55 protein-coding genes (1 of these 55 running past the window's edge) are annotated in these 57671 nt (G+C 38.4%); 23 read left to right on the forward strand and 32 right to left on the reverse strand.

The annotated features are described in order from the left end of the window. Positions 1-23 precede the first annotated feature (23 nt). Together TOL2_RS12030 and TOL2_RS12035 are read right to left on the reverse strand one after the other, a co-directional pair. Entirely contained in the window at positions 24-1013 is a 990-nt protein-coding gene (locus TOL2_RS12030; protein ID WP_232507932.1) for a hypothetical protein, read from the reverse strand. Between the two features lie 333 nt (positions 1014-1346). Then, entirely contained in the window at positions 1347-1538 is a 192-nt protein-coding gene (locus TOL2_RS12035; RefSeq protein ID WP_014957713.1) for a hypothetical protein, read from the reverse strand. A 519-nt stretch (positions 1539-2057) separates the two neighbouring features. On the opposite strand from TOL2_RS12035, the gene TOL2_RS12040 reads away from it, so the two are divergent. Beyond that, positions 2058-4340 (forward strand): tetratricopeptide repeat protein, encoded by a 2283-nt coding sequence (locus TOL2_RS12040; protein ID WP_014957714.1) that lies wholly within the window; start codon positions 2058-2060, stop codon positions 4338-4340. 167 nt (positions 4341-4507) lie between these two features. Beyond that, complete coding sequence (locus tag TOL2_RS12045; RefSeq protein ID WP_014957715.1) at positions 4508-5047, forward strand: hypothetical protein; 540 nt, start codon at positions 4508-4510, stop codon at positions 5045-5047. 2 nt (positions 5048-5049) lie between these two features. Here TOL2_RS12045 and TOL2_RS12050 read toward each other — a convergent pair whose 3' ends face one another. Beyond that, positions 5050-5679 carry a TetR/AcrR family transcriptional regulator gene (locus tag TOL2_RS12050; RefSeq protein WP_014957716.1) on the reverse strand — a complete coding sequence of 210 codons (630 nt, stop codon included), beginning with the start codon at positions 5677-5679 and terminating at the stop codon, positions 5050-5052. 260 nt (positions 5680-5939) lie between these two features. On the opposite strand from TOL2_RS12050, the gene TOL2_RS12055 reads away from it, so the two are divergent. Next, entirely contained in the window at positions 5940-7847 is a 1908-nt protein-coding gene (locus TOL2_RS12055; protein ID WP_014957717.1) for a bifunctional acetyl-CoA hydrolase/transferase family protein/GNAT family N-acetyltransferase, read from the forward strand. A 45-nt stretch (positions 7848-7892) separates the two neighbouring features. Here the strand turns inward: TOL2_RS12055 and rlmD are convergent, their stop codons facing one another. Further along, complete coding sequence (rlmD, locus tag TOL2_RS12060; protein WP_014957718.1) at positions 7893-9281, reverse strand: 23S rRNA (uracil(1939)-C(5))-methyltransferase RlmD; 1389 nt, start codon at positions 9279-9281, stop codon at positions 7893-7895. Positions 9282-9381: 100 nt separating this feature from the next. On the opposite strand from rlmD, the gene TOL2_RS12065 reads away from it, so the two are divergent. Beyond that, entirely contained in the window at positions 9382-10140 is a 759-nt protein-coding gene (locus TOL2_RS12065; protein WP_041279465.1) for an alpha/beta hydrolase, read from the forward strand. On the opposite strand, the gene TOL2_RS12070 is transcribed toward TOL2_RS12065, so the two are convergent. Next, positions 10102-11364 carry a CinA family nicotinamide mononucleotide deamidase-related protein gene (locus TOL2_RS12070; RefSeq protein WP_014957719.1) on the reverse strand — a complete coding sequence of 421 codons (1263 nt, stop codon included), beginning with the start codon at positions 11362-11364 and terminating at the stop codon, positions 10102-10104. The genes TOL2_RS12065 and TOL2_RS12070 overlap by 39 nt on opposite strands. A gap of 12 nt (positions 11365-11376) precedes the next feature. After that, positions 11377-12888, reverse strand: coding sequence for a B12-binding domain-containing radical SAM protein (locus TOL2_RS12075; RefSeq protein ID WP_014957720.1), 1512 nt, complete (start codon positions 12886-12888; stop codon positions 11377-11379). A 223-nt stretch (positions 12889-13111) separates the two neighbouring features. On the opposite strand from TOL2_RS12075, the gene TOL2_RS12080 reads away from it, so the two are divergent. The 7 genes from TOL2_RS12080 to TOL2_RS12115 all read left to right on the forward strand — a co-directional run bounded on the left by TOL2_RS12080 (position 13112) and on the right by TOL2_RS12115 (position 21508). Next, the gene (locus TOL2_RS12080; RefSeq protein ID WP_014957721.1) at positions 13112-15475 is read left to right on the forward strand and encodes an SNF2-related protein; all 2364 of its coding nucleotides are present in this window, start codon (positions 13112-13114) and stop codon (positions 15473-15475) included. Continuing rightward, positions 15465-16553, forward strand: coding sequence for a hypothetical protein (locus TOL2_RS12085; protein WP_014957722.1), 1089 nt, complete (start codon positions 15465-15467; stop codon positions 16551-16553). Before TOL2_RS12080 ends, TOL2_RS12085 begins: the two co-directional genes overlap by 11 nt. A 335-nt stretch (positions 16554-16888) precedes the next feature. Then, entirely contained in the window at positions 16889-18379 is a 1491-nt protein-coding gene (trpE, locus tag TOL2_RS12095; RefSeq protein WP_014957723.1) for an anthranilate synthase component I, read from the forward strand. Further along, on the forward strand, positions 18380-18952 hold the full coding sequence (locus TOL2_RS12100) for an anthranilate synthase component II (protein ID WP_014957724.1): 573 nt from the start codon (positions 18380-18382) through the stop codon (positions 18950-18952). Positions 18953-18956: 4 nt separating this feature from the next. Then, complete coding sequence (gene trpD / locus TOL2_RS12105; RefSeq protein WP_014957725.1) at positions 18957-19976, forward strand: anthranilate phosphoribosyltransferase; 1020 nt, start codon at positions 18957-18959, stop codon at positions 19974-19976. 1 nt (position 19977) lies between these two features. Next, positions 19978-20775: an indole-3-glycerol phosphate synthase TrpC gene (gene trpC / locus TOL2_RS12110; RefSeq protein WP_014957726.1), complete on the forward strand. Its 798-nt coding sequence runs from the start codon at positions 19978-19980 to the stop codon at positions 20773-20775. Positions 20776-20782: 7 nt separating this feature from the next. Beyond that, entirely contained in the window at positions 20783-21508 is a 726-nt protein-coding gene (locus tag TOL2_RS12115; protein ID WP_014957727.1) for a phosphoribosylanthranilate isomerase, read from the forward strand. Between the two features lie 78 nt (positions 21509-21586). Here TOL2_RS12115 and TOL2_RS12120 read toward each other — a convergent pair whose 3' ends face one another. Then, positions 21587-21823 carry a dodecin family protein gene (locus TOL2_RS12120; protein ID WP_014957728.1) on the reverse strand — a complete coding sequence of 79 codons (237 nt, stop codon included), beginning with the start codon at positions 21821-21823 and terminating at the stop codon, positions 21587-21589. 174 nt (positions 21824-21997) lie between these two features. Continuing rightward, a complete protein-coding gene (locus TOL2_RS12125) occupies positions 21998-22750 on the reverse strand; it encodes a LysM peptidoglycan-binding domain-containing protein (protein WP_014957729.1) in 753 nt (250 codons plus the stop codon). A gap of 263 nt (positions 22751-23013) precedes the next feature. Here TOL2_RS12125 and TOL2_RS12130 point away from each other — a divergent pair, with 263 nt between their 5' ends. Further along, entirely contained in the window at positions 23014-23892 is an 879-nt protein-coding gene (locus TOL2_RS12130) for a formylglycine-generating enzyme family protein (RefSeq protein WP_014957730.1), read from the forward strand. Here TOL2_RS12130 and TOL2_RS12135 read toward each other — a convergent pair. Genes TOL2_RS12135 through murJ form a run of 5 tightly spaced genes read right to left on the reverse strand, consistent with a single transcriptional unit; the run spans position 23879 to position 26973 of the window. Next, positions 23879-24307, reverse strand: coding sequence for a MauE/DoxX family redox-associated membrane protein (locus TOL2_RS12135; RefSeq protein ID WP_041279469.1), 429 nt, complete (start codon positions 24305-24307; stop codon positions 23879-23881). The genes TOL2_RS12130 and TOL2_RS12135 overlap by 14 nt on opposite strands. Next, positions 24297-24800, reverse strand: a complete 504-nt coding sequence (locus TOL2_RS12140; RefSeq protein WP_014957731.1) for a rhodanese-like domain-containing protein — start codon at positions 24798-24800, stop codon at positions 24297-24299. The genes TOL2_RS12135 and TOL2_RS12140 overlap by 11 nt, the downstream gene beginning before the upstream one ends. Beyond that, a complete protein-coding gene (locus tag TOL2_RS12145) occupies positions 24797-25102 on the reverse strand; it encodes a hypothetical protein (protein WP_148278108.1) in 306 nt (101 codons plus the stop codon). The genes TOL2_RS12140 and TOL2_RS12145 overlap by 4 nt, the downstream gene beginning before the upstream one ends. Next, positions 25099-25404 carry an FtsB family cell division protein gene (locus TOL2_RS12150; protein ID WP_014957733.1) on the reverse strand — a complete coding sequence of 102 codons (306 nt, stop codon included), beginning with the start codon at positions 25402-25404 and terminating at the stop codon, positions 25099-25101. The genes TOL2_RS12145 and TOL2_RS12150 overlap by 4 nt, the downstream gene beginning before the upstream one ends. Before the next feature lie 6 nt (positions 25405-25410). After that, a complete protein-coding gene (gene murJ / locus TOL2_RS12155) occupies positions 25411-26973 on the reverse strand; it encodes a murein biosynthesis integral membrane protein MurJ (RefSeq protein ID WP_014957734.1) in 1563 nt (520 codons plus the stop codon). Between the two features lie 101 nt (positions 26974-27074). On the opposite strand from murJ, the gene rpsT reads away from it, so the two are divergent. Then, positions 27075-27329 (forward strand): 30S ribosomal protein S20, encoded by a 255-nt coding sequence (gene rpsT / locus TOL2_RS12160; protein WP_014957735.1) that lies wholly within the window; start codon positions 27075-27077, stop codon positions 27327-27329. A 113-nt stretch (positions 27330-27442) separates the two neighbouring features. Here the strand turns inward: rpsT and lptE are convergent, their stop codons facing one another. From lptE to TOL2_RS12240, 16 genes are all read right to left on the reverse strand, one after another. Next, positions 27443-27919, reverse strand: coding sequence for an LPS assembly lipoprotein LptE (gene lptE, locus TOL2_RS12165; RefSeq protein WP_232507933.1), 477 nt, complete (start codon positions 27917-27919; stop codon positions 27443-27445). A gap of 34 nt (positions 27920-27953) precedes the next feature. Continuing rightward, positions 27954-30557, reverse strand: a complete 2604-nt coding sequence (gene leuS / locus TOL2_RS12170) for a leucine--tRNA ligase (protein WP_014957737.1) — start codon at positions 30555-30557, stop codon at positions 27954-27956. A 208-nt stretch (positions 30558-30765) separates the two neighbouring features. Continuing rightward, positions 30766-32115 (reverse strand): LytR C-terminal domain-containing protein, encoded by a 1350-nt coding sequence (locus TOL2_RS12175; protein ID WP_158406105.1) that lies wholly within the window; start codon positions 32113-32115, stop codon positions 30766-30768. Positions 32116-32161: 46 nt separating this feature from the next. Beyond that, positions 32162-33121, reverse strand: a complete 960-nt coding sequence (locus TOL2_RS23645; protein WP_051012367.1) for a tetratricopeptide repeat protein — start codon at positions 33119-33121, stop codon at positions 32162-32164. A 110-nt stretch (positions 33122-33231) separates the two neighbouring features. Further along, positions 33232-34200: a type II secretion system F family protein gene (locus tag TOL2_RS12185; RefSeq protein ID WP_014957740.1), complete on the reverse strand. Its 969-nt coding sequence runs from the start codon at positions 34198-34200 to the stop codon at positions 33232-33234. Between the two features lie 29 nt (positions 34201-34229). After that, positions 34230-35192, reverse strand: a complete 963-nt coding sequence (locus tag TOL2_RS12190; protein WP_014957741.1) for a type II secretion system F family protein — start codon at positions 35190-35192, stop codon at positions 34230-34232. A gap of 17 nt (positions 35193-35209) precedes the next feature. Continuing rightward, the gene (locus tag TOL2_RS12195; protein WP_014957742.1) at positions 35210-36532 is read right to left on the reverse strand and encodes a CpaF family protein; all 1323 of its coding nucleotides are present in this window, start codon (positions 36530-36532) and stop codon (positions 35210-35212) included. Positions 36533-36574: 42 nt separating this feature from the next. Beyond that, positions 36575-37720 carry an AAA family ATPase gene (locus tag TOL2_RS12200; protein ID WP_014957743.1) on the reverse strand — a complete coding sequence of 382 codons (1146 nt, stop codon included), beginning with the start codon at positions 37718-37720 and terminating at the stop codon, positions 36575-36577. A gap of 24 nt (positions 37721-37744) precedes the next feature. Next, a complete protein-coding gene (locus TOL2_RS12205) occupies positions 37745-39112 on the reverse strand; it encodes a pilus assembly protein TadG-related protein (protein ID WP_014957744.1) in 1368 nt (455 codons plus the stop codon). Positions 39113-39117: 5 nt separating this feature from the next. Further along, positions 39118-39564, reverse strand: a complete 447-nt coding sequence (locus TOL2_RS12210; RefSeq protein WP_014957745.1) for a TadE/TadG family type IV pilus assembly protein — start codon at positions 39562-39564, stop codon at positions 39118-39120. Between the two features lie 29 nt (positions 39565-39593). Next, positions 39594-40025, reverse strand: a complete 432-nt coding sequence (locus tag TOL2_RS12215; RefSeq protein WP_014957746.1) for a TadE/TadG family type IV pilus assembly protein — start codon at positions 40023-40025, stop codon at positions 39594-39596. 31 nt (positions 40026-40056) lie between these two features. After that, positions 40057-40269: a hypothetical protein gene (locus TOL2_RS12220; RefSeq protein ID WP_148278109.1), complete on the reverse strand. Its 213-nt coding sequence runs from the start codon at positions 40267-40269 to the stop codon at positions 40057-40059. A gap of 119 nt (positions 40270-40388) precedes the next feature. Then, positions 40389-41768, reverse strand: coding sequence for a type II and III secretion system protein family protein (locus TOL2_RS12225; RefSeq protein WP_014957748.1), 1380 nt, complete (start codon positions 41766-41768; stop codon positions 40389-40391). 32 nt (positions 41769-41800) lie between these two features. Further along, the gene (cpaB, locus tag TOL2_RS12230; protein ID WP_014957749.1) at positions 41801-42691 is read right to left on the reverse strand and encodes a Flp pilus assembly protein CpaB; all 891 of its coding nucleotides are present in this window, start codon (positions 42689-42691) and stop codon (positions 41801-41803) included. Between the two features lie 16 nt (positions 42692-42707). Then, positions 42708-43277 (reverse strand): A24 family peptidase, encoded by a 570-nt coding sequence (locus TOL2_RS12235; protein ID WP_014957750.1) that lies wholly within the window; start codon positions 43275-43277, stop codon positions 42708-42710. A 165-nt stretch (positions 43278-43442) separates the two neighbouring features. Further along, the gene (locus TOL2_RS12240) at positions 43443-43604 is read right to left on the reverse strand and encodes a Flp family type IVb pilin (RefSeq protein ID WP_041279470.1); all 162 of its coding nucleotides are present in this window, start codon (positions 43602-43604) and stop codon (positions 43443-43445) included. Between the two features lie 722 nt (positions 43605-44326). On the opposite strand from TOL2_RS12240, the gene TOL2_RS24165 reads away from it, so the two are divergent. Then, the gene (locus TOL2_RS24165) at positions 44327-44485 is read left to right on the forward strand and encodes a Flp family type IVb pilin (RefSeq protein ID WP_085929935.1); all 159 of its coding nucleotides are present in this window, start codon (positions 44327-44329) and stop codon (positions 44483-44485) included. A 52-nt stretch (positions 44486-44537) separates the two neighbouring features. Further along, positions 44538-45947 (forward strand): ATP-binding protein, encoded by a 1410-nt coding sequence (locus TOL2_RS12245; protein WP_014957751.1) that lies wholly within the window; start codon positions 44538-44540, stop codon positions 45945-45947. A 5-nt stretch (positions 45948-45952) separates the two neighbouring features. On the opposite strand, the gene TOL2_RS12250 is transcribed toward TOL2_RS12245, so the two are convergent. Then, positions 45953-47707, reverse strand: a complete 1755-nt coding sequence (locus tag TOL2_RS12250) for a penicillin-binding protein activator (protein WP_041279472.1) — start codon at positions 47705-47707, stop codon at positions 45953-45955. A 452-nt stretch (positions 47708-48159) separates the two neighbouring features. Here TOL2_RS12250 and TOL2_RS12260 point away from each other — a divergent pair, with 452 nt between their 5' ends. The 7 genes from TOL2_RS12260 (at position 48160) to hflX (ending at position 53837) form a co-directional block, all read left to right on the forward strand. Continuing rightward, positions 48160-48354, forward strand: a complete 195-nt coding sequence (locus TOL2_RS12260) for a hypothetical protein (protein ID WP_014957754.1) — start codon at positions 48160-48162, stop codon at positions 48352-48354. 161 nt (positions 48355-48515) lie between these two features. Continuing rightward, on the forward strand, positions 48516-48968 hold the full coding sequence (gene rpsF / locus TOL2_RS12265; RefSeq protein ID WP_014957755.1) for a 30S ribosomal protein S6: 453 nt from the start codon (positions 48516-48518) through the stop codon (positions 48966-48968). A 34-nt stretch (positions 48969-49002) separates the two neighbouring features. Then, positions 49003-49266, forward strand: coding sequence for a 30S ribosomal protein S18 (rpsR, locus tag TOL2_RS12270; RefSeq protein WP_014957756.1), 264 nt, complete (start codon positions 49003-49005; stop codon positions 49264-49266). Positions 49267-49290: 24 nt separating this feature from the next. After that, on the forward strand, positions 49291-50241 hold the full coding sequence (locus TOL2_RS12275) for a DUF2232 domain-containing protein (RefSeq protein ID WP_014957757.1): 951 nt from the start codon (positions 49291-49293) through the stop codon (positions 50239-50241). 65 nt (positions 50242-50306) lie between these two features. Continuing rightward, the gene (gene rplI / locus TOL2_RS12280) at positions 50307-50765 is read left to right on the forward strand and encodes a 50S ribosomal protein L9 (RefSeq protein WP_014957758.1); all 459 of its coding nucleotides are present in this window, start codon (positions 50307-50309) and stop codon (positions 50763-50765) included. Positions 50766-50838: 73 nt separating this feature from the next. Then, positions 50839-52218 carry a replicative DNA helicase gene (gene dnaB / locus TOL2_RS12285; protein ID WP_014957759.1) on the forward strand — a complete coding sequence of 460 codons (1380 nt, stop codon included), beginning with the start codon at positions 50839-50841 and terminating at the stop codon, positions 52216-52218. After that, positions 52215-53837 (forward strand): GTPase HflX, encoded by a 1623-nt coding sequence (gene hflX, locus TOL2_RS12290; RefSeq protein ID WP_014957760.1) that lies wholly within the window; start codon positions 52215-52217, stop codon positions 53835-53837. The genes dnaB and hflX overlap by 4 nt, the downstream gene beginning before the upstream one ends. A 344-nt stretch (positions 53838-54181) precedes the next feature. Here the strand turns inward: hflX and TOL2_RS12295 are convergent, their stop codons facing one another. Beyond that, positions 54182-55561, reverse strand: a complete 1380-nt coding sequence (locus TOL2_RS12295; protein WP_014957761.1) for an FAD-binding oxidoreductase — start codon at positions 55559-55561, stop codon at positions 54182-54184. Further along, positions 55562-56953 carry a chromosomal replication initiator protein DnaA gene (gene dnaA, locus TOL2_RS12300; protein ID WP_014957762.1) on the reverse strand — a complete coding sequence of 464 codons (1392 nt, stop codon included), beginning with the start codon at positions 56951-56953 and terminating at the stop codon, positions 55562-55564. It lies immediately after the preceding gene. 713 nt (positions 56954-57666) lie between these two features. Here dnaA and pdxA point away from each other — a divergent pair. Beyond that, positions 57667-57671: the 5' end (the start) of a 4-hydroxythreonine-4-phosphate dehydrogenase PdxA gene (gene pdxA / locus TOL2_RS12305; protein WP_014957764.1), read on the forward strand. Its footprint extends 1036 nt past the window's final position; only the first 5 of its 1041 coding nucleotides appear in the window; it begins with the start codon at positions 57667-57669; its stop codon lies off the right edge, out of view.

Here is a 57671-nt window from a genome sequence, read left to right on the forward strand (position 1 = left end):
ATGACTTATACATATTGTATTCTTTATAATTTATGAATAAACTCAATATCTTTTGTTTGAGTCTTCTTGGTTCCAACAACTAAAACTTCAGTGATATTATTTTCATTTTTTTTAAAATACAATCTCCCATTATAGGAAAATAAAACTTCAAAGCAGGCGGTTCTATGTTTTTTACCGGAAAAAACCTTTCTCTTTATAATAATTTTATCTGGATTACGGTCCAGCAAGTGTATGATCTCCTCTGCTTTTATCTGCAGTTCATCACTAAGGTTCAAAAATCCTGACAATGCTTTTCTATTCATTTTTATATTTTTATAAAGGGCAGAAAATCGTTTTTCAATAAACTCAAGTTCATTATGTCTGAGTTTAAAGTTTTTCTTTTTACCATGCTTTTGAATCTTAGATTTAAGTTCAGAAATTTCCATTTCCTTTTTTTGCTTAAGCTCAATAAATGAATTTAATTTTTCTTCTAAGGAAATTATTTCCTCAAACATTTCTTCCTCGTTTATTTTCGCTTTTGTTTTATCCTTTTGATATTTTTTATTGAGTACTTTGATATTTTCGAACAACTCGTGTCGTTCTTTTTGGAAATTTTTAAGCATTTGTTTATGAACTTGTTCTTCTCTCTTTAAATCATTTATCAATTGTGCTTTTGTTTCTCCTTCCACAATAGATTTAGCACTGGCGATTTTATAAAAAATAAAAAAAATAAAAAATGAGACCCCAAAATATAATACCAAAACAATATTACCGATTCTTGACCCATGACTTAAATTGGTTTCAATTTTAACAACCAAACCGCTATTTAAAATCTCAAAATTATTTTTTGCTATATTTTCCGAATCAAAGTCACTGTTAATATCTTTTGCCAAGGAATCGACATCAAGAAAAATCGGATAAATTATTTTTTTATGAATTGTTGTGACAAGAATATTGATATCAAGCTTAGCTTTTTGAATCAGCCAATCCGCTTTACAAAAATCGTGTATATTATTTGCAATCTGTTCTTCCAAACGAACTGAACCATCCAACAGATGTATTGAATCACCGATGAGTATATTTTCAATTTGACAAGAATAATTCTTATTTAAATATTTTTCGCATAATTCAAGTGTAACAATATAAAAAACCGGGGTTATCAGCAGACAAATTATGGCGATCTTTATGGGAAAGAACTTCATATTTATACCGTTTTGCATCAATTAATAATAGTTATGAGAAAAAATAATATCGGATAAAATATAAGTAATCAAATTATTCGATAAATTTGCAAAAAGCTTTATTCTTTTGACGAAATTATCATATCACAGTAAGGATTATTCCCGGAAATCATTTGATAAGTAATTTTACTTTTGCTTATCTCCATACAATGCCTCAATCATATCATTTTCAAACTTTATGATTTTTGAGTTTAATTTTTCCGGGATGGTCATAATATTTTCGTCATTTTTATCCAAAGAACCTATTGTTATACTTCCTTGCTGTTCTTTGATCCAGACACCGCATTTTAAAAGCGAATCCTTTTTGACCTTTTTCATAATTTCTCCAGAAATTTTTGAAAACCACAAATAAGCTTTAGATTTTTTCTATCTTTTAAAATTACCTGCTAATATAAAAAATCACAAGGTAATTTATTCGGCAAGATACATTTCAACATATTAATTTTAAATTTTCAAGGCGATCTTACCTGCTTCCGATTATTTGTTCATATTTAACTTCCAGGACATATCAAGCCCTTTTTGTCAATATCGCAGTTGACTGTTAATTAGACCGGCAAAGACAAAACAATCCATCCGTTTGTATAGGAAACCTATTGGTATCGTTACAAAAAAAATATTAACTTGAGTTGATAAAACAATTAATGTATTATTAATTAATATTTCGCCGAAATGATCATAATTTAAAATAATGCTATCAATATTGAGCAAACTAACGATAAATAATAAAGATATATTTAAAAATTATACCTTAAAAATCTTTGTCTTTCTATTTGACAAATGATTAGCACATGATACATGGACATACAAGTATTTGAATATGAATTCTGGGGAGGATGAATGAATTTTTCTTTGAGAATTATTTGCATTATCTTTATTACTCTTATATTAACAGGATGCAAGTCAGATATTGAAAAAAAAGAATCTTTCTTTGATAAAAGCCTGGATTATTTTCAAAATAAAGAATACAAAAAAGCTCAAATTGAACTTAAAAACGCTTTAAAAATAGATCCAAATTATGTGGACGCTTATCTTCTCCTGGCCAGAAGCATGTTAAAGCTTGGAAATGTAAAGGATGCTTACACTGCCTATAATAGAATTATTCAAATAGATAAAAATAATGTGGAGGCTAATTTAAAACTCGCTGAATTTTTATTTTTGGGCAAAAAAATAGAACCGGCCATGGAAAAAATTATTTTTGTTCTTGAAAAAGACCCGAAAAATATTGAAGCTCTGCTTGTTAAAGCCCAGATATTCATGCAAAAAAAGCTTTTAAAAAAAGCTTTTACCGTTTACGAAACAGTTCTTAACATTGATTCAAAAAATATCCCCGCGCTTCAAAATATGGCCAAGATACATGCCATGGAAAAAAGAATTGGTATGGCTGAAGAGCTGCTTTTAAAAACAATAGAAATCGATAATAAAAACCTGCGGGTCAGAATGGTTTTGATAGCATTTTATGCTCGACTAAAAAATATTGAAAAAGCAGAATATCAGTTGCGACAGGCCATTAAAATAAACCCTGAAAATAATGATGCCCATATTTTATTGGGCAATTTATATTTTAGCCAAAAAAAATTAGACATGGCTGAAAAGGCTTATCTTAATTCAACACAAAAAGCGCCTTCATCATCAAAGCCGTATATGATTACCGCTGCATTTTATGAAAAAATTAATAATAAAGATAAGTCCCTGGAAATGTATAACAAAGCATTGTCTTTGGAACCTGAGAACATGGCTGTTAAAAATACCATTGCCCGATTTCATTATAAACACAAGGATATAAAATCATCAGACCAAATAATATCGGAAATTCTATCAAAAAGGCCCGAATATTACCCGGCAAGAATGCTGAAAAGTGAAATCTTAGTTTACAAAAAAAAATTTACAGATGCCTTGCGGCTTCTGAATGAACTTGAAAATGAAGAACCAAAGGCACCTCGCCCCCTCTACTTCAAAGGCGTGTGCTTTATCGCCACTGGAAAATATGATCAGGCGAAATCATCTGTCGCCAAAGCAATCAAATTAAATCCCAACTATTTTAAAGCCCGCATGCTGCTTGCAGATATTTATCTGAACGAAAGGTCCTATGAGTTGGCACAAAAAGAAGCGACTTTCGCCCTGAAATTAAATCCAGATGATTATCGAACCAGGATCATCCGGGCAAGTTCATTAATCGGTCTAAAAAGATTAGACGAGGCTGAAAAAGACTACTTAAAACTGATTGAAATATCACCAGATAACCCGACAGCATATTATCAAATGGGTGTGCTGAAATCTGCATTAAAAAATTATGAGGAAGCAATCAAATATTTAAATTTTGCTCATAAAAAAAATAATAAATCACTTGATGTGTTTGTCCAAATCATTAAAATTCATGTTGTCAAACAAGAATTTATAACTGCACACAAATTATGTAAAAATCAAATCAAGCTTTATATGGATCAAAAACCGCTAATTGCAGTTGTTCATAATATTGAGGCGGGAATTTATTTAGCTCAGAACAAAATTAAAGAAGCAAAAAACTCATTAAACAAATCGATATCCATATATCCTGATTATCTAAAACCATATGAAACCCTGGCAAAACTTTCACTGGCAGAAAAAAACAAAAATAAAGCCATCCAACAATATCAGACGATTATTGATAAAAACCCAAACCTGCCATTTCCCCATATGATCTTAGGAACGATTTACGACAGCAATAAAGAATTCGAAAAGGCATCGAGACACTATAAAAAAGCACTTGAAATCAATCCTCAATTTGCTCCGGCAGCAAATAATCTGGCGTACTATCTTGTACGAAAAACCGACCGGATTGATGAAGCATTTAGGCTCGCAAGGATTGCAAAGGAAAAACTTCCCGAAGACCCCGGCGTGATGGATACACTTGGAATGATCTATTATAAGAAAGGCTTGTATGGAAATGCTATAAATGAATTTCTGGACAGCTTAAAGAAAAGTCCGGATCATCCTGTTGTAAACTATCACCTGGGGTTAGCCTACCATAAGAAAGAAAAGAACAAACTTGCAATAATCGCGTTACAAAGGGCACTTCAACTGAGTGATAACTTTGAAGATGCAGACCATGCAAAACAACTGCTTACCGAACTTGAAAATTAACCTTATTTTTTGCCATGTGCCTGACTTGTATAAAAAAAGCAGATTATGTATAATAATACATTAAATCATATTCAGTCTCTGAAGATTGCTTTTGGTCTTTAAGAACTGCTTATATTATTTTTTTTCAAACCTTTATCTTTTTATCTGTCAGCCTGGGAGGTGGCGATATGAGTGATTTTTTAAAAAATCTTAGAAGCTCTCATAAAAAAGACCGGTCGAATCCGAAAAGGAATCTTGATGGTTATTTTTATCCGGAAAACGACCGTCGAAAAAATCGGGACAGGCGATCTCATTATTCTGAAAACCTTGAGTCTCTCCTGGTAAGTTTACGGAACATATTACCGCAAATTGTTGATAATGCATATAGCGTAACAGACCATTTTGAAAAAATAAGCTCACAAAACGGTCAGTTGGTTGAGGCCAAAATTCATCAATACAATGCCATTTCATTTTTTTTTAACAATCTGAACAAAATTTTTACTGAAGATCTTTTTGTCCACTCCCCGGGCAAAAATTCAAAAACCACTGCAAGCTATACATCAGGAACACATTATACCAAGGATGATATTCTCACAATCATCAGAACCATGAGAAAAGAAGGGGCAACATTTGCAATAATTGCTGATTATTTAAAGGATAAAGAGATCCCAACCTTTTCGGGAAAAGGCAAATGGCATGCTCAAACAATTCACAGGCTGTGCAAATAGGTTTATTTTTTCTTCAATCCTTTGCCGATTATCTTAAATGCAGTTTTTAGTGTCGATTTAACGAAATCTTTCTGATTATTTAAAAGCCTTTTGGAATCGACCCATAAAACTATACCTGAATAGGATGCCCATATAATATCGGCAAGTGCCACAGGATGCTCATCTATAAAAGCTCCCTGTTCAATACCCTGTTTTACAACATCAATAATGGCCCCATGAGCCATAGCAGAGTAAGTTTTAATCTGCTGCAAAACTTCATCTGAAAGATTTTGAAGAGTTTCCCCTGACTGGAGATGAAATAAATTAATTAAAATATTGGGATCATAATTATATACATCAATAAATACATCATAAAAGCTTTCTATCTTCTCTTCCACTGAAATATTCTTATTTACAACCGTTTGAATCTCATCAGCCAAATGCTTGAGTATCTCAATAGAAAGGGATGTATGCAATTCTTCCTTGTTTTTAAAATACAGGTACAGGGTTCCCGGACTCAATTCTGCTTGTGAAGCGATCTCTTCCATTGTAGCAGAGTTGAATCCTTTATTGGAAAAAACGGTTCGGGCAGCATTGATGATTTCTATTTTTCTTTGCTCTTTTTCTCTTTGTTTACGTTCATATATACCCATATTTTCCTCATTATTTTTTGAATATGATTCATAAACTAATAACGGAAAGATAAATACATGAAACAATCATAAATCGCAAGGATAAAGATTTGAACCACTAAAAATACAATCAAATTTATGACTTGATATTTCAGATCTCACGGATATTTCATTTAACCAATTCAATATTTATCATAAAAATCAAAACTTTTAATAATCTTAAAATCATTTTCGTGTTAGTATGCTATCATGTTTTTTAACAGATAATGGAGATACAAGTTATGCAGAAAACAAGTTATTGGGCTGACAGTTATGTCCAAAAACTAACCAGCGCAAAAAAGGCATTACAACACATACAACCCGGCCAAAGGGTATTTATAGGCTCTTCATGCGGAGAGCCACAACATCTGGTTTCTGAACTGTCAGAGACTTGCTCCAGATTTACGGATCTTGAGATTGTCAGGTTATTAAGCATTGAAAGCGGCCCCTTGACACTGGTTGCCAACCGATCCCATTCTCAACAGTTTAATATCCGGTCCTTTTACCTGGGTTCAGCCTCCCCCACAAAAATACACCGCAACAAAAGATTTATTACCCCCATCAACCTTTCACAGATTCCCCATTTATTCAAATCAAGAATGATGCCGCTCAATGCAGCATTGATACAGGCGTCACCGCCTGATGATTTCGGATGGATGAGTTTGGGGGTTTCCGTGGATATAACTCTTGCTGCCTGTGAATCCGCAGATATTGTGATTTGTCAGACAAATCCTAATATGCCACGGGTCCTGGGCAGAAGCTTTATCCACGTCAATGATGTTGATTATATTGTTGAACATGAGGAAGAGCTTTTAACCATTCAACCGCTTCCGGAACTTGAAACCGCCAATACCATTGCCAGGCATATTTCGAGACTGATTGATGACGGCTCCACCCTTCAGACCAATTTAGGCGTCACAAATGAAGCCACCATGATCTGCCTGTCTGAAAAAAACGATATTGGCGTCCATTCTCAATATTTATCAGACAGCCTCATGCGACTTTTTTCCATGGGGGTTATCACCAACAAAAAAAAAGGGTTTAATGATGGTAAGCTTGTGGCGGGAAGTGCGGTGGGATCTAATCTTCTTTATGAATTTATTGATGATAATCCATCCATTGAATTTCACCCTTCAGATTATATCAATAATCCTTCCATCATTGCCCGGCACAATGCCATGGTTACGCTTAACACGGCAATGGCCATAGATTTGACAGGACAGGTTGCAGCAGACGCACTGCCTTTTAATAATTATACCGGCATTAACGGCCTGCTTGACTTTACAAGGGGGGCTGCCATGTCAAAGGGCGGCAAATCAATTCTGATTATGACCTCTACATCAAATCACGGCCGGGAAAGCCGGATAATTCCCAGTTTATCAGAAATTGCCGTGGTGGTTCCAAGAGGAGACGTTCAATATGTGGCAACAGAATATGGTGTTGTTAACCTTTTCGGAAAAACCCTCCAGGAAAGAGCCATGGCACTGATCAGCATTGCCCACCCCGATTTCAGAGACGAGCTGTTTTCAAAAGCAAAAGAGCTTGAATTAATTGATATAGGCAGAAAATTCAAACAGGCAATTAAAGGCGTTTATCCCTTAAAATATGAAGAAACCGTTATCATTAATGAAATCCCCGTCATGTTCAGGCCTGCAAAACCCATTGACGAAAGAAGCATACAAGAACACTATTATACAATGAACCGAGGAGATATCGTCTCCCGGTTTTTTCATGAAAAAAAGAGTTTTGTCCATGATCAGATTGATACGACATTTGAAATTGATTATATCAATGACCTTACCATTGTTGCCACAATTGGAGAACTGGGGTTTGAAAAAATAATAGCTGTTGGCGAATATTTTAGAAATTCCATCATCAATATGGCTGAAATTGCATTTTCCGTATCAAAAGAATACCAGCACATGGGAATTGCACAGATTCTTCAAAAAATGCTGGCAAGGGCAGCAATGGATAATGGAATCAAAGGGCTTGTGGCATATACCTCTCCTGAAAACAAAGGAATGAAAAAATTATTTTATAAGCTTCCATATAAAGTCAGATCAGAAAAAGATGAGGATATGATTATTCTAAGCTGCCTGTTCTCTGAACCTAAAAACAATCAAGAAAAACAAGACTATCAAGAAGAATAGACCCACTAACCCGGCCCTTTTCCCGGGCCGGGACACTTGCAAAATTTATTTTTTCAAAAGCAATGCAACAGATTCAATATGATAGGTATGGGGAAACATATCAACCGGTTGTATCTCTTTAATATCATATTCCGGGGCCAGCATTTCAAGATCCCTGGCAAGGGTTGCAGGATTGCATGAGACATAAACAATTTTTTCAGGGCTGATGTAAAGCACCTGTTGAACAACATCCTTGTGCATGCCAACCCTTGGAGGATCAATAATCATCACATCGGGTTTTTGTTTCAAACCTGGCAGGACATCTTTGATATCCCCTTCAAAAAATTCACAGTTTTCAATTCCATTCAATTGGGCATTGAGCTTTGCATCAACCACAGCACTTTTTACGATCTCTATGCCATACACCATTTTTGCCTGATCAGACAGCCAGATGGGAATTGTGCCGGTTCCGGAATAAAGATCAATCACAGTTTCTTTGCCAGTCAAAGCCGCATACTCCGATACTTTGGCGTATAAATTTTCACAAGACCTTGTATTGGTCTGAAAAAATGAATTGGGTGAAATTTTAAACACAAATTTTCCCAGCCTTTCTTTTATATGATCTTTACCATAAAGACAGATCTCTTCTTTGCCAATGGAAACACCGGATTTGGCATCAGTAATATTGTTCATAACAGATTTAATCTGCGGATGATTTTGAGTCAGAACAGATGCAAGATCCCGGACCACATCCATTTGTTTAAAGGTGGTCACAATATTAACCATCCATGTATCAAATGCTACCGAATGCCTTAGCATTAAAAACCGCCAGAACCCCTCGTGAGTCCTTAAATTATAAGCTGGCAGATCTGATTCTTTTATGAAATTTCTAACATCGTCCAATATTTGGTTACCCAGATCCGGCATAATTTCACAGCGCTTAATATCAATGACCTTATCAAAGGTGCCAGGCACATGAAGTCCAATGCCGAAATCTTTTTTAATCTCCTCATTTTCAAGCTCCCACGGCAGCAACCATCTTTTCGAAGAACAGGAAAATTCCATTTTATTACGATACTCATAAATATTGTCCGACGGGATAACATCTTTTACCAGGACATCTTTTAACCCGCCAATATGCTGCATGGATTCCGTGACATGTCTTTTTTTATACTCAAGCTGAAGATCATAACCAATCTGCTGCCATTTGCATCCCCCGCAAAAATTGCAATATTGACATTTTCCCTCTTTTCTAAGGGAAGATTCCTGTAAAATTTTTATCAGCTTTCCTTCTGCCCAGGATTTTTTCTTTTTTGTTATTTTTGCAAATACCACATCTCCTGGAATACACCGGTCAATAAAAACCGGAAACCCATCAGGCTTTGCAAGTCCCCTGCCCCCAAAGGCCAGATCCGTGATTTCCAGTTCATAGGCCTTTCTTTTCTTAATGCTCATAATTTTTGTTTCTTTTTAAATATTCTTTTTAAGTATTTAAGTTTCATCCCAAATTTTCAGAACTTGATATTATAAAGGTTTAATGGCATAAAGACAAGTTATGGAAACTACCACTCATAAAATTGAATTTATTTCCCAGGGATTTTTGCTCAAAGGGGTTTTGCACCTGCCGCAAGCTGGCCAACCACCATTAGTTGTAGGCTCCCATGGCCTTGAAGGCTCAAAAGAATCTGCAAAGCAAAAAGTTTTATCCACTCTGCTTGTAAAAAACAATATTGCCTTTTTCCGATTTGATCACAGGGGATGCGGAAAAAGCCAGGGTGACTTTATCACGGACACCTCCCTTGAAAAAAGAACAGCTGATTTCATCAATGCTGTACAGCATGTTCTGGGTCTTGGAAAAACCAGCCGCAACCTGGCTGTTTTCGGTTCCAGCCTGGGCGGTTCCACCTGCATCAATGCCTGGAACACCCTGTCAACAATGGATGTCCGTCTTTGCGGGGCTGTGCTGTGTTCTGCACCTGCAAAAAGCCGCACCGTTGAAAAAATTCCAACAGGTGCAAATAATGGCCGGCCTGCCCTGCCTTTAAGCTTTTTCAAAGAAAACCTTCTCTTTAACATAACAAAAAAAGCCGGGAGCCTTTCCAATGTACTGATTTTTCATGGAGATGCAGATGAAGTTGTTCCGGTTTCAAATGCCCATGACATCTACACTCTGGCCAAGGAGCCCAAACGATTAATCATCCATGAAAACGGAGACCACCAGATGACATCCAAAAAAGATCAGGCCGAATTTGAAAAAGAAGCCGCAGCCTGGTTTTTACGCTGTTTTAGCCAAGGAAACCAGATGCCGTCTTAAGCGTTCCAATGCGGTCATGGCAAACATCTGTTTATTCTTAAACCTGTCCTCAAAAGAAAATCGATAGGTTTTAGCCTTTGCAAAAGATGGCCCGGCAAGCCCTATGCACACCATGCCCACAGGCTTGTCATCGGTACCTCCGCCAGGCCCGGCAATTCCGGTGGTTGATATGGCAAAATCAGCACCTGCTTTCAATCTCGCACCTTGAGCCATTTCAAGAGCAGTCTTTTCATGCACTGCTCCATGTTCAAGAATGGTTTTCTTCTGGACATTCAAAACGTTCATTTTGGCTTCATTGGAATAGGTAACAGCGGAAAACAAAAAATAGTCCGAGCTTCCTGCAACATCGGTCACCATGTTTGAAATAAGGCCACCCGTACAAGACTCTGCAATGGCAAGCGTTTTCTTTTGTTGAGTCAACAGGCGGCCAACCTCCTGGGCAAGGGTCAAGCCCTGGTCGGACACTACTTTGTTTTCAAGCTGCGCCACCACCCATTTTTTTGCCACTGCCATATCTGAGTCGGCTTTGTATCTGTTTTGAAAGGTAACAGATAAAATTATTTTAACCTCAATCACTGGAAAATCAGCCTTAAAGCCCAGGCGCATGCCAAAAAAATTCATGTCAAACCCGTTTAACAATGAGCCAACCTTTGATTCGGGCAGACCAAACACGGTGAGCCTTTCAATCAAAATATCCTCATTCAGATCAAATTCAGTGACCAGCACTTTTTTGATCTCTTGTTCAAACATCAGTTTCATTTCAGATGGAACACCCGGCATAAAGAAAAACAGGCACTGGTTAATTTTCATATAAAACCCGGGTGCCGTGCCATTATGATTTACCAGCATTTTTGAAGTCAACGGCAGCATAGCCTGTTTTTCGTTATCTTTGGTGAATTTAAAACCTCTCTTCTCAAAATAGGATTGCATGGATGCCAAAGCAGTCACATTCAATTCAAGAGCTTGACCTGAAGCTTTGCTGCAGGCAACAGAAGTCAAATCATCCCGGGTTGGCCCCAGCCCCCCGGTAACAAAGCAGAGATCTGTCTGCAAGGAAATATCAACAATATTTGAGGCAAGAGTGTCAAGTTCATCACCTACAGCTGTGATCTTTTGAACTTTAATGCCCAACTCTTTGAGTGCAGTGCAAAGAAAGGCTGAATTTGTATCAATAATATCCCCTAAAAGAACTTCATCTCCAGTTGAAAGAATGTGAGCCATCATGATGCATACCCCTTAAATTTTAAAAAATGCTGCATGGTTGGATGAAAAAAACGCTGGATTTTTACGAATACCTGACCCGACAACAACCTGTTTTTTAAATGTTTTATCCAAAAATTGTTTGACTTTGCGCCTGTCCCATCCATATGGATGTGTAAAATTTAAATATAAGGAAAGATCGCCATGGTAGAACTCCTGGGTATCCATATTTTTGGCATCTTCACTGAATTTAGGAAGGTTGAATACTGCCAGATTTAAATAATTAATATAGGCTTTATGTGCTTTAACGTATTCAAGGGTTTTAAATGCCGCAGCCTTGTCTTCAAAGCTGGTTCCAAAAAGAAGGTAAACAAAAGTTAAAATTCCTGCATGATGCAGATTTTTTAACATGGTTGACACAAGATTCAGATCCGTGCCTTTATTCATCTGATCCAGCACATCCTGGTCTCCTGATTCAAGCCCGAGCTTGAGCATGTCACACCCCGACGCTTTCAGGCCAAGACAAAAATCCAGGTCCAGAAACTCTTTTTCAAATCTTACAAACCCATACCATTTAAATCCAAATTCATTGACGGACAAAGCTTTTAAGAAAGCCGGAGTAACTGCATTATCAAGAAAATGCACATAATCAGGCTTATATATCTGATCAATGGTTTTTAAATCCTGCAACACCTTTGATGCCCGCTGAGAGCTATAAGGACGGGTTTCAGCCTTTTCCGGGCAAAAATTGCATTTACTCCAGTAGCATCCAATGGATGCCCTGAAAGGCAGAACTTTTCCAGGTGCAAGATACAGATCTTCTTTGACAAAATCATAATCAGGAACATAATGCCGTTTTTCAACATTTTTTTTGCCGAGAAATTCCAGCAGCGGCTGTTCCCCCTCCCCCCTTATGGTCACGTCAATCAAGCCCTTAAACGGATCATTGTAATCAGGCCGGCTCATCCAGGAGGATATCAGGCCGCCGCCCATGATAATTTGTTTGTCTTTAAAATTATCTTTTATCCATCCTGCCAGGGCAAAACTGGTCAGGGCCTGGTTCAGGTAACAAAGGGAAATTCCAATAAATTTTGAATCTGAGTTTAAAACCTGTGGCCGGACTTTCTCTTCAAAAAAACGGTAAAATGGATTCTCTTGATATTCGTTTGCGCTTTTGAGCAAATCCTTGCTGTTAACACTTGAAAGTTTGGAATCGGAATAATCGCTCAAGGTAATCTTGAACCTTTTATTGTCCACACTGATGGACAAAAGCTTGTTCAAGTCATAAACCCTTTGGTGATACCGGTCCATATTCTCATACAAAGAGGAGTTTTTCAGATCCGACAAAATCTGTTCCCTGTTCTTTAATGCTCGTTTTGACCATGAGTCAACAGGAACAAGATCCGAATTAATCAGGTATAAAAGCCCTTCAATATTTGCATCAAACACATGGCAGTCAAATCCATGTTCTTTTAAGGCGGAAGACAACAAAGCCACCCCGGCGGGCGGTTCACACGGCTTGGCTACGGGCGGAAAAATCAACAACATGGTTAAGCATCCTAAAGCAAAGAAAATTAAAATCATCATTTTTATCATATTTGTATCAAATGCTCACCTGATAATTTTTTAATCTGTTATTTGTGCTGTTTTTACAGTTGTTGCCATGCCTCTTTAAACAGGATCAATTCAATTTATCTTCTGGTAATTCAACTGTATTTATTATAAAAAAAGTTCAGTTGATCAAAGAAATATTTTAAAAAGAGGATTGGTTTTGGCAAAATCAAAAACAGACCAAAAAAAGCAGAAGCGAAAAGCAAAAAAAAAACAGGTTAAAACATCCAAATCTCAACAAACGGCCAGGGAAAAAGGCTGGGTTCATTATGAAGATGCCCGATATTATTTTCATATCAACAATATAGACAAAGCTCTTAAATTCCTTAACAAAGCAGTCAAAGCCCTGCCCAACGAGGAAGATATTTTTCAATTAATGGGACATATTGCGTCAAGCACAGGCAATGAGCTTTTAGAGCTGGATGCCATGAGTAACCTGGAACGGATAGGCAAGCTGCCCGATGATATGAAAATCGAAATGGTGTATAAGCTTTTGAAATTTAAAAAACATAAAGAATGCAAAAAAAAAGCCGGTGATGTGCTTGAAAATTTCACCAAGCTTAAAATCAAAGATAAAAAAAGAATAAAGGAACAAATAAAGAGTATTCAAGAGTATTGCCTGTCAATGATTCGCAGGGAGGAATATGAAAAAAATCTAAATGCCATGATTTGTCGATCAAACCAGCCTAAGCAGCAATCAAAACCGAAACCTGAACCCAAACCTTCTACAAAGGATCAAACACAAAAAAAAGCACTCAAACCCATATCTCAACCGCCACTTTCTCCCAAGGTGCCTGATATTCCAATAACCTATAAAATTAATGAAGACACTTTTTTCAATACCTTGCTAAACCCTGAACCTGTAGGCCCCGAAGCTTATGAACTGGCTTTGATGAGCCATGAAATCAGGTTTGCAGAATCCTTTGAAAACCTTATCTGTCTTCCTTCGCTGATAAGGGTAAAATCCTTCTGGTATCAGGAAGAGACCGCCAAAAAAGTATTAAAGCGATTCAGGGGAAGAGCCCTTTTGTCTGATGAAGTCGGCCTTGGCAAGACCATTGAAGCCTTGATAATACTTACGGAATATATCAAACGGGGCATGGTAAAAACCGCCCTGATCCTGACTCCCACGCCCCTTGTAAGCCAGTGGAAGGATGAGATGAAATCAAAGTTTAACATGGATATCCCGTCAACTGATGACCCTGGCTTTAAATCAGCTTCCAGAACATTCTGGAACGAGCCTTTTGTCATTGCATCCATTAACCAGGCAAAATCAAAAAAAAATTATGACATGATCACCAGTCGAGAATATGACATGATCATTGTTGATGAGGCCCACCACCTGAAAAACCGCACGACCTTGAACTGGAAGCTGGTCAATTCTCTGAAAAAAAGATTCATCCTCCTTCTTACGGCAACCCCCGTGGAAAACAACCTGATGGAGCTTTACAACCTGATTACCCTGCTCAAACCCGGACAGCTTGAAACCGCCACCTCATTCCGGGAAAAATTCATGAAAAGCGGAGACCCCACAGATCCACAAAACCGGACTCTTCTCAAAGATCTGTTAGGCCAGGTCATGATCCGAAATACCAGGGCCTTGGCAGGCATCAACATTCCGCCCAGATTTGCACAGACCATACGCATTGAGCCTACAAAAGCAGAAAAAGAGTTTTATGAACGGTTGGAAGCGTTAATCACATCCTTGAATGCCAAAAAAAAGGGCCGGGCAAAAATGGTTATCAAAAATCTTCTGGCTCAGGCAGGATCGTCGCCTAAAGCAGTTGAATCGACCCTGACCAGGATGCTGGAAAAAGAGGATTACCTCCTGGACTATGAAAAAGAGATCAGGGCTGTGAGGAATCTATGCCGAACAACTTTAGACACACCCAAGAACATGAATCTGCTGAAAATTATTAGGGCCACAGGCGAGAAGATCATTGTGTTTGTTAAATACAAAGGAACAATTGAACATCTTGCTGAATTTCTGGAGTGGAATGAAATCTCATTTTCTCTTTTTCACGGTGCAATGAACAATCATCAAAAAGATGAGGCCATTGAAGCGTTCAAAGATCAAAACCAGATACTGGTCACAACGGAAATCGGCGGAGAGGGTCGAAACCTCCAGTTTTGTTCAAGAATGATCAACTACGACCTGCCGTGGAATCCCATGAAAATCGAACAACGGATCGGTCGTATTCACAGGATTGGCCAGGAAAATGAAGTGCAGATTTTTAATTTCTGTGCAACTGGCTCAATTGAGGATTATATCCTTGATATTCTTGACAAAAAAATCAATATGTTTGAAATGGTCATCGGTGAAATCGACATGATCCTGGGCAGGATCAGAGGGGAAAAGGAGTTCAGCGACATAGTTTATGACATCTGGGTGAACTCGGAAAACAAAAAAGATCGCAAAGATTCCTTTGCCAATCTGGGGACAAGGATAAAAAGAGCCAAGACTGGGTATGATAAAACCCGTGAACTGGATGATAAACTTTTTGGAGATACTTATGAACTCTGATGCTCCCATTGCCGGAAAAGACCTGGACCTTATACAATTTGCCTGCCGGTTTCTCAAGGACAGGGGTGCTGTTTTAGAACCCAGAGGAGAAATAATAGATGCGCTTTTGCCACAAGAGCTTTCTGCTGCACTGGATGTGGAAGAATATATTTCACTGGCACCGGACACAAAAAACGTAACAGCCCCTGAAGACAAGAAACTTTATACCATACAATTTCAAAGTCCCCTTCTTGACAAAATTGCATCCCTGGCAGGTTCGAAACCGCCTTTCCTCAAGCTATCCTTGTCGTTTAATTATATTAAGACACAAGGATTTAACAACCTGATCATGGAACAATTTGAATTTTTCAAAAGCAAACCGAAAATCACAGGCACAGGAGAAATAAAAACAAGGTATATTCTCCTGACATGCAGGTTTCTTGCACAAAGCGACGAACAAAAAGAAGGGCTGCTGGATTTTTCATTTAATATTGATACCGGCGCTTTAGCACCTGGAATGATTGATATGATCCCCAGTATCGAAAAAGAATACCAGGTCAAAAACGGTCATGGATATACAAAAAAAGAAATCCAGCACATCCATGAGTTGATCAATTTATACGGCCCTGATGCAATTGAGCATGAACTTATAGAATTCAAGCAGAGCATGAACCGCAGATTTAAAAGAGACTCTTTAAGTCTTGATGAATACTACAGCGCCCTGGAAAAAGAAATGAAGGAAAGCCTTTTAAGGACAGGCATATCAGACAAGCTCACCCAGGAAAGAGAGGCAAAAATAGACATGATTCCAGATGAGCTTTCCGCAAAAAAAAAGGATCTGTTAAACAAGTACAGCATCAAAATCGACATCACGCCTGTTGCAGCCCTGGCAGTGACCACACCCTGTGTAAAAGTCTTTGTTACTCTTATTTGCGGGCACCAGAAAAAGGATGTTTTCATGATATACAATCCGGTTACAAAACAGATTGACCCCATGGTCTGTCAATCGTGCGGTACAAGCATGTACTCGTTGGGATTATGTAAAAACATGCATTTAAATTGCGCCAAATGCCTTGACCAGGGCTGCAATATGTGCTGATTATGATGTGCGCTTTGACAACGGAGAAATTTTAATTTTGTTTCTATTTATAGAAACATTTTTCTTGACACTAAATCAAATCTTAGGTATTTTACCCAAAATAAAAAGAAAATTAAAATTATGAAAAAAAACATCTTACATATTCGCAACACACTTACCTGGTGGTGGCAAAGCTGGATATGGCTCTTGCTGCCGTCAGACTAACCGTTCAATAAAATACAAAGAACCAAAGGCTGCGGCAGCAAAACAATTAAAATAATGTCGCAGCCTTTGTATTTTAAAAGGCTGCATCTTGATAAACAATTGCACGCCTTTTTTAATTTTAAGGAAAATAAATGATTTTAAAGCAATTTCCTGAAAAGCAAGATTTTTTAACACTTGCCAAAACCTGCAATGTCATACCGGTCTGCACCCGGATTCTTGCAGACACGGAAACACCAGTTTCAATTTTACAAAAATTTTTCAGCAAAGAAAAAGAGAGCTTTTTGCTGGAAAGTGTTGAGGGTGGTGAAAGATGGGGAAGATACAGTTTCATGGGTATATCTGCATTTGGTAATATCAAAATATTTTCTCATGATGTTGAGATACAAACAAAAAATGAAACAAAAAAAATACCCCATCACAATGAGCCGTTAGATATTATCCGAAGCTTTTCCAAAGGGTTTATACCGGCTCAAATTTCTGAACTGCCAAGGTTCTGGAGTGGATTTACCGGATACTTTACCTATGAGATGGTTTCATTTTTTGAAAAAATCCCGGTTTGTCTGCCCCATGATATGCCCTATGCCCATTTTATCATTCCCGATGAAATGATTATTTTCGATAATATCAAACAAACATTAACCTGCCTGAAAATATGTTACACAGATGGTTGCAATGATCATGAAGCCTTGTTTGAAAATGCGCAACAAGATCTTAACCAGATGCTTGAAACCATAAACACACCTTTTATGCCCCAAAAAAGTGTGCAGTCCCAGGATGTTAGTTTGGAACCGGAAACCCCGGCCCAGGAATATATGGCAGGCGTTGAAAAAATTAAAGAACATATTGTTGAAGGAGATGTTTTTCAGGCGGTTTATTCCCAGCCGTTTTCATGCAATGCCTATGTTGATCCCATCCTGATCTACCGCGCCCAGCGGTATATCAATCCTTCACCCTACATGTTTTTCATGAATTTTAAAGACATCATTGTTGCAGGCTCATCACCGGAAACCATGGTAAGGCTTGAAAATAATATTGCCACATTAAGGCCCATTGCAGGTACAAGGCCCAGAGGCAAGACAGAGCAGGAAGACCGAAAACTTGCAGATGAGCTGTTGAATGATGAAAAAGAACGGGCCGAGCATGTGATGCTCATTGATCTGGGCAGAAATGATCTGGGCCGTGTGGCAGAAGCCGGAACCGTCCAGGTGACGGACACCATGGTGATTGAACGCTATTCCCATGTCATGCACCTGGTATCCAATATCACCTGTGACATGAAAAAAGACGTGGATGCCTATGATCTGTTCAAGGCTACTTTTCCGGCCGGCACCTTGTCAGGAGCCCCGAAAATCCGTGCCATGGAAATTATTGCCAAACTTGAGAATACTCCCAGAAGGGTTTATGGTGGGGCTGCAGGGTATATTTCCTTTACCGGAAACATGGATTTTGCCATCACTATCAGGACGGCTGTCATGGAAAATGATAAACTGACGGTTCAGGCCGGGGCCGGTATTGTATATGACTCTGACCCCCAAAAAGAATTGCTGGAATGCCAGAACAAGGCAAAAAGTGTGGAAATGGCATTAAAACTTGCCCTTTCAAATAACAATGGAGGCAGATAAATGTTAGTTGCAGTGATAGATAATTACGATTCATTCACCTTCAACCTGGTTCATTACATACTTCAAACCGGGGTGGATGTAAAAGTATTCAGAAATGATAAAATATCCATTGATGAACTTAAAGCGTTGAACTTAGGTGCCATTGTTATTTCCCCCGGACCAGGACGCCCCGAAGATGCCGGGATTTCCCTGGAGGTGGTCCGGCAGTTTTCCGGCACAGTTCCAATTCTGGGTGTCTGCCTTGGCCACCAGGTGATTGCCCAGAGCTTTGGCGGAAAAATCATCCATGCCAAACAGATCATGCATGGGAAGACATCTGTTGTAACTGCTGACGGAGAGCATATTTATTCAGGCATCAAAAAACCATTTACCGTCATGAGATACCATTCCCTGGCGGTTTGTGAAAAAAATCTTCCTGACTGCCTGATGGTGACCGCAACAACTGAAGATGGAGAAATAATGGGCATTCGCCATAAAGAACATCCCACACAGGGGCTTCAGTTTCATCCGGAATCCTTCATGACCACAATGGGAAAAAGACTGATCAGAAATTTTATCAAAGGAGCAGCATAAGACCATGACCTTTATAGAGAATTTAAAAAAAATCATTGCAGGACAGGATCTTGACCAGGACAGCAGCGCTTCCATGCTCATGGATATTTTTTCAGGAAATATCACAGAAGCCCAGATCGGGGCATTTATGGCGGCTCTTGCCACCAAAGGAGAAACCTTTGAAGAGCTTGCCGGTGCTGCAAGAGCCATGAGACGCAAGGCCATAAAAATCCAGACCCTGTCCAAAAATGTCATTGATATTGTCGGCACAGGCGGAGATGAATCAGGATCATTCAACATTTCCACCACCACGGCTTTTGTAGTGGCAGGTGCCGGTGTGACCGTTGCCAAACACGGCAACAGAAGTATCTCAAGCCAATGCGGCAGTGCCGATGTTTTGGAAGAATTAGGGGTAAATCTGAATACAGACCCTGAAATTGTTGAAGAAGCCATTAATGAAATCGGTATCGGATTCATGTTTGCACCCATGTACCACGGTTCCATGAAGTATGCAGGCAAAGCCAGACAAGAATGCTGCATCAGAAGTATTTTTAACATGCTGGGTCCCTTGACCAACCCGGCTGCGGCCAGTTGCCAGCTTTTGGGCGTGTATGCCCCGCAGTTGACAGAGATGTTTGCCCAGGCTCTGAAACTTCTGGGTGTCAGCAAAGCATTTGTCGTACACGGCCACGACGGCATGGATGAGATAACGACCACGGCACCTACAAGAATATCAGAGCTGAATAACGGCACTATCCGATCCTATGACCTGGACCCGCTGGATTTCTTTGAAGACTATGCAGCCCCTGAAGATCTTAAAGGCGGTGATGTTAAATTGAATGCAGCCATTACACTGGCCATCCTCAACGGTGAAAAAGGACCCAAAAGAGATATTGTACTTTTAAATTCCGGTGCGGCCCTGGTTGCGGCGCAAATAACAGACACAATCAAAAATGGAATTGCTTTGGCTGAAAAATCCATTGATTCGGGCAAAGCCCTTGAAAAACTTAAACTGCTTGTGGATTATACCGGGGAGGCTGCATAATATGGGTATTGACGGATTTTTAAAACAGGTGCTGGAGATAAAATCCCTGGAAGTATCAAAAGCCAAATCCAATATCCCTTTGAACACAATTCGAAGGGAAGCCGAAAACACAAAACCTGCGGCAAGCTTTTTAACAGCCCTTCAAAAGAGCAGTCCCGATGATATCGGCATTATTGCAGAAGTTAAAAAAGCCTCTCCATCCAAAGGGGATATCCGCCCTGACCTTGATCCGGTATTGTATGCCCAAACCTATACTATGGCAGGTGCCCGTGCGATTTCCGTTCTAACGGAATCCCAATATTTTAAAGGCAGTTTAAAAGACCTGGAAGCGGTCTGTGCCAATACTGAACTTCCGGTATTAAGAAAAGATTTCACCATTGGTTCCTACCAGATTTATGAAGCAAAAAAAGCAGGTGCATCTTCGATTCTTCTGATCACCACAATTTTGTCCAAAGATCAGCTCACAGATTACATTCATCTTGCAAGGGAACTTGGCATGGAGCCGCTGGTTGAAATCACCTCGGAAAAAGAATTTGAAATTGCCTATGACTGTGATGCAAAAGTTGTGGATATGAATAATCGGAACCTTCAAACCCTTGAAACCGACTTGAATGTCTCAAAACGAATTGCCGCAATTATTCCAGAAGATATCATCCCGGTGGAGGCCAGTGGTATTTCTTGTTTTGCAGATATTGACAACGGCCTTTCATCCAATATATTCAACTTTCTTGTTGGAGAAAGCATTGTAAAGGCCAAAGATCCTGAACTGCTTATAAAAGAACTGAGAAATATCAAGTGAGCATGTCATGATAAAAAAAGAGACAAAAAAAACAGGCAAAACGCTAACTGAAAAATTATCAAAAAAAATACCCTGGATCAAAATATGCGGACTGACTGATATTGAAAATGCCCTTGGATGTGCAAACCTGGGAGCAGATGCCATAGGTCTTGTGTTTTTTGAAAAAAGCCCCAGAAATGTATCTGTAAAAAGAGCAGCCCAAATTTCAAATGCTCTGCCGGATCATATCCTTACCATTGGGGTGTTTGTGAATGAATCCTATGAAGGTATCATGGAGAAAGTCAATGCATGCGGTTTAAATGGAGTTCAACTGCATGGCAATGAACCCCCGGAGCTTATTGATGACCTGTTAAAAGAGAATCTTGTGGTCATTAAAGCTCTTTTTGCAACAAGAGAACCCTTTATAACCCAGGCCCCTTTATACCAAAAGGCCTCTTTTCTACTGGTTGAATATGGAAAAGGAACCCTGCCCGGCGGAAATGCGGAATCCTGGAATTATGAACTGTCCCTTCAATTGGAGACAAACAGATCGGTGGAGACAAGCAGGTCAATGAAAACAAGAACACCTTTAGTTCTTGCCGGAGGACTTCATCCGGATAACATCTGCCTGGCAATAAAAACTGCTAAACCAGCAGCGGTAGATGTCTCTTCAGGTGTTGAAAAAACTTATGGGATAAAAGATTTAAATAAGGTCAACGCTTTTATAACAAGGGTAACGGCCATGAAGGATTGACCGATACCCTTTTCCGATTTTTAATCTTAAATTTCGTCCTGATATTTAAACGCCAATCTCAGATTTGCTTTTTCTGCGTCAAGCAATCCAAGGTTCTTTATTTTCACTGCTATACTTAAATGACAAACGCATATTGGCCCTGAATTGCGTAGGCTTGCCCCCTTCTATTTTAATATCAAGTTTCTGAACTTCTGCAATCCTTAAATCCTTTAATGAGGCACTTGCCTTTTCAATGGCTTTAGTGGCTGCATCTTCCCAAGATGTGGGGCTTGAACCGACAAGATCAATAAGTTTGTAAACACTGTTGTCACCCATAATTACCTCCTGTAATAAACAAAAAAAATTAATAAAAAAAGAGGAGCATGGAAATCAGATCTTTTAAACGCTGGCCAAATTTAAGACATGGAATATTGTTGATTATATAAAACTATAGAAAATTGTCAAACCTATTTTAACCCATACTCTGAGTTAAGGCCTCTAAATTCAAAACTATCGGATAATAATATTATTTCCCGGATAGATTTTAGCATTGTCGGACATATTATTCAATTTTCGTAAGGTGTCAACACTGGTATTATACTTTTTGCTTATACTGTAAAGAGTTTCGCCCTTTTGAACTGCATGAGAAACCGAAGCCTTTTTCTCTTTTTTCACGGCCTTTTTTACCGGTATTAAAGGTTTGAGTTCAACTTTTGGCGGTACTGCTTTTATCGGCAACGCTTTGGACGGTATTACTGCACCCGGCCCGGCTTTAATCTGAGAAATGCTTGTTTCAATTTTCCCCATTCTTTCTGTTAAAGAGTCAAATTTAACTAAAAATGCAGTTTCAAGTCTTGTCACCCTCTCTTTTATGGGATCAATATCCTTTACGCCGTATGTCGATTGATCATTTGTTGATCCAAAAGAATTTTCCCCGGCTTGAAGTGCTTGTTCCAAATTTTCAATTCTCTTTTCAAGATCAGTAAAGGATGAGCTTGATGTGTTTTTTTCAACCGTTTCAGTTTTCGTATCCTGTTTACTCTCTGATTTAATATCCGATTTAATATCCGGGGATCTAAAAAAAAGAAAAAATACGATAAGAGTCAACAGTAATGCCCCGAAAATGATCATCGCAAATTCATTTTTTTTTAACAGCGCGGTATTAAACTTTTCACCAGTACCCGTAACATGAGTTGCATTTTTCTTATTGGGTGTGATTTTTGTTGTTGATATCTTTGCTTCAGGTTTATCTTTGTGGTCCATCTCAAAGCTCCTGCATTAATTTTTATTTTGAATAACCATTTAATACCATTTTAAGCTGATTTTTCAAGCTAATAAACCTCAAATGCAGATTAATTTTCATTATTGAACAATCAATCAATTGTATGATAGGGTTCTTAAGTAACAGTTATATGAAAGTCTTAAAAAATTCACACAAAGACTTTCAATCTTTGTTGTGGGCAAATCCGAATAAAACAGCTAATTTGCCCATGACTATTGTTTTGATTATATAGCAGGATACTTTCATGAAACATGACTTTAAATTTGTTACAACCTCTTTTTTCATCTTCTTTTTTACCCTTTTTATACTTCTTGCCCTTTTTCATCAACCTGTTTTTGCTCAGAGTAAAACTTATACCAATAAACTTGGGATGCGGTTTGTTCTCATTTCCAAGGGAAGTTTTTTAATGGGAAGCCCTGTATTCGAACCGGGTCGCCAGTGGAATGAGAAGCGCCACAAGGTTTTGATTTCAAAAGATTTTTATATGGGCGAAACAGAAGTAACCCAGGGACAGTGGGAAAAACTGGTTGGATTTAACCCGTCCTCGTTTTCAAAACTTGGAAAATCCTTTCCAATCGATACTGTTTCATGGAACGACTGCATGGAATTTATACGAGTGTTAAATAAGTGGGAAGCAACGGACAAGTATAGACTCCCCACTGAAGCTGAATGGGAATACGCCTGCCGGGCCGGTTCCACATCAGCTTTTTCAAACGGTCCCATCACAACCTTTTCCTGTAATGAACCCGAGCCTGCCATTGTCAATATGGCCTGGTATTGCTACAACTCAGGACTGGCAAGCCCTGCAAGGGATTTCAAGCCCCACCCCGTTAAAACCAAAGCCCCTAATAAATGGGGGCTTTACGACATGCATGGTAATGTCCAGGAATGGGTCCTTGATTCATGCAAATGGCGCGACATATTAAGAGCCAGAGTAGGAGCAGTAACAACAACCTATAAGGACAACATTGTCGACCCTCTGAATGAAACGGGAAAACATAAAATAATTCGGGGAGGGGGCTGGTATCAGACAGGCAAATATCAACGGTCTGCTTACAGAAGCTATTATAAACCAAAGACAAGAAGAAACAGTTTGGGATTTCGCATTGTCAGGATGCGCTGATTTTTTTCCACAAATGAATTCCGGCTCCCAACAAAAAAACATCCCTTACCAGCAATGAAATATTGGATGCGGTATTGCTTTGACCTGAGAATGAAAAACAGCCGCAATCAAATTGATGCCCGCGCAACAGATTAAATCCAATGATAAAAATAAACCCTGAAAGCAATATATTCATAATCAAAAGTGCGGATCTTGGATATACCCCCAGGATCAGACTGAACCCGGCAACTAACTCTAAAAATGGTATGGCTATGGCCAGAAGATTGATAATGCCCCCCGGAAAAACAGCATATCCATATATTATCCCGGCAAATCCGGCAGGGTCTTCTATCTTGTGGTAACTTGCAACAATAAACGTAATACCCAGAACAAGCTTGATGACAAAAGCAAATACTTCTGTGTAACTATTTTTCATTTTTTTCTATTTCATACCCCTTTTCCTGCCATAGCCGAAATCCGCCCGAAAACACCTTGACATCAGTATATCCCATATTTTTCAAACGGTCTGCAAACTCATGGCTGTCAGTACAGGCAACGCTTGAACAATAGACCATGACAGGCGACGACCTGTTGATCAAATTTAATAATTCAGGGAAATCATCGTCAAACGTCATTAACGGGAAAGACAAGGCATGGGGCAGATGCCCTTGATTATAGATTTCATGTGGTCTTACATCCAGAACGACCCTTTCCTTTTTTTGAACCATCTGCCAGATGATGTCAGAGCTGGTTATCTCAATTGAATTATTAACGGAACCGGTTTTTGAAGCAGCAGAGACAACCCCTTTTGATGTCTCCCATTGGCCAAACAAAGCAATTCCGGAAGGGGAAAAATAATTATAGGAAAAAGCAGTCACCAAAGCCCCTAAAACAATGATTAAAGCTCCTGTCAAATCTTTTCGGATCATCGCTGCAAGAGCCTTGATTTTACTTTTTTAAATTTATCAAACCGATGTTTTAAAACCATCAAAGTCAACCATTTTTCACAAAGCCGGGATATGTTTTCTTCAGGATAAGCGCCTTGGACTTCATGACCTTTTTTTTTGATCTTTTTTTCCATACGCTTTAAACCTGCTGAAATCTCATTAAAAGATTCCTGGTTATCCGTTTTTTGCATACATAAGAACGAATAAATTTCAAAGGCATCTTCATAATATCCCTGGCGTTCATAAATCCTTGCCAACTCAAGCGTTTGCATACTCTTACTCATGGTCTATTATCCCTTTTATCACCTGATTTATCTTTAAAAATAAGTTCGTCTTCTTCAGCCATATCATGCTCATGCTTTGCCACATGTTTGATATAATCCATATCGGTTTTTAAACTTTGAATTTCATTTTCAAGTTTATGATTTACAACCTCGACAGCCCGTATCTGATCCTGAATAACGGCTTCTTTTTCTTTGAGTACCTTATAATCCAAAACACCGTTTTTTGAAAAGACAATGATGCATAAAAGCGCCAGAAAAATAAATATGGCGGCAAAAAGGCCTGTTTTTTCTATAATAGTCATGAATTACTATTTAGTCATTCCTTTTTTCAACATTTTAAGTTCAGGGGTTGAAATAAAAACATTTACACTAAAGTAAAATATCATTCCAAAACATATACATCCCATCACTCCTGTTCCAAACCAAAACCTATTCCATTCTTCTTTCAGTATAAAATCCGATGCCTGTCTGACAAGAAAAAACATTATAACAGACAGGAAAACAGATCTGCAAGCAGAAACAATGATCCCGTATTTATCAACATTCACGGCTCCCGGCATATTGATCAACAAAAATACAAACCCTGCCATGCCGGATATTGAAACGGATAATGCAAGCCCTTTAAGCCCAAGACTGTCAACAAACAGGAAACAAAATATCAGATTCAACACTATGGCAAGGATTCCCGAATAAAAAGGGATACGGATACTGGACAGTGCATAATGCAATGTGACAAACAACCTTATACCTGTAAATGCCCACAAGCCTGAAACCAGAAAAAACAGGCAGTCCGCTGTCTGTTGAATGGCAATGCCTTTGAAAGCCCCGTGCCCAAACAATAATGCAACAATTTTTTCATCCAGGGCCATCAATCCTGCCATTGCAGGGATGGTGATAAACAGCACAAGTTTGACCCCGTTTGAAAACAGGTCTGCTATTTCATCCAAATGCCCCAAAACAGCTTTTTTTGATAATTCCGGCAGAAAAACCATAGAAAACGAGACGGCAAAAAGTGCCAATGGAAACTGTACCAGCCGGTCTGCATAATAGACAAAAGACACACTGCCTTCTTCAAGTTTTGAAGTAAAAAATGAAGCCACCATGATATTGATCTGATACGAGGCAGCACCAACCATACAGGGAACCATTATTTTCATGACTTTTAATAGTCCTGGATGAAAAAAACAAACCGATAACAGACGGTAAAATTGAAATAAAGGAATTTTAAACATCCCAAGACGGATCATAAATGGAATCTGTATGGCAAGCTGAACAGCGCCACCAATGGTAACACCGGCAGCCAAGCCTATTACGGGGATTTTAAAATAATTAGTAAAAAAAATGGCAAACACGATTAAAACAAGATTAAACACAACAGGGGCAACGGCTGGCGCACCAAAATGCCCCAAAGAATTTAACACACCCATGCAAAGGGCGGTAATGAGAACCAGCCAGAAATAGGGCAGCATAATTTTAAACAATATCATTGTCAGTCCGGACGTGTATGAATCACCAATAAATCCGGGGGCAATCACCTTAATGATCAAAGGGGCACAAAATATCCCGGTCAGTACAATAAAAATACCGGCCAGGGAAATAAAACAAAAAAAAGAAAAAACCATTATAACTGCCTTTGAAAGCCCTTCATTTTCAAGGGTTTTAAAGAAGACCGGTACAAAGGAAACACTCAAAATCCCTTCGGAAAACAGTTTGCGTAAAAGATCAAAGGGCCGGAAGGCAATAAAAAAGGCATCACTTTGATAAGATGTACCAAAACACATGGCAATGATGGCATCCCTAATAACTCCGAGCATACGACTGCTAAATGTTAAACTGCTTATCATTGCTGTCTTTTTTAGTATTTTTCTCACAAGTTTTCCTTGACAAAAATCAACAAACCCTATAGTATTCTTAATTTGAAATATGGAAAAATTTTTAAATTAAATACACTTAAATAAGGAGCTATACCAAGTTGGCTAACCATAAATCTGCAAAAAAAAGGGCTAAACAGAGTCAGGTAAGACGGCTTAGAAACAGATCTGTAAAAACCACACTCAAGAACATGGAAAAAAAGGTTCGTGCTGCAAAAGAAGCCGGGGATGACAACAGGGATGAAATCCTGAGAAAAACTCAATCTGCGATCCACAAAGCCGCTAAAAAGGGTGTTCTCCATAAAAAGACTGCTTCCAGAAAAATCTCAAGACTATTCAAGTTTATGAACACATAGTATTTATATTTTTTACTTTTGTTGATAACGACTTAATTTATAACAAGACAGGATTTGACTATTAATTTAATACTGCAGATCCTGTCTTTATTATTTTCAAGCTGACGTTCAAGCTAAAAATTATTCAGCATTCTGCTGATTACTTTTTCAGCACTTCTTGTGGCTATTTTCTCCACAGCATCCCTTATATTGTTTTCATCTTCGATATTATCTTCAGATACGGTATATTCCTCATCAGTCGCAAAATCCTTGACAGACCATATCATTTCGCCATCCTTGTTCACCAGCCTCAAATCAAGGACAGCACAAACCCTCCTTTCTATAACGGATTCCGTAGTTGAACGGGATAAGGTAGAAAAGGTGATCGCATTAATGGTTCCTTTGATAACAGCTGTTGCATGGGATTCATCAACAACAGCCGTATCGGTTTTTTCAATGATCTCCCTGATCAAGGCATTGGTAAATACAACACCTGCTTCTGTTTGCAAACTATTATTATCCAGAATATTTACAGCAACTCGAGTCACATCTTTGTTAATATATCCGCCGCCTTCAAACTGGTAACCACAGGATGCAAAAACTGCAAACAAAAAACCACATAAGATCCAATTAAATTTTTTCATATCAAATAACAATATTAACAAGTGTTTGTTTTTTCTTGATCACAATAATCTTTTTGGGCTGTTTATCACCCATATATTTTTTAATCTTTTCATCAGCCAACGCCGTTTCTTTGACAACAGCATCTTCAGTGTCCGAACCAATTTTAAACTTGGATCGAAGCTTCCCGTTTACCTGCACAATAACAAGAACCTCATCTGTTTCAAGAGAGTCTTTTCTATATTCAGGCCAGGGCTGCTCAAGAATCGACCCGGTCTTGCCCAGCTTTTCATAAAGTTCTTCACAAAAATGCGGAATAATGGGGGACAACAGCAAAAGGATATTTTCAATACTGAACAGAATCACTTTTTTCACTTCATCGTCTACACAATCAGGATCAATAGCATACAGGTCATTTACAAGCTCCATGACAGCAGAAATGGCTGTATTAAAATGAAAGCTCTTATCAATATCTTCCGTCACTTTTTTAATAGTCTGATTTGCCTTGATATAGAGATCTTTTGCCTGTTTTGATGCAAGATCACAAGCTGAACCGTTAAAGGGTTCAATTCCATCAATTTTTTCCAACCATTCCAGAACAAACCGCCACACCCTGTTTACAAACCTGTTGCTGCCCTCAACACCATCCTCATTCCACTCAAGATCTCTTTCAGGAGGAGCGGCAAACAAAGAGAACAACCGAGTCACATCAGCCCCGTATTTTTCAAGCAGTTCGTTGGGGTCCACAACATTTTTCTTGGATTTGGACATTTTAATAACACGCCCCACCTCAACATCACTGTTGCATCGTGTACACACAAGTTTCCCGTCATCGTTTTTCACTGCTTCTTCCGGAAAAAGAAATCCATGATCAGGACAGGTCATGGTCTCTTTGCACACCATGCCCTGGGTGAGAAGCCGGGTAAACGGTTCTTTAAAATCAATCATGCCAAGGGTATGCAATACCCTCATAAAATACCGGGAATACAGCAAATGAAGCACTGCGTGTTCTACGCCACCAATGTACTGGTCCACGGGAGCCCAGTATTTTACAGCTTCAGGATCAAACATGCCCTTCTCATATCGAGGGGAACAATACCTTAAATAATACCAGGAAGACTCAACAAAAGTATCCATGGTATCAGTATCTCTTTTCGCGTCCTGCCTGCCGCACGCAGGACAGGTGGCCTTGGCAAAAAAATCAAGGGTCGGCAAGGGAGATCCACCTTTTTCGAGAAGGTTGGCATCTTCAGGCAGGCGTATGGGAAGATCCGCCTCAGGAACCGGAACAACACCGCAATCCGGGCAATGAATCACCGGAATCGGTGCCCCCCAGAATCGCTGTCGTGAAATTCCCCAGTCTCTTAATCTGTAGGAAACAGTTTTCTTTCCCCTGCCCTTTTCTTCCAGCCAGTCGGTCATCACATCCATGGCTTTTGTACTGTCCAGCCCGTTAAATTCTCCGGAATTCACCATAACACCTGAACCTGTAAAGGCTTCCGGCATTGTATTGCCGTCAAGTTCTTCACCTTCCGGCTGAACCACAACCCTGATTTCAAGCCCATACTTCCGGGCAAAATCAAAATCCCTCTGGTCACCTGCAGGAACAGACATGATGGCACCGGTTCCATATTCCATTAAAACAAAATTGGCTGTATAAATGGGAATTTTCTCAAGAGTTGCGGGATTAATGCAATACGCACCCGTGAAGACCCCCTCTTTTTCATATTTTTCTATACCTTCGGCAGATCGTTCCTGGCTTGATACTTTTTTAACAAAAGCCGCCACTTCATCTTGCGTTTTTGTCCCTTTAGAAAGGCTTTCAACCAGAGGATGTTCCGGAGCAAGACACATGAAGGTTGCACCAAAAACCGTATCCGGCCTTGTGGTAAACACCACAAGATCTTCATCCCTGCCATGGATTTTAAATTTCAATTCAGACCCGACGCTCCTGCCGATCCAGTTTTTCTGCATCACAGTTACTTTATCGGGCCATCCCGGCAACTGATCACAATGGACAAGCAAATCCTGAGCATAATCCGTAATTTTGAAAAACCATTGCCACAACTTTTTTTGCTGAACCGGTCGGGAGCATCTCCAGCATTTATCCTGTTCAACCTGCTCATTGGCAAGAACTGTCTGGCATTTTTCACACCAGTTTACATAAGATTCTTTCCGATAGGCCATACCTTTTTCAAGCATTTTAAGGAAAAGCCATTGCTCCCATTTATAATATTCCGGACGACAGGTTGCTATTTCACGGTCCCAGTCATATGAGAACCCCATCTTCTTGAGCTGCGCACGCATGGCACTGATATTGCTATAAGTCCAGGCTGCAGGGTGTGTGTTATTATCAATGGCTGCATTTTCAGCGGGCATGCCAAATGCATCCCACCCCATGGGATGAAGAACATTAAAGCCTTTCATCCTTTTGTACCTGACAACCACATCACCAATGGTATAATTACGCACATGGCCTATATGGATTTTACCGGAAGGATAAGGAAACATTTCCAATAGATAATATTTTTCTTTTGAAGGGTCTTCAGTGACTTTAAAAAGTTGATTTTCCTTCCAGTATGCCTGCCATTTTGGTTCTACCAATTCCGGATTATACCGCTCCTCCATTACCTTACTCCTTGTGAAAGCTTCTTCTACAGTGAAATACAATTTCTTTAATTTTGAGTTTTAATAGATGCCATAATCAACGGCAAATAGCAAGAAAATCAAGAGAATTCTGTGTTTGGATTTTTCTTTTCTTGAGGGACATCCAAGCGTTGGATGAGATCGGACCTAAAGTTCGGAAGTTGACAGGCAGTGAAAAATACTATGCTATCTATATGTTTAAACGCTTCTTTAATTCGGCATTAAACAAAGAGATGTCTTTTCCAAGCAATAACCGGATATTTGCTTTCAAGTTTGCCGATTCAACAAATTCTCCAGCAATTTTAAAACCAGGAATATCTTGAGCCATTTTTTGAGCATCCTTGTAATAACCAGGGGCATAATAAATTCTTGTAGACGGATGATTAAAATGGTTTGCATTTAAAGGAACTCCAACATTAAATCCTTTTTGTTCAAAATAAATACTTACTCTTTTAGCCATACGATAAATTCCGTTGCCGTTTAACACTTCAATATTCAAACGACCATGATTTAAACGACCATGATTTAAACTGTCACGATTCAAATGTTCATTTTCTGTATAAAAGACATCTATGGGATAAGTTTCAATAACGGTTAATGAAGGTTTGCCAACTTTATCTAAATTTTGAGATGCCACCACCTCAGCTTCCGCCCTGGTTTGATATTTTCCAAACCGCACCCGATAATAGGGTTTGTTTTTTTCTATTTTTGTTATATACGGCCGATCATATCCTTTTTTTATGGCTTTTTTCAAAACCTTGATGGCGGCATTAACATCATAATAGACACCAAGCTGTACTGCGTAATAATTGGTTTCAATTTTTATTTCAACAGGCTTTTCAAAAGGTGAGGTTTCCAATTGTCTGTCACCCAACCTATCCGTTATTTCGGTTGTTTTTTTCCGGGTAACTTGCTTTGTATCGAGAGTAGAAGTTAATATATCCTGCTTTTCAGGTGTGTAAGAATCTGCTGTAAAAGAATAATCTTGTCCTAATTTTGCCTGGGCCAGAGCCAGATTATTTTGATAAATCTTATTTTCCGAATTGATTGCGATGGCCTTTTCAAAGGCTTTTAATGCTGCCTTAAAATTTTGTTTCAGTAAATTTGAATAACCGATGTTGTTATACACATAATCCAGTTCTGGATTTATTTTCAGGGCGTTATGATACGCCTCAATTGCCGAATCATGTTGTTTTAAAAAATCATAGGAAACCCCGAGGGCATTATAAGCATTATAAAATTCAGGATCTGTTTTTAATACTTTTATAAACTCTTCAACAGCAATTTCATGCTGATTTTGTTTTTGGAAATGCCTTGCCAGTTTGTACTGATTTTCCGCATAATCTGTAACAGGTTTCACAGTGGATATAAATTGTTTAAAATCTTTTTCATCTAATTGATCAACGGTTTTAAACATGTTTGAATCAGTGACAAATGAGAACCAGTTCTTCATGGCAGCACAGCCTGAAAGACTAAAAAAACAGCAAAAAAACAACAAACATCCCATGAATAATTTTGACATTTGATTTCGAATTACCATTTTTTGTTCTCCCGTATTTAAATTTATCATCATCATTTTGAATTGATTATTGCTGTTTTAACCTGCATTTTTTAAGATTCTCATTGGCTAACACATAAAATCTGGGACTCAGTTCAATTGCTTTTTCAAAACATTCTGCTGCTTTGGTTGTATTACCGTTTTTTAAATACCCCACCCCTATATTATTGTAGGCCGAAGCTTTGGTTCCCCCTTTTTCAAATGCTTCAAGGGCGTTATCATAAAGTTCCAATGCCACAAATGCCCGTCCCAGATTATTGTAAACCTTTTTACTGTTATAATTTGATCTCAAGGCCTGATAAAATGAATCCACAGCGTTTTTATACCTGCCGGACATATAAAGAGAAGCACCCATATTATTATGGATATACCCGGCATCAGGCTTAATGGTCAAAGCAGTCTTATATTCTTTTACAGCCAGGTCATAGTCTTTTTTAAAATCATATAAATTGCCCAGATATGCATATGAACGCCATAAAAGAGGATTCAAATCAACGGCTTTCTCAAAATTCAATTTCGCAATATGATATGATTTGTTTTTAAAATTAACCCGTCCCATGCCTTCGTGGGCAAGCGCAAAGTCAGGTTGTTTCTGCAAAATCAATTTAAATATTTTTTGGGCTTCCTCATTTCTGCCTCCGCCAAGAAGAGCTGCTCCTTTTTTATATTCAACTCTTATATTATCCTTGTTTTTTTTCAAAGAATTTTCATACTGCATATACGCCATAAAATACTTGCCCTTTGAAAGAAGGGCGTCCCCTAATTTTTCATATTCATCTGCATTAATTTCAGGCAGTTGTTTGTTTTCAATGGACTCTGAAAGAGCTTTGTATCGAACCTGTGGGATATCCCTTATGTGATCCTGAGAAGGGTTACCATAGGTTACACGGGGTTCAACCATAACCGTTTTTGAGCCACAGCCGGTCAAAAAGAAACAAATTAAGAGAACGATAATAATTGCAGATCGTTTTATCATTTTTAAAATCATAAGCCTCCTGGTTTTTAATAAAGGTCATGGCAAATTGACCTACCACAACAAAAAATGAAAGAAATCTTATTCCAACAAGTCAGAAGTTCTTTCATATAAAAAACTCATCATTATTTTAAGATAATATTATTATAAATTGTAATTGCAGCAGGTCCCAATATTACGACAAACAAAGACGGAAAAATAAATAAAATCAAAGGAAACAATATGTTTACAGGCAACTTTGCGGCAATTTCTTCTGCTTTTTGAAATCTTTTTGTTCTGAATGAATCAGAAAACACTTTAAGGGCTGAACCCACACTTGTACCGAATTTATCTGTTTGAATCAATAAGGTAACAAGACTTGCCATCTCGTCAATGCCGGTTCGACGGGCAAGATTCCTGAGTGCGTCCTGCCTCATTTTCCCTGCTCTCATTTCAAGGTTCATAAGAGAAAATTCCCGGCTGAGATCAGGATACGTTAATCTTAATTCCTGCCCCACCCGATTCATTGCACTGTCAAGCCCCATACCGGCTTCTACACATACCAGCAGGAGATCTAAAGCATCCGGCAACCCTTTAAAGAGAATCTCCTTTCTTTTATCTGTTTTTTGTTTCAGCCATATTTCAGGCAGATAGAATCCAAACAAACCTAGTAGTACGGTAATGCTGACTGTCATGGGGTCGGCCATCACCTTAAAAATAAAAATTCTTGAAAGAATAAAACATCCTACAAAGAATAAAGGCAAACATAATTTTGCACCCCAGAATGCTGATTCAGCATTTTCCCATTGAAGACCTGCCCTTAAAAACTTGATTTTCATTTCACCCGGATCTGAAAGATCTTTATTACTGCTTTTTTTGGAAAAAAGACTGAAAAATGCAGCAAAAGGATTGATTGACTTTTTAGACGAAGCAGAGGAATTTTTGTCATAATTCACAGCACCATCATCAAAACCGCCTCTTTTAATCTTATTGATCATTTCCTTGTTTTTTTTTCGAACATTTGAATATTGTATTATCCCCATGCATAAAAGGAAAAAGGCGACAAAAAAAAGAGGAAAAATCATCATGGAAAAATTCTGATCTAATGAAAGCATTATTTAACCCCCTGTTAAACTTTAATCTGCTAAACTTCAATTTTAACAATTTTTTTAATTACAAACATCCCGACAATCATCATGACTCCGGCAACTCCCAACAATATCCTGCCAATAGGTTCGGTAAAAAGAGGTTTCATAAAACCTGGTGAAGATATCTGCAGCCACAAACCGATGAGAAATGGAATCAGGCACAGTACCACTCCGGACAACCTGCCTTCAGCACTCAAAATTCTTACTTTTCCTTCAAACTTGAAAGTTTCACGGACAATATGGGCAAGGCTTTCTATCAATTCAGCCAGATTACCCCCTGTATCTCTTTGAATAATAACCGCCACCACAAAATAATTTATCTCCTTGCAGTCAACGCGCTGGGAAAGATTCCTGAGTGCTACAGGTACACTGACACCAAAATTAATTTCATCCAGGGTTTCTTCAAATTCAATTCCCAACGGGTCTCCAAATTCATCCGCAGCAAGTTTCATGCTGCTGGTAAAAGAATGACCTGCACGCAAAGCCCTTGCTATCAAATCAAGAGCTTCGTGCAATTGTTGTTTAAATTTTTGAATTCTTTTATCTTTTAAATATTTAAGATACAGGCAGGGTGAGTACATTAACAACAGCCCCCCACCCAATGCAAGCAATATATTATTAAGAAAATAAAGAAAGCCTAAAGCACCTAAAGCACCCAGCAAAAAAGACATCAAAATATAAAACCCTACGGGATATTTTGCATTAGCCTGCATGACAAGATTGTCCCAGGATTTCACAAAAGGAAGTGACAATAGAATATTGTTTAAAAAAGGGATATCGCTAAGATCCCTTTTCTTTAATATCCCCCCAAAATCATCTTCCACAAAGGTATACTTTCTCAGCCGTTTTTTTATTTTTGCATTACGATTGCTCAATGAGTGGCGATAAGCATAAAGGCACAATTCAATAATAAGTAAAGACACAATAAAGATAATAACACTTAAGATCATGAAATCCATGGCATGCTCCTTTCTAATTAAACTTCAATTTGAAAAGAAGGATCAAATATATTACTTTTGACATTTATTCCCGTTATCCTGAATTTATCAAGAAATTTCGGCCTGATCCCGTTAAACCGGAAAAATCCCTTAACATCTCCTTTTTCATCAACCCTTGTCTGTTTAAATGAAAATATTTCCTGCATGGTAATCATGTTGCCTTCCATTCCGGTAATTTCCTGCAGACTTACAACCTTTCTTTTACCGTCTGAAAGCCTTGAGACCTGGATTACGATGTGTATTGCAGAACTTATAAACCGCCTTATGAATTCACTGGGTATATCAAAATTTGCCATGGCCACCATTGTCTCAAGTCTCATCAATGCATCCCTTGCACTGTTGGCATGAATCGTGGTCAAAGACCCGTCATGCCCCGTATTCATGGCCTGCAGCATATCAAATGATTCAGACCCTCTTACCTCTCCTACAATAATCCTGTCCGGTCTCATTCTAAGGCTGTTTTTAAGCAGATCCCGCTGAATTATCTCTCCTTTGCCCTCTATATTTGCCGGCCTTGTTTCCATTCTGACAAGATGCTCCTGTTTGAGCTGAAGTTCAGCCGCATCTTCAATGGTTACAATCCTCTCAGTTTCAGGAATAAACCGGGAAAGAACGTTAAGCAGCGTTGTTTTTCCGCTGCCGGTTCCCCCTGAAATAAGAATATTTAATCTTGATTGTACCAATCCCTCTAAAATACTCCTGAATTCAGGTACAAGAGTTTGATTTTTAATGAGATCATCAAGTTCCAGCGGCACAACTGAAAATCTTCTAATGGATACCATGGGGCCGTCAAGGGCAAGGGGAGGTATGATAACATTAACCCTGGAACCGTCGGCAAGCCTTGCATCCACCATTGGATTTGATTCATCAATCCGTCTTCCGATTGAAGAAACTATTTTATCAATGATTTTCATCAAATGTTCATCATTTCTGAATCTTGCATTGGTTGACTCAATTTTTCCAAACCGTTCCACATAAATCTTTTTGTAAGAATTAACCATAATATCTGAGATGGTCGGATCTTTTAAAAACGGTTCCAAAGGTCCAAGCCCCAGGACTTCATCAATCAATTCCGTTAAAATTTTCTCTCGTTCGGAAAAATTTAACGGCATCTCATCGGATTCTTCTCGTAAAATTTTTTCCGTAACATGCTTGATTTGTTTGACCAGTGTTTCCTTGTCCATGGTATCAATGATGGACAGATCAATAATATCAAGAAGACGTTCATGAATCATGGCCTTGAATTCAAAATATTCATCAGGGATATATTTGTTTAAGCCGGACTTCGGAGCTATAGTCATTGAATACTCCTTGTATTTTTATTGTTTTTACCGGAAACTGCCTTAAAAGAACCACATTTTTTTTCTCTTTATATTTTCAACCCCCAGGAGTTTTTCAACATAATCATTAAAACTTTTAACAATCCTCGACTTTTGTGCAACCTGGTAAAGAGGTTTGCCCGAATTGATTGCCGACATGGTTGTAGAATAATCGTTTGGAATAACCCAGGACAATTTTTTTCCTACTCCTTCCTCAGCACTGCTCAGGGAAACCATGCCTTTCTTAAGATATCTGTTTAATACTATTTTTACATTTTCTTTATCAATATAACCATACTCAACAATTGAATTAACAAGCCTGTTTGTATTAGACAGACAAGGAAGGCTTTGAATGGCAATGACATGGACAAGATCAGACATTTGAACAATTCTCAAAGCAGTTTCATTCATAGACTGACCAAGATCAATAATGATATAATCATATTTGTTTTTCATCAGATCCAGAAGTGTTTCCATAATGGTAGGTGTGGGTGACGGATGGTTGTTTAAATACCTGGGTGACGGTAAAACATGTACGCCTGTGGCGTGTTCGGTTAAAATATTTGCTAAAAAAAACTCATCCAGACGTTCTATGTTTTGAGTGATGTCACCCCAGTTATGTTTGGGGGAAATGTCCAGTAATATGGGCACGTCTCCAAATATTATATTCATATCAAGCAGTGCAACTGAGGGGTTTTCTTGATTTACGGCTATACTTACCGCAAGATTGACTGCAACGGTTGTGGTTCCAACCCCTCCTTTACTGCCGAGAATACTGTAAATTTTTCCTGAAGAGCCGGATGTCGTATGCTGAAGCTTTTCATATCTTTTTTTAAATCGATTTAATGCATCCTTAATAAGTTCAGGCTTCAAAGGAACTGGGAAAAACTCCTTAATACCGATTCTCAATGCCTGGATTAAAATTTCAGGATCTGACCGTTTGGATACCAGGAATATTTCTGTTGTATCAGCCTTGTCCAAAAACAACTGAAGATTATTCAACTCTTCTTCATAATTTTCGCCCAATTCGCATATCAGCAAATCCGGTTCTTGCTTTTCTTCCTGAGAGATGACTTTAAATACTCCGGTTTCATTAATCGCCGTTTTAAATTCAGTATTGAGTTCTTGATTTTTGACAGATAGATTAACAAAAAATTTAATTCCTGGCATCAGCTCTTTCTCCTATTCCACAACTTATTGAACTAAATTGGGAATATTCCCTTTAATATTAGTACCAGTACCGCCACCACCACGCCCGTCAGCAACAATTGTTCCGCAGTCGATACAAACTTCAATATTATTATCAGGCGGTCCATTGGGCATTCTAACTTTGATAGTCGCAACTTTTATTATTTTTTGAGTTTGGTTTGGGTTCTCACAGGGTAATGATTCTTCATAAACAGGAACTGTAGATGTCCATATAAGATCTGCATCCACACAATCCCCACAAAAAAAGGTTTGAGTTGACGCACATCCCCATTCAGAATTGATATCTTCATCATTATCACGGAACCTAAAAAAATCAAACAAAGTATAAAAAGGAATGGGCCCAGGCAACTTCCCATCCTTATCCAATTTCTTCGATGCAGTAGTTTGGTCAGGGATACCGTCGGCATTATATGTTCCATAATAAGTCCCAGTAAACAAGGACGCAATGGTTCCACCTTGAAACTCAAAATCTGTAGGGAGATTATATTCGGGCATTGTTGCTACCACAACATCCTTATTAAATGAAAAATAAGTATTTAACCAATCTTTACCTTCTGTTTTTGAATCACCTTCATAGGCTTCAATAAACCCAAAAAATCTATCGGCAAGGACACTTGCATTAATTGGATCTTTAAAATTATGCCATCCGGCACAACTGGTATTTGTTGGAGAAAAGTCTATGATTTCCTTACAAAAGTCTTCATCCTCCAGCATCCAAATATCTGAAATCCCAATTGGCATAACCAGCTCTCCCTCTCCTATCACTGAGGGTCCAGATAAAGCGGCTGTAGCAATAGTGAAAGATTCAAATGTATCATGGCTTGCACCAAAAAGTGAAAACATCTTTCCAAAAAATGTTGCAACAGGACTGTTGATAACAGAATCTCTTCTTGCTCTGACACGAACCGCATCAGACCCAACTAATGTTGGTGTTAAAGCATTCATAAGATTTGTTTCATCCCAATCCCAGGTTCCAATAACAATATCATCACTTGCAATATCAATGGGTATTTTAGCTGCTTCATTTTCCTTTGCGATATTTATGGCAGCATTTTTGATTACAGTTTGTTGATCAATTGAAAAATTATAATTAGTATGAGATGCTTGAGGCAGGGTCAAATAAATTCTTCCCAGTTCACTTGTTGCGGCAAGAGCGGCAGCATCAGCTACATCCTGTAGTTCATTACGCGTAGCATACATATACCCGACATCAACAGCTAAAGCCGTAAAACAAAAAAGCATAGCTAAAACAATTGCAACGATAATTGCGGAAACACCATTTTGATTATTTAGAATGAGGTTGGGCTTTATTCTTTTAAAAGAAAATTTTTTGTTAAATAAATTATAAATCATTTTTTTTACTCCATTTTCATATTTGAATTGCCTTGTATATCAATTGATCCAACTATGGGAAAAAGAAATAAAAAACTATACTCATAGTTCACTTGAACCTGAAGATTGCTTCCTTGCAAAAACGGGTCTGATTCTCTGGTGATAGGTATATCAGTAGAATCTTTTTCCAGTTCATCACTGCCAAATGTAATAAGGTGTTGTTTTGCAAATTGGATAACTCTGTCTCGTATTTCAAGATCTTCTGCATCAACATCCCTTGACGATAATTCCCTCATAATAACTCCTCGCCTAGCACCTTCTCTAGCCGCATTTGTAATCACCTGAGTATTAAACAAAAACAGACCAAATTCAATTACACCGAAAATTAATGTCAGAAGCAAAGGAAAAACAATAGCAAACTCGACCAAAGCAGCACCATCCTGACTTTTGATTGTTTTTTTGTGAGGATACATTATCCTTTCTCCTTTATTAGATCCAATACTCATGAATCATCCCATTCCTGCCTCATAACAGTCTTACCCGTTAAAGTTGTTTTGCTGATTCCAATAATAGAACTAAAAAGATGATCGTAATCATAGGTAACTGTTGCGATTATAAAATTTCCGGCATCCACAATAGTTGGATCATTTTTCAAATTATTATCGCCACCAAGATTAACCAGGTGATTTAAACAATAAAATTTTATAATATTTACAGGTTCAGTTGCATTACCTGTTGGGAAACCATTAGAATCTTTAGAATCCCAATTATTTGCTATAATTGCCGCCCGTGCCCCCTCCCTGCTGGCATTGGTAAGAACCTGTTTGTTATAAAAAAGCAATGCAAAATCAATGGTACCAAACAAAATTAAAGCCAGTAAAGGCAAAACAATTGCAAACTCCACTGCTGCACCGCCTCGCTGATTTTTAAGCATGCTTATCCCCTTTCCAATTTTGTACTGCGTTCTAATCACCACTCAAATCATTACCTAAATTTATATTAAAAATCTGAGAAGGTGATTTTTGTTTTTTAAAATCGTCTTGATATTGATCGTAGTTATACTTACCTGCCACTCCATCCATGCTTTGATCTTCCACCATGCCCTCACCTGCATCAGGATTTATAATCTGGCTGAACCGGGCGGTTTCATGAGATCTTCCCCAATTTTTTTCAACCATTAATTCTCTTTGACTCATATGGCCGCAGCCGGACAAAACCGAAAATATAATTGTTATTGCAATAATGATGATTATTTTTTGCACGATATTTTCCTCCATGGCATCTGTTTAGCACCTTGTTATTCCTCAAATGAATGACCAAACTGTCCATCCATATTTACTTTAACATTGGTGTTTTCTGATATTTTTTGAGCAGATTTATCAACATTAAAGTAAAACTCGGGATCATCGGGTTCCCCATAATAATCAGTGGGAACAGGTTGTGCTTCTTTATTAATGGGGTTAACAAACCGTGGCGTAACGAGAATCACCAACTCTGTTTCATTTTTCAAGAATGACGAACTTCTAAAAAGCGTTCCCAGCAATGGTATATCACCCAAAAAAGGAAATTTTTTCACATCCTCACGAATGGATTCAGACAAAAGCCCGGCAATGACAAAGCTTTGTCCATCAGCAAGTTCAACTGTTGTTGCTGCTCTTCTAATACTGACTCCCGGAACAATATACCCTGAGAATTGAACGGCAGTTGTGAAATCAAGTTCTGAAACACTGGACTGAACTTTAATGTTGATTTTTTCCTGACTAAGCACATTGGGAGTAAATGAAAGGCCCACACCAAAATCCTTATAATCAATTGTAATTCCATTCTCATCCGGGACAGGGATGGGATATTCGCCCCCGGCCAGAAAACTTGCAGTCTGGCCACTTAAAGCAATCAAATTAGGTTCCGCTAAAATTTTAATCAAGGAATTTTCTTTTAATGCTTTAATCATCGCATTCCATGTTAAATCTCCCTGAGAGTACTGAAAGAAGCCTTCAAGTCCGGATGTCGCTTCTGTAGCTCTCCCGAGAGTCAAGAGCGGTTGTACAAGCAAATTATCACTTACAGAAATATTCCCAAGATTAATCCCCAAATCTCTGCCTACGGAACGGGATATCTCCGCGACTTTCACCTCCAGCATCACCTGGTGGGTACCGCCTACTTTAACCAGGTTGTTTATTTTTCCCTCCGGCGCATAAGCACCGGCAATTGCCATGGCCCGGGATAGATTTGCCGCATTGGATATTTTTCCTAAAAGCGTTATGGAGTTATTCGTGGCCGTTACCATAAGATCTTTTTCGTCCGGAAACACCTGATATAATTTTTCTTTCAATCGTGATACATCAAATTTTACTTCAATATCATATATGGCAATCAGATCGCCTTCCTGCCACAATATCAGATTTGTAACCCCGGCTGTTTTACCTTTAATATAAATTTCATTGGAAGAAAGAACAAGACAATCCGCTATTTCTTCCGATCCAATTGAAATTCTCATTTTTTTCTTTACCGGAGCCGGCAGTTTCATCACAAGGGATTTCCCCAATATGATTTCAATTTTATTCGGCTCAATTGGTTTTGGAATAAGAACATTTTGAGCATTAGAATTAATAAAAACAACAAAAGAAAAGAGAAAAACAAGACCTATTATCTTTGCAAATCTAAGTGATTGTAACATTTATAACAGTCTCCTAAACAATAGTTAATATATCAAAGTGTAATTTCCTTCCTGGTAAGACTTAATCCCTTAATAATTTCAATGGTTGCTTTGTTGCTTTTCTTTGGTGCTATATATTTTATTTTCCGATAATTTCTTTTTGTTGAAGATCCAACAGATGAAACAGCCGGTTTGCCGGGATTAGCGTCAACAATAAGTAAAGATTTAAGCATCTCAGGGACAGTTACCCCTTTGGTAAGAACAATATCGGAATCAGTCGCACCTCTGAGGGCGAATTGAAGACGGCCTTTAGTGGCAGCTAAAGTTAATCGTTCCCCCTGATCAGGCGTGACCTCGAGTGTATACACATCAACAGGTGCTGCTTCCCCTTTACCGTTTTCCTGGATTTGCCTCCCGGATGCCAGCACCAGAATGTTTTCAAGTACGATTTTTGTGACATCCATCTCCTTGTCAGGGTCTTCAATGGTAACCAGGACATCCACCCGGTTTCCCGGATTTATAAATCCGGCAATACCAAGAACATTATTACCTTTAACTGAAACAGCACGTTTTCCCGACTCTAATATGGCGGAAACCCCGCCTGTTTTCATGCTGACTGGAGCAAGCCTGTACTCTAAAACAGGCTCTCCTTCCCCTATCTGAGCAATGACGATTCTGTCGACGATATCTTCAGATTTGGAAAAGCAACCTTTGGGAAGACTTTCCTCTAAGTAAGGAGTTGTTGTCAACATTTCCGGGGTGAGTTTTACCCCCCATGGGATGCCGGCTTTTGCAACAACAACCGGAATAGCCTTGCTTTCCGTTACCGTCACTACTTTGTCAGGCGAAGTTTTTTGTTTTACCCATTGATATAAATAGTAACTGCCGGCCAATGCAATCAATATTGAGAGCAAAATTGGAACAAAAGTCCGTATGTTTCCCATTAGTTTCCTCCTTTATTCAAGGTAAAAATTTATATCCAAAAATATGTAACCCCATATATGTAAATGTTCCCAGGGCAATGGCAATACCATAACAAAGCCTTGGTTTTTTTTTGTTTTCTGTTAAAGGAGCAGGTGAATATTTTCTTGTTAAAAGAAAATTTAATATCGAATGAAACAACTGCCTGAAATAACCCTGAAATATTTTCCTGAATACTAAAATAATTATTAAAGCATAAACACCGCCAAACAAGGCAGTGAATAAAAATGAAATAAAGACGCCTTTAGCCCCAAGGAATGAACCGACAGCCCCCATCAGCTTTACATCTCCTGCACCCATGCCTCCCATGGCATAAGGAATGATAAGAACAACAATGCCGATAAAAACACCGAAAAAACTAAAAAGGAATCCTTGAAAGCCGCCGGAGTACAAATGATAACTTATCGCGACGAAAACACTTGTAAGCGTAAGAATATTGGGTATCTTTTGCGTGCAAAAATCGGTAAATGAAGCGATAAGCAAAATTATGGTTAAACAGATAAGTGGAAAATACTGAATAATAACATTGTGGTTTAATTGTAATGTCATAGTTTCCATATCGCCCCGGTTCTAATCTGTTAACAAAATCAAAACACCAGTAAACTTTTTAAAGAGATGGTTTAAATCGTCTGATCTATTATTACATAAATCAGACGATTTAAGTTGCATTAATTAGTTAGTTAAGAAAGGATCTGAATACTAATCAACGCATTACTACTGCAATGCCGTTTCTACCACTCCAAACTTGGTGTTTAGATTCGTACCAATAGAAGTCACCACCGTAACAATCACAGCAGCTATAAGCGCCACCATAATCCCATACTCTACAGCAGTTGCACCCTCTTCATCCTTGAAAAAACTAAAAATTTTCTGCATGATTTTCTCCTTATTTAATGATTAATATGTGAATCACACTAAGTCAGACTTGACTTTTAATAAGGAGCTGATGCAAATTGCAGACCATTTTAATAATAATTTTCCAATGAGCTTTAAATATGAAATTGATTTAGCCTTGATCCTTGATAATAACTATATACATAGATTGATCTACTGGTGCAGTCAATAATTAAATTCATTTTTCATTTAACTTCCGATAAAGTCAAATGCATTAAATAACGATTAATCACAATGAATCAAGACAGTTAAACCACAAAAACCTTGTTATCTTATAATATAAAAATATCGTTAAACACGAAACATGATTCAATTCTCAGATACTTTCAAATCATCACAATCAGAGAAATGATGGCAAAAAGGTTATAAATTATGGAAAAAAGGTTATAAATTATGGAAAAAAAAGTTACATTTAATAAAAAATAACAGCTAATTTTCATAAGAGTCGTCATCAGGATAAATTTTTCGCAGCTAAATTGTGATTGATGAGTAGATTATTTCAGGGGGGTATGCTTTATAATTAACTTATAACCTGGTGACTGACAAACAGATCAAATACATACTTGTTTATGCTTTTTTAGAACAAATTGTTTTTTTATTCAAATTTAATTCTAAAACTTATCATGAATTGTACACAAGTTGCATACAATTCAAGTAATCATAGTTTGATACGTTTCAAATGATAATAAAGAAAGGAGAGTATTATGCAAAAAATTATTAGTTTTCTATTTAACGAAGAAGGATCGACTGCAGTAGAATATGCAATTTTGGCATCAGCCATAGCTGCTGTAATTGTTTTGGCTGTTACTGCAATTGGTGTTAATACAGATAACTTGTTTAACAAGGTAAAAAATAACTGGTAACACCCTACTTTTTGTAATTATTCTCAACAACCAATACGTCAGGAGAAATAGTATGCACAGCTTAATGGGAAAACGACTAATCCAAAAAAAAGAACTGACTCATGAACAATTGCAACAGGCTTTGGAATATCAAAGGCTTAATGGTGGAAGGCTGGGAAACAGTATTGTCACCCTTGGATTTCTCACTGAAGAGGAAGTTCTTGAGTTTTTCAAATCTGTCCCAAAAGTACCGGATACCCTGGAAAAAATTGATCTGCCCTACTCTTCCATAGAAGATCTGGTTATTAAACATGCATTGAATTTAAGGGTATTCAACATACACGACATGTGTAACAGCACAAAGCTACCCATGTTTATCATCAGTGAAACCATTGATATATTGCGTCAAAATCATTTCCTCCAGGTAAAAGGTTCAGGAGGACAGCTGTCCAGACTTTCATACACGTTTGATCTTACAGAAGCCGGTGTCAAAAAGGCAAAGGAATTGCTTGGCATCACAAGATATACAGGACCGGCTCCTGTTTCCTTTCGTGATTATCGCAACCAGGTGGAGGCCCAAACCATTAAAAGCATTTTTGTTGATGAAGACAAGATCAGAAATGCGTTTTCCGAAATAGTCATTTCCGAATCCCTTATTCAGCAGTTTGGGCCTGCAATCAGTTCGGGCAAATCAATATTTCTTTACGGACCTCCGGGCAATGGGAAGACAACCGTTGCTGAAATCGTCGGAAGAGTCATGCCTGATGAGGTTTATGTCCCCTATGCCGTCCAGATTGAAGGTGAAATTATTACGGTTTATGACAATGCGAGCCATGTCAAGGTTGATTCTGATGACGCAAAAGAATCCCGGGATCAAAGATGGGTAAAGGTAAAAAGGCCGGTAATGATGACGGGCGGGGAAATGACATTAAAAGGACTGGATCTTGATTTTAACGCCATTTCAAAATTCTATGAGGCACCCTTGCAGATGAAGGCGAACAACGGCATTTTCATTGTCGATGATTTTGGACGCCAGCGGGTGGATTCCCAGGCGCTTTTAAACCGGTGGATAGTTCCCCTGGAGCGCAGAACGGATTTTTTAACCTTGCATACCGGGATGAAAATAGAAATTCCATTTGATCAGCTGGTGATTTTCTCCACAAACCTTGAGCCTGAAAAACTTGTTGATGCCGCTTTTTTAAGGCGAATTCGCTATAAAATAAAGATTGGATATCCCAACCTTTCAGAATACAAACAAATTTTTAAAAGAATTTGTGACTCCAATGGTATTACTTTTGATGGAGCTGTCTTCAATTTTCTGATTAATAACCTGTATAAAAGAACCAGGACCAATCTGTCTGCCTGCCATTGCAGGGATCTTCTTGACTGGATTATAGACAATGCCCATTACAGGGACGAAAAACCTGAACTGACGGAAGAGACAATTTCTGCTGCCTGGAAAAGCTATTTTGTGGAGATGTAGCCTGTTTAATTATTGCAGGATCTGATTAATTTTATATCGTCACCCACCACCTGGAACAGTTCAAGAAATTTGACAGGTTCTCCTGTCATATCAAACGATGTCGGGCAGGTTACGCCCTTTTTAAACATGTTTGACTGAAGATATGTTATCACATCTTGTCTTGACCTGACCCTTGGAGAAGACAAGGCGTCCATAAACATCATGGCAGTATCATAGGCAATTGATTCGGTATAACCTGGAAAATTGCCCGTGACTTCAAAATAGGATGAAACAAAGCTTGTCACCCTTTTTGATTCGGAACCCAAATAAAACCCATCCGGAAAAACAGCTGCCTGGACATAATCTTTTGTCTTGAGCAGTTTTTTTGAATTCCAGAGATTGGTTCCCATTAGCGCTACGTCAATCCCGTGATATTTGAGTTGGGGTGCAATCATGCTGATCTTGGCTGCCGTATCAGGAATAAACAATACGTCAAAATCAATCTTGGCCCTGTATATCCTGTTTTTTTCTTTTGTTTCATCATCGTTCATATCAACATATTCACCGTTTTCATCAATCTTTTGATATCCTTTGATAAATTGATTAATCTGATGAAAAAAATCGGTTTGAGACGGCTCAAAAGAAACCATTGAAACCAATTTTGCATTATAATGCGAAACAATATCACTGAAACTGTCTTTAAACGAAATGCCGTATTTTTCATTGGGATATAAAATGGAGAACCTCGTAAATCCGTACTCTTCGACAAAATAAGAGATTCCTGCTCTTATCTGCATGGCCGGCGTCATAAAATTTCTTAAAACATACTTGCCTGCCTGTGTCACACCGGATTTCTGGGACATAATAATCATTGGAATGCCACGTTTGTTGGATTCAGCCGCAGCAGAACCAACATTTACCATCGGGCCGATAATGCAGGAAACCTTTTCTTTTTCCAGTTTTTTGACTGCCTTTACAGCCTTGGACGAATCAGCGGCAGTATCTTCAACGCAAAAATAAAATTCCTTTGATTTATGAGTGTCATTAAACTCTTTAAGTGCAAGTTTAAGGGCTTCCAATACACCATGGCCTATTATTTTATAATATCCGCTTAAAGGCAGCAAAACGCCTATTTTCGTTTTTTTAAAATCATTTTTTTCTTTTATTTGCTTTATCAGCGATTGAGCATGCTCCCTGTCTTTGTGCTGCGAAAATTTTTCAACAAACTCATTCAAAAGGAAAATCGCATCTGCTTCTTTGCCGGCCTCTATTTTTGCTAATCCTGACTGAAAAAGGAATAGTCCGGAAATATTTGGTTTGTTTGTCCGGGGTGTTAAAGATACAATCTTTTGAGTCCTCATATGAGAAGTAGCCTCAACCATTTTTTTTATCAGGGTTTGGGTCTTGGAGTCACTTATGTCATACTTCAGGACTTCTTCATAAAAATAAAATGCATTTATATGCTCTTTTCTCGCTTTAAAAACGTCACCGATCAACTCCACAGACGTTAAATAATTTCCAACAGAACAAGGGCTTTCAACAATTGTACCCGCTATTTTTAATGCTGCTTTGAATTTTCTTTTCGACAACAGCCTTCTTATCTCTTTTAGCTCATGATTTTGTTGGTTACAGACTTCAGGATTTGCCATACCAGGCGTTATCTCAGGAAGCGGAGGAAAATAAATGGCCTCCTGATGTTTTTTTTGAACACAAGAATAAAAAACAATAAAACAGAGGATAACCAGCACAATAAAAATTTTATGAACCAAGTTTAGTTTCACAATACCTCAAAAATCAGTATAGACCCAAAAAGCAATATAAACCCAAAAAAGCAGTATAAAATTGTGGAGTCCGCTACAGTATTGACAGTTGCAAAATTCCTTTGAATTATTGATATATGACATATGATGTTCGCTTATACAAGTACGAATATGCGATTTTCAAACAAAGGTTGACATTTTCCGGAATTTTAAACATACTGTTTTTATACATCATATAGCAGACAGGTATAAGTCCTTCCAAAAATATAATTGAGATCAATTATGAAAAGAAAACCATGCAGACATTGCGGATATAATGTTTCTATTGATGATTTAGAATGCCCCAAATGCAAAGGTAAAACTCCCTACGAAAAAAAGTCTTTCTCCATATCAATGTTGCTGTCTTTGTTTGTTCTATTTTTCCTGTTATTTTATCTTATTGATAATTTATTTTTAATGGGGAGCTTATTTTAATGATAGAATATGCCCTTGTGATTGGAAACAATTTTATAAAGACTTTTCTTGCTCACCTCCAGGTGGGAACCATGCCCGTAACACATTTTTTTGCCAGAATGGGCATATTTTTATCAAGTAAAGAAACCCTCCTTGTTATCCTTGCCGTGTTAGGCGTCTTGGTTGGAATGCTGTTTTTCCCCAAAAGGCACTAAAGTCTTCGCCGTAAAAGCCGGATTAAAATTAATATTGACCCCAAAAGGCTTTAATGATATTTATAATAGTTTTTTATACCGGATCTGATAACCAGATCCTTTTTTTGTATTAATCCTTGCTCTGATAAATTATCAGGGCTTTATATCCGTAAGGAGAAAAAATGAGGAAGTATGAAACTATTTTTATTTCTGACCCTGACCTTCAGGATCAAACCCGTAAGGAATTGTTTGATAAAATCAGAAATATTATTACCAAAGAAAATGGTATCCTTTTAAATTTTGATGAATGGGGCAACAAAAAGCTTGCCTATGAAATCAAGAAAAAATTACGTGGCCATTATGTTTGCATCACTTACGGCGGAACAGGCGATCTTGTAAAAGAGCTTGAGAGAAATATGCGGTTAAGCGATGCTGTATTAAAATTTATGACAATCCTTCTTTCTGATGATGTGACAAGAGAACAACTTGAAAAAGAGGTGCGCGAAGCACAGGAAGCAGAAGAGCAATCCAAACAGGCAGAGACGGCAAAAGCGGAAACTGCAGAAGAAGCTGTGGAAGCGCCTGTAGAAGAAGAAGCTTCCAATGAAGATGAAAAAGTTGAGGAAACCGAATAAAAAACGGAATAATTAAGAATGGAGGATAATAATAATGTACGACCGTAAAAACAAAAGAGGCGGTGGTAAAAACAAATTTTATCAACGTCGTAAAATATGCAGATTCTGTGTGGACAATGACCTTGAAATAGACTACAAAACTCCGAAAGCACTCAGGCAATTCATTACGGAACGCGGAAAAATAATCCCCAGAAGAATCACTGGAACCTGTGCCAAACACCAGCGTCAGCTTACCGTAGCTGTCAAGCAGGCTCGCCAGATAGCATTGCTGCCGTTTGTCGGCAGACCAATGTATTAAAATCGATTTTCAGGAGTACTACAGGTGACAGGCACTCTCATACAAATTTCAGCAATCAGGGATATTCTAACCGGTATCCTCTTATGTATGCTGATCATTGCCATCATGCACATCATACCGTTGATCGGTATCTTTGCCTGGATGTTCCTTCCTTTGCCGGTTCTGTTTTACAGACTCAAGACAGGAAGAAACGGTGGCGGGATTATCATGATGGCCAGTTTGGCTGTGCTGATTGTATTTACCAGTAATGTTGCATTCAATACACTCTACTTTGGTTCATTATTGATGACAGGTTTTTTCCTTGGCGAATTCATAGAAAAGCACTTGAGTATTGAAAAAATAATACTATACACATGCCTTGCGGTTTTCGGGGCATGTGTGTCTGCCGTGCTTGTTTATTCTTCAACTCAAAGCCGGGGAATTGAACAATTAATTACAGATTATGTTTCCAGGTATCATGCCTTGTCATCCCAACTTTTTTCAGAATCTGCTCAGCTCTACCCGGACATGAAAGTTGACCGGCAAATGCTTGAACGAGCAAGTTCATTGTTTGTCAGTGCTTTTCCGGGAATCTTTATCAATTCATACCTGACAATGGTATGGCTGAACATTTTATTGATAAAAAAACTATTGTTGAAAAAAGGGATCACAGTTCAAAGTATTGAAAATTTAAATCAATGGAAAGCACCCGATTACCTGGTCTTTGGTGTAATTGGTTTATCTGTTGCAATATTTTTACCCTTGGGAGTGTTAAAACTGCTTGCGGTAAACTGCTTGATCATTTTAATGTTTGTATATTTTTTCCAGGGAATTGCAGTGGTATCATTTTTTTTTCAAACAAAAAGAGCCCCTTTTGCATTAAGATTTTTTTTTTACGTCTTGATTACAATTCAACCTCTTTTTATGTTCCTTGTAATCGGATTCGGATTATTTGATACCTGGTTCAATTTTAGAAAACTTGATACGGTTGTGTGATAAAAAATAAACTAAAAGTCAGCCGAATTAAAGAAAACAGAAGCTGAACTTTTTTGGAGGTTTAAATGAGAGTTATATTAAAAGAAACCATTGACACGCTGGGCATCGCCGGGACAGAATGTGATGTGGCGGCCGGTTATGGCCGCAACTATCTGCTGCCCCAGAGCAAGGCCATCCTTGCGACCCCCCAGAACAGAAAAGTCATGGAACAGGCAAAAGCAAAGCTTGAGCTTCAAATTGCCAAAGAACGCAAACTTGCCGAGGAAATGGCTGATAAAATCAAAACCGTGGTATGTACAATTAAAGCCAAAGTACATGAAGATGTCCGCCTTTATGGGTCTGTTACAACCCATGATATCAAAGAAGCCCTGAACAAACAGGACATCACGCTGGAACGCCGTGCCATCCTTCTTGCCGAGCCCATAAAAGAGATCGGTGAATATAAAGTTCCCATACGTCTTTACAAGGATGTTGAGCCTGAAATTACGGTAAATGTCATTGAAGAAGAAAAAGAAGAAAAATAAGAAGAATAAGGTTCAAAACGCATCCGGGAAGATTTATAAATTTTCCCGGATGCATATTTTGAAATCATAAATTGTGCCCATAAAAAATAAAATAGCCACAGACCCGCTTCTCAGCAGAACACCTCCCCATGACCTTGATGCGGAAGAATCCATATTAAGCGCCATATTTATCAATAACAACAGTCTTCATGATATTATTGATATTCTATCTCCGGAGGACTTTTACAAAGGCGCCCATAAAAAAATATTCAAGGTAATTATCGAGCTTGCCCTCAGGGAAGAACCTGCAGACCTTGTTACAGTTGCCAATCGGCTCAAGGAAAAAGATGAACTTGAAAGTATTGGTGGTGCCGCCTATCTTGCAGCCATTTCCGATGCAGCCCCAATTGCTGTAAATGCCGTCCATTATGCCAAAATCATTCATGGCAAGGCGTCTTTAAGACAAATGATCACGGCTGCTTCAGATATTATTGAAAGATGTCTGAAAGACAAAGGTGATGTGGAAGAAATTATTGATTTTGCTGAAAGCTCGATCTTTAATATAGCAGAAAAAAAATCAAAAAGTTCATTTCAAAGCCTGGGAGAGCTGATAAGTTTAAATATTGACAAACTTGAAGAGCAGCAGGGAAAAGACGGCGGATTATCAGGACTTTCCACAGGATATACAAAATTAAACAATATCACATCAGGACTGCAAAAATCCGATCTGATTATTCTGGCGGCAAGGCCCAGCATGGGAAAAACCGCTTTTGCCTTGAACATGGCCAGGAATGTTGCCGTTGAAGAACGCAAACCCGTTGCTGTTTTTTCTCTTGAAATGTCCAATGAGCAACTTTCCATGAGACTTTTGACATCCGAGGCCCGCATAGATTCAAACAGGCTTCGAACCGGTTTTATCAACCAGGAAGACTGGCAAAACGCAACAGATGCGGCAGGCGTTTTAAATGACTTGCCAATTTTCATAGATGATACGCCCAACATTACTGCAATGGAAATACGGGCAAAGGCAAGAAAGCTGTATCAAAAGCACAATGAAATCGGGCTGATTATTATAGATTACCTCCAGCTGATGAGGCCCCCGTTTAAAACAGATCGAAGAGACCTGGAAATTGCAGAAATTTCAAGATCTTTAAAAGCTCTTGCCAAAGAACTTGAGGTGCCTATCATTGCTTTGTCCCAGCTGAACCGTATGCTTGAACAACGCGCGGACAAACGTCCCATGCTGTCTGATCTTCGCGAGTCAGGCGCCCTTGAACAGGATGCGGATATTGTGGCTTTCATTTACAGAGATGAGGTCTATAATAAGGAAGCAGACAATCCTAAAAAAGGTACTGCGGAAATCATTGTTGCCAAAAACAGGAACGGTGCTACAGGCACAGCGTTCATGCATTTTATGGGTCAATACACCCGTTTTGAAGAACTTGCACCGGATTCATATCAGGAATTTCAATGAAGAAAAAACTGCACGGTAACACTTCAGGTCTGAGAAATACTCAGATCAAAAAAATAGAAACTCTTTATAACTACAGTACACCGCCCGAGTATCTTGCAGATCCTGAACTTGCACAATTTCTGGTTGATCTGTCCCATGATATCCGGCGTCAGATAGGTCTGCTCATCGACCGGAACGGAAAAATCATTTATGTCATTGTCGGGGAACCCCACAGAGTCGTCATCCCGATAACCTCCGGATATATGGCCATTCCCGGCAAGCTCAAGGGGCTTCGCCTGATCCACACCCATTTAAAAGACGAACCCCTGACCCGTGATGATTTAACAGACCTTGCTCTCTTGCGCCTGGACTATATCACGGCCATTTGCATCACACAAAACGGGAAACCCGGATCTGTGTATTCAGGACACATTCTCCCGGATGAGGACTCAGATCCTTACCAGGTTCTTGAACCCGCCACCATCAAAGACCTGAATAATGATTGCCTGGCTCAAATTATTGCGCTTGAATCGGAATTAACCAGGAAAAATTCTTTATACAGACCTGAAACAGGCCGGGAAAATGCATTTTTAATCAACGCAACCACTTTGGATACAAAAGAAGCCTATGCCTCTATTGAAGAACTCAAAGAGCTGTGCAAAACAAGTCATATAAATGTAATCGGCACAGCCGTTCAAAGAAGAAAAGCAATTGATCCAAAATTCGTGGTGGGCAAGGGAAAGCTCTCCAGCCTTATTATCAAGGCGATTCAAAACTATGCCACCCTGCTGGTGTTTGACCGGGAATTGTCAGCATCCCAGATTCGGTCTATTACTGATTTTGTTGAAATGAAAGTCATTGACCGCACTCAGCTGATCCTTGATATTTTTGCCAAACAGGCAAAATCAAGAGAAGGCAAGTTTCAGGTGGAACTGGCCCAGATGGAATATCTTCTGCCAAGGCTGATTAGCAAGAATACTGCCATGTCAAGGTTGACCGGTGGAATTGGCGGCAGGGGGCCGGGTGAAACAAAACTTGAACTCAACCGGCGGCGGGTCAGAGAAAAAATCAACCAGCTGAAAAAAGAGATCGCTAAAATCCGCAAACAGCGGCAGCAGCAAAAATCTCGGCGTAAAAGAAAAGAACTGCCCATTATTTCAATTGTAGGGTATACAAATGCCGGTAAGTCCACTTTACTGAACACATTGACACAAAGCAGGATTACGGCTGCCAACCGCCTTTTTGCCACACTTGATCCATCCAGCAGACGTCTGCGGTTTCCCAGAGATACGGAAGTCATTATCACCGATACGGTCGGTTTTATCCAGGATCTTCCCAAAGAGCTTATGGAAGCATTCCATGCCACTTTGGATGAACTGTCGGATGCCGATATTATCCTTCATGTAATAGATATCAGCAATCCGCGTTACCGGCAGCAAAAAGAATCAGTTGAAAAAATTCTTAAAAATTTAAAGTTGGAACACATTCCAACCCTTTATATTTTTAACAAAACAGATAAAATAAGTCTTGATGACTTTGATGATCAATGGTTGCTGAACCAGGGTTTTCCTGTTTGTGCAACTCAAAAGCAATCTTTAAAACTGTTGGTGGAAAAATTAGAATCAATGGTTAAAACCTAAAAAGTTATGGGTTGACCTATAAATTGTTTTACACTAAATAAGAATATAATAACTTATATATGGAATGACTATGGAAATAAAATCGATGAACCAAAGCATAACTAATGATACGCCCAGGAAGGACTCTGTCGATACACCGGATTGTTTTGGAGAATTTAATAAAAAGAATAAACTTTGCTCAACATACTGCTCAATATCGATAAAATGCTGTGTTCTGCATAGTAAAAGTCCCAAAATTGATGTTTTGGAAAAAATATTAATCCAAAACCATTATGCAATAAAGCCACATTGATTTTGAATATTGGGGTGTTGGAAATGGATTTTTGGTGCTGAGTGCAAGAACTTTAGCAAAAAATCTTGCCGGGGTTTAATATATTCTGAGGATCAAATACTTTTTTAATCCCTTTCATCAGTTCAATTTGTGTTGTACCTATTTCCATGGGCAGGTATTTAATTTTGGTTATACCGACACCATGTTCTCCGGTAATGGTGCCCCCCAGATTCAAAGTCGCTTCAAAAAGTTCATCAACTGCTTTTTGGGCTCTTTTTGACTCATCTTTATCTGCTTTATGATACATGATATTACAATGAATATTTCCATCCCCTGCATGACCGAAACTGACCACTTTTAAACCGAACTTTTTTTGTAAATCCTGAGTCACCTGAACCATTTCAGGAATTTTATCAATGGGAACAACAATATCTTCATTGATCTTGTTGGTTGCAATTTTATACAGCACCGGTGACAATGCTTTTCTGGCGTCCCAAAGTTTTTGCGCCTCTGTTTGATCTTTTGCGACCATCACCTCCATAGCACCATAGGATAAACATAATTCTTTAATCTTTTTGGCATCTTTTTCAACATCCGCCATATCTCCATCCAGTTCTATGATCAACAGAGCTTTAATCCCTCTGGGCAACTCAAAACTGAGGGACTCTTGTACAAGATGCAGACAGGCTTCATCCAGATATTCAACACATCTTGGGACTACGGCTTCTCTCATAATATTGGATACGGTTTTCGCAGCCATTTGCATGCTGTCAAAAAACACAGCCATTGTTTTAACGGCATCCGGCTTGGGCAACAGCTTTAAGGTAATTTCAGTGACCACAGCCAATGTTCCTTCAGATCCTACAATCAATCGGGTCAGATCGTATCCGGCCACCCCTTTTGCAGTGGATACGCCGGTTTGAATCACCTCACCGGAAGGCAATACCGCCCTCAACCCCAGGACATAATCCCGTGTCACTCCGTATTTTACGGCCTTTGGCCCACCTGCACATTCACCGATATTCCCTCCAATTGTACACACGGATGAACTTGACGGATCAGGAGGATAAAACAGACCTTTTTGCTCTGCGATTTTGTGGATATCCGCGACAATCACACCTGGTTGAACCCTCACGATAAGATTGTTTTCATCAACATCAAAAATCTTATTCATACGGGTTGTTACCAGCACCAGTCCGCCTTTAACCGGCACTGCCCCTCCGGTCATCCCGGAACCCGTGCCACGGGGAACCACAATCAATCTTTCTTTTGATGCAAATTTTAAAATCCGGGAAACTTCTTTCTCAGACCCTGGAAAGATAACAGCATCAGGCAGAAAACATGTCCCTGTGGAATCATATGCGTAACACAACAGGTCTTCTTTTTCTCTGGTGCAATTTTGTTTTCCTGATATCTTTTGAAGCTGTCTGTAAAGAGTACCGGAAAGTCCCATTTAGAGTTTTCCTGCTTCGATTTTCTTGGAAAGATAGTTCATTTGCTCAAACAGAACCCCTTTTTGCTTTAACTCTTTTTCAACTGCATTGATGGAATATATGGCAGTCGCATGATACCGGTTAAAACTTGTGCCGATTTTTTTTATTGGTTGGTCTGTATATTTTTTGGAAAGAAAAATTGCCATTTGCCGTGGTTTTACAATTCTTTTTTTCCTGGAAGGCGATACGATATCTTCTTCTGAAAGCGAAAATTCTTTGCAAACCAGCTTTTTAATGGATTCAATCGAAATTCTTTTCTTTACATTGGTAATATTGGCCAACACGCTTTTTGCAAGCTCAATATCAATATTATATCCCATCAGCTGACCTTTTGCCGCCACACCAAACAGACCGCTTTCCAACTGCCGGACATCGTCACTTAATTCCTGGGCAATATACTCGGTCACATGATTGGGAATTTTACACCCGAAACTTTTTGATTTCTTTTTTAATATTCTGACTCGTGTTGAATAATCAGGTTTTCCAATTTCCGTAACAAGCCCAAGAGTTAATCTGGATCTTAGCTGATCATTGAGTTTTGGGATCTCATCTGGAAGCTCACACCCTGAAAATATAATTTTTTTATCCGCTTCAAGAAGATAATCCAATGTAACGGCAAGTTCACTTTGTGTTGCATCCTTGCCTGATAAAAAATGAACATCTTCTAAAATCAACACATCACATTTTCTTCTGAATTTCTCTTTAAACTGTTCTATAGTCTTATTTTTCAAAGAAAAAATCATCTCATTGGTAAAATCTTCCGCTGTTACATAATAGACTCTTTTTGACTGGCTGTTCTTAATAATATGATATCCGACAGCCTGGGACAAATGACTTTTTCCAAGACCTGTTTTTGATAAAAGATAAAGAATGCTTGATCCGTTGATGTTTCCCTGGGCAAGGGACAAAGATGCGGAATAGGCAAAATTTGAATTATCCCCTACAACAAAATCATCAAATGTAAATCCTTTTTTAAACATCCGTCCATTGTTAAATTTTAACTGTAGTCCTGGAAGCTCCAATTGTTTTGACCGGTTAGCCACCAGAGGAATGGCTGAAACAGTGTCTGAAGTTTTATTATTTTTCCCTGAACCTGTTTCTTTTTTGGAAGACACCTTAAAATCAATACGTATATCATCCACCCCTAATTTTGAAAATTCTTCTTTAAAAGTTAAAAGATAATTGTCTTTTAACCGTTTGATAAAATAGTCGTTAGGGCTGGACAATTCAAGATGATCCTGATCAAAATCCAGAAGTTCAACCGGGTCTATCCACATCCTATAACTATGATCAGGTAATGTTTTTTTAATACGGCCTTTTACTTCTGTCCAGCATGATTCTATATTTTTCAAAAAAAAGCCCTTTCTTCCAAATTGAAATACCGAATTTATACGGTAAATTTAATAATTAATGATGAATAAAATTGATGTTCGAAAAAGTATGAGGGTTTTTTTATTGAAATATCGAGTATTGGTCAAATCGAATCAACAGCATTAAATAAATATTAGATTTTAATTTGGCATCATTTTTCAACTATCTTATTTTATTTGATTTTTTTTCGTGAAACAAGATTTTCCCCTAACATTACAATTGGTTCGACAACCTGCTATATTTCCAAGAGATCTCTATGTGTCAAGGCAAAGTTTTAATTATTTGAAAAAAAATTTTCCTCTTATTTACTCTTGTTTTCTATTATTTCCTCCAAATTAAATTAAAATTTCTTTTTTTTTTCAATTCTTAATTTAATAAGGGTTTCACAATTTTGAACATAGTTTTGAACATAGTTTTGAACACAATTTATATTTACACTTTTATTTTCCAATAGTATATTGCACTTTGTTTTACAAAAATTTTCCTTAAATAACGGCCATGGCAGATTATGCTGCCACAATAAAGCATGAAAGATATTTGATTCCAACAGGTTAGAAGTTCTTTCATATAACTGTCACAAGCAGACCTGGTATTTCATCCTGGTTTGCCCACAACAAAGATTGAAAGTTGCTGTTTGGATTTTTTAAGGACTTTCATATAAAACATAAATATTTTAAAGGTATGGCTATTTATTATGAA

The sequence above is a fragment of the Desulfobacula toluolica Tol2 genome (assembly GCF_000307105.1).
Taxonomy (GTDB): Bacteria; Desulfobacterota; Desulfobacteria; order Desulfobacterales; family Desulfobacteraceae; genus Desulfobacula; species Desulfobacula toluolica.

Bases quoted from the DNA above. Each gene is read 5' to 3' on its own strand.
- TOL2_RS12145 (WP_148278108.1), bottom strand. From the start codon at position 25,102: ATGAGTAAGAGTATGCAAACGCTTGAGTTGGCAAGGATTTATGAACGC.
- TOL2_RS12055 (WP_014957717.1), top strand. From the start codon at position 5,940: ATGCAGAAAACAAGTTATTGGGCTGACAGTTATGTCCAAAAACTAACC.
- rpsR (WP_014957756.1), top strand. From the start codon at position 49,003: ATGTACGACCGTAAAAACAAAAGAGGCGGTGGTAAAAACAAATTTTAT.
- TOL2_RS12245 (WP_014957751.1), top strand. From the start codon at position 44,538: ATGCACAGCTTAATGGGAAAACGACTAATCCAAAAAAAAGAACTGACT.
- TOL2_RS12220 (WP_148278109.1), bottom strand. From the start codon at position 40,269: ATGGTTGAAAAAAATTGGGGAAGATCTCATGAAACCGCCCGGTTCAGC.
- hflX (WP_014957760.1), top strand. From the start codon at position 52,215: ATGAAGAAAAAACTGCACGGTAACACTTCAGGTCTGAGAAATACTCAG.
- TOL2_RS12115 (WP_014957727.1), top strand. From the start codon at position 20,783: ATGATAAAAAAAGAGACAAAAAAAACAGGCAAAACGCTAACTGAAAAA.
- TOL2_RS12185 (WP_014957740.1), bottom strand. From the start codon at position 34,200: ATGCTTTCATTAGATCAGAATTTTTCCATGATGATTTTTCCTCTTTTT.
- TOL2_RS12200 (WP_014957743.1), bottom strand. From the start codon at position 37,720: ATGCCAGGAATTAAATTTTTTGTTAATCTATCTGTCAAAAATCAAGAA.
- TOL2_RS12150 (WP_014957733.1), bottom strand. From the start codon at position 25,404: ATGACTATTATAGAAAAAACAGGCCTTTTTGCCGCCATATTTATTTTT.
- TOL2_RS12205 (WP_014957744.1), bottom strand. From the start codon at position 39,112: ATGATTTATAATTTATTTAACAAAAAATTTTCTTTTAAAAGAATAAAG.
- TOL2_RS12260 (WP_014957754.1), top strand. From the start codon at position 48,160: ATGATAGAATATGCCCTTGTGATTGGAAACAATTTTATAAAGACTTTT.
- TOL2_RS12240 (WP_041279470.1), bottom strand. From the start codon at position 43,604: ATGCAGAAAATTTTTAGTTTTTTCAAGGATGAAGAGGGTGCAACTGCT.
- TOL2_RS12190 (WP_014957741.1), bottom strand. From the start codon at position 35,192: ATGGATTTCATGATCTTAAGTGTTATTATCTTTATTGTGTCTTTACTT.
- TOL2_RS12225 (WP_014957748.1), bottom strand. From the start codon at position 41,768: ATGTTACAATCACTTAGATTTGCAAAGATAATAGGTCTTGTTTTTCTC.
- TOL2_RS12195 (WP_014957742.1), bottom strand. From the start codon at position 36,532: ATGACTATAGCTCCGAAGTCCGGCTTAAACAAATATATCCCTGATGAA.
- leuS (WP_014957737.1), bottom strand. From the start codon at position 30,557: ATGGAGGAGCGGTATAATCCGGAATTGGTAGAACCAAAATGGCAGGCA.
- TOL2_RS12085 (WP_014957722.1), top strand. From the start codon at position 15,465: ATGAACTCTGATGCTCCCATTGCCGGAAAAGACCTGGACCTTATACAA.
- TOL2_RS12175 (WP_158406105.1), bottom strand. From the start codon at position 32,115: ATGGTAATTCGAAATCAAATGTCAAAATTATTCATGGGATGTTTGTTG.
- TOL2_RS12125 (WP_014957729.1), bottom strand. From the start codon at position 22,750: ATGGACCACAAAGATAAACCTGAAGCAAAGATATCAACAACAAAAATC.
- TOL2_RS12050 (WP_014957716.1), bottom strand. From the start codon at position 5,679: ATGGGTATATATGAACGTAAACAAAGAGAAAAAGAGCAAAGAAAAATA.
- TOL2_RS12075 (WP_014957720.1), bottom strand. From the start codon at position 12,888: ATGTTGTTGATTTTTCCGCCCGTAGCCAAGCCGTGTGAACCGCCCGCC.
- TOL2_RS12235 (WP_014957750.1), bottom strand. From the start codon at position 43,277: ATGACATTACAATTAAACCACAATGTTATTATTCAGTATTTTCCACTT.
- TOL2_RS23645 (WP_051012367.1), bottom strand. From the start codon at position 33,121: ATGATTTTAAAAATGATAAAACGATCTGCAATTATTATCGTTCTCTTA.
- rplI (WP_014957758.1), top strand. From the start codon at position 50,307: ATGAGAGTTATATTAAAAGAAACCATTGACACGCTGGGCATCGCCGGG.
- TOL2_RS12035 (WP_014957713.1), bottom strand. From the start codon at position 1,538: ATGAAAAAGGTCAAAAAGGATTCGCTTTTAAAATGCGGTGTCTGGATC.
- TOL2_RS12065 (WP_041279465.1), top strand. From the start codon at position 9,382: ATGGAAACTACCACTCATAAAATTGAATTTATTTCCCAGGGATTTTTG.
- trpD (WP_014957725.1), top strand. From the start codon at position 18,957: ATGACCTTTATAGAGAATTTAAAAAAAATCATTGCAGGACAGGATCTT.
- TOL2_RS12120 (WP_014957728.1), bottom strand. From the start codon at position 21,823: ATGGGTGACAACAGTGTTTACAAACTTATTGATCTTGTCGGTTCAAGC.
- rlmD (WP_014957718.1), bottom strand. From the start codon at position 9,281: ATGAGCATTAAGAAAAGAAAGGCCTATGAACTGGAAATCACGGATCTG.
- TOL2_RS24165 (WP_085929935.1), top strand. From the start codon at position 44,327: ATGCAAAAAATTATTAGTTTTCTATTTAACGAAGAAGGATCGACTGCA.
- TOL2_RS12100 (WP_014957724.1), top strand. From the start codon at position 18,380: ATGTTAGTTGCAGTGATAGATAATTACGATTCATTCACCTTCAACCTG.
- TOL2_RS12070 (WP_014957719.1), bottom strand. From the start codon at position 11,364: ATGATGGCTCACATTCTTTCAACTGGAGATGAAGTTCTTTTAGGGGAT.
- TOL2_RS12045 (WP_014957715.1), top strand. From the start codon at position 4,508: ATGAGTGATTTTTTAAAAAATCTTAGAAGCTCTCATAAAAAAGACCGG.
- rpsF (WP_014957755.1), top strand. From the start codon at position 48,516: ATGAGGAAGTATGAAACTATTTTTATTTCTGACCCTGACCTTCAGGAT.
- TOL2_RS12140 (WP_014957731.1), bottom strand. From the start codon at position 24,800: ATGATCCGAAAAGATTTGACAGGAGCTTTAATCATTGTTTTAGGGGCT.
- TOL2_RS12040 (WP_014957714.1), top strand. From the start codon at position 2,058: ATGAATTTTTCTTTGAGAATTATTTGCATTATCTTTATTACTCTTATA.
- cpaB (WP_014957749.1), bottom strand. From the start codon at position 42,691: ATGGGAAACATACGGACTTTTGTTCCAATTTTGCTCTCAATATTGATT.
- TOL2_RS12215 (WP_014957746.1), bottom strand. From the start codon at position 40,025: ATGCTTAAAAATCAGCGAGGCGGTGCAGCAGTGGAGTTTGCAATTGTT.
- TOL2_RS12210 (WP_014957745.1), bottom strand. From the start codon at position 39,564: ATGTATCCTCACAAAAAAACAATCAAAAGTCAGGATGGTGCTGCTTTG.
- TOL2_RS12295 (WP_014957761.1), bottom strand. From the start codon at position 55,561: ATGGGACTTTCCGGTACTCTTTACAGACAGCTTCAAAAGATATCAGGA.
- trpC (WP_014957726.1), top strand. From the start codon at position 19,978: ATGGGTATTGACGGATTTTTAAAACAGGTGCTGGAGATAAAATCCCTG.
- TOL2_RS12135 (WP_041279469.1), bottom strand. From the start codon at position 24,307: ATGAAAAATAGTTACACAGAAGTATTTGCTTTTGTCATCAAGCTTGTT.
- trpE (WP_014957723.1), top strand. From the start codon at position 16,889: ATGATTTTAAAGCAATTTCCTGAAAAGCAAGATTTTTTAACACTTGCC.
- TOL2_RS12130 (WP_014957730.1), top strand. From the start codon at position 23,014: ATGAAACATGACTTTAAATTTGTTACAACCTCTTTTTTCATCTTCTTT.